General features: G+C 48.0%; 55 protein-coding genes, 5 tRNA genes and 2 rRNA genes. 23 read left to right on the top strand and 39 right to left on the bottom strand.

Features of this window, described 5'->3' with window-relative positions:
* The 5 genes from L4C42_RS20540 to L4C42_RS20520 form a co-directional block, all read right to left on the bottom strand.
* Positions 1-427, bottom strand: a 427-nt coding sequence (locus L4C42_RS20540) for a GTP-binding protein (protein ID WP_429761691.1), incomplete at its 3' end; no start/stop codon positions are given.
* Between the two features lie 137 nt (positions 428-564).
* Positions 565-640, bottom strand: a tRNA-Thr gene (locus tag L4C42_RS20535).
* Between the two features lie 13 nt (positions 641-653).
* A tRNA-Gly gene (locus L4C42_RS20530) sits at positions 654-728 on the bottom strand.
* A gap of 35 nt (positions 729-763) precedes the next feature.
* Positions 764-848, bottom strand: a tRNA-Tyr gene (locus L4C42_RS20525).
* Between the two features lie 48 nt (positions 849-896).
* A tRNA-Thr gene (locus L4C42_RS20520) sits at positions 897-972 on the bottom strand.
* Positions 973-1181: 209 nt separating this feature from the next.
* Between L4C42_RS20520 and coaA the strand changes: the two genes are divergently transcribed.
* Positions 1182-2105 carry a type I pantothenate kinase gene (gene coaA / locus L4C42_RS20515; protein WP_353497585.1) on the top strand — a complete coding sequence of 308 codons (924 nt, stop codon included), beginning with the start codon at positions 1182-1184 and terminating at the stop codon, positions 2103-2105.
* A gap of 41 nt (positions 2106-2146) precedes the next feature.
* On the opposite strand, the gene birA is transcribed toward coaA, so the two are convergent.
* Both birA and murB read right to left on the bottom strand, forming a co-directional pair.
* The gene (birA, locus tag L4C42_RS20510; RefSeq protein WP_429761690.1) at positions 2147-3109 is read right to left on the bottom strand and encodes a bifunctional biotin--[acetyl-CoA-carboxylase] ligase/biotin operon repressor BirA; all 963 of its coding nucleotides are present in this window, start codon (positions 3107-3109) and stop codon (positions 2147-2149) included.
* Positions 3106-4140: a UDP-N-acetylmuramate dehydrogenase gene (murB, locus tag L4C42_RS20505; RefSeq protein ID WP_353497583.1), complete on the bottom strand. Its 1035-nt coding sequence runs from the start codon at positions 4138-4140 to the stop codon at positions 3106-3108. The genes birA and murB overlap by 4 nt, the downstream gene beginning before the upstream one ends.
* A 59-nt stretch (positions 4141-4199) precedes the next feature.
* Here murB and L4C42_RS20500 point away from each other — a divergent pair, with 59 nt between their 5' ends.
* Together L4C42_RS20500 and pssA are read left to right on the top strand one after the other, a co-directional pair.
* Positions 4200-4631 carry a GNAT family N-acetyltransferase gene (locus L4C42_RS20500; RefSeq protein ID WP_353497582.1) on the top strand — a complete coding sequence of 144 codons (432 nt, stop codon included), beginning with the start codon at positions 4200-4202 and terminating at the stop codon, positions 4629-4631.
* 90 nt (positions 4632-4721) lie between these two features.
* A complete protein-coding gene (pssA, locus tag L4C42_RS20495) occupies positions 4722-6062 on the top strand; it encodes a CDP-diacylglycerol--serine O-phosphatidyltransferase (RefSeq protein ID WP_353497581.1) in 1341 nt (446 codons plus the stop codon).
* Between the two features lie 90 nt (positions 6063-6152).
* Here the strand turns inward: pssA and typA are convergent, their stop codons facing one another.
* Positions 6153-7985 carry a translational GTPase TypA gene (gene typA, locus L4C42_RS20490; RefSeq protein ID WP_353497580.1) on the bottom strand — a complete coding sequence of 611 codons (1833 nt, stop codon included), beginning with the start codon at positions 7983-7985 and terminating at the stop codon, positions 6153-6155.
* A 511-nt stretch (positions 7986-8496) separates the two neighbouring features.
* On the opposite strand from typA, the gene glnA reads away from it, so the two are divergent.
* From glnA to L4C42_RS20465, 5 genes are all read left to right on the top strand, one after another.
* Positions 8497-9906 (top strand): glutamate--ammonia ligase, encoded by a 1410-nt coding sequence (gene glnA / locus L4C42_RS20485; RefSeq protein WP_353497579.1) that lies wholly within the window; start codon positions 8497-8499, stop codon positions 9904-9906.
* 135 nt (positions 9907-10041) lie between these two features.
* A complete protein-coding gene (locus L4C42_RS20480; RefSeq protein WP_353497578.1) occupies positions 10042-10602 on the top strand; it encodes a DUF4124 domain-containing protein in 561 nt (186 codons plus the stop codon).
* 134 nt (positions 10603-10736) lie between these two features.
* A complete protein-coding gene (glnL, locus tag L4C42_RS20475) occupies positions 10737-11786 on the top strand; it encodes a nitrogen regulation protein NR(II) (RefSeq protein ID WP_353497577.1) in 1050 nt (349 codons plus the stop codon).
* Positions 11787-11831: 45 nt separating this feature from the next.
* On the top strand, positions 11832-13235 hold the full coding sequence (gene glnG / locus L4C42_RS20470) for a nitrogen regulation protein NR(I) (protein WP_353497576.1): 1404 nt from the start codon (positions 11832-11834) through the stop codon (positions 13233-13235).
* Positions 13236-13434: 199 nt separating this feature from the next.
* Positions 13435-15993 (top strand): bifunctional diguanylate cyclase/phosphodiesterase, encoded by a 2559-nt coding sequence (locus L4C42_RS20465; protein ID WP_429761689.1) that lies wholly within the window; start codon positions 13435-13437, stop codon positions 15991-15993.
* 53 nt (positions 15994-16046) lie between these two features.
* Here L4C42_RS20465 and hemN read toward each other — a convergent pair whose 3' ends face one another.
* The 5 genes from hemN to lexA all read right to left on the bottom strand — a co-directional run bounded on the left by hemN (position 16047) and on the right by lexA (position 20128).
* A complete protein-coding gene (gene hemN, locus L4C42_RS20460; protein ID WP_353497574.1) occupies positions 16047-17438 on the bottom strand; it encodes an oxygen-independent coproporphyrinogen III oxidase in 1392 nt (463 codons plus the stop codon).
* A 200-nt stretch (positions 17439-17638) separates the two neighbouring features.
* Positions 17639-18133: a DUF2489 domain-containing protein gene (locus L4C42_RS20455; RefSeq protein ID WP_353497573.1), complete on the bottom strand. Its 495-nt coding sequence runs from the start codon at positions 18131-18133 to the stop codon at positions 17639-17641.
* A 15-nt stretch (positions 18134-18148) separates the two neighbouring features.
* Positions 18149-18706 (bottom strand): Der GTPase-activating protein YihI, encoded by a 558-nt coding sequence (gene yihI, locus L4C42_RS20450; protein ID WP_353497572.1) that lies wholly within the window; start codon positions 18704-18706, stop codon positions 18149-18151.
* Positions 18706-19344 (bottom strand): class I SAM-dependent methyltransferase, encoded by a 639-nt coding sequence (locus L4C42_RS20445; protein WP_353497571.1) that lies wholly within the window; start codon positions 19342-19344, stop codon positions 18706-18708. The genes yihI and L4C42_RS20445 overlap by 1 nt, the downstream gene beginning before the upstream one ends.
* A gap of 160 nt (positions 19345-19504) precedes the next feature.
* Positions 19505-20128, bottom strand: a complete 624-nt coding sequence (lexA, locus tag L4C42_RS20440) for a transcriptional repressor LexA (RefSeq protein WP_353497570.1) — start codon at positions 20126-20128, stop codon at positions 19505-19507.
* Positions 20129-20411: 283 nt separating this feature from the next.
* Between lexA and plsB the strand changes: the two genes are divergently transcribed.
* Entirely contained in the window at positions 20412-22874 is a 2463-nt protein-coding gene (plsB, locus tag L4C42_RS20435; RefSeq protein ID WP_429761688.1) for a glycerol-3-phosphate 1-O-acyltransferase PlsB, read from the top strand.
* A gap of 95 nt (positions 22875-22969) precedes the next feature.
* Here plsB and ubiA read toward each other — a convergent pair whose 3' ends face one another.
* Together ubiA and L4C42_RS20425 are read right to left on the bottom strand one after the other, a co-directional pair.
* Entirely contained in the window at positions 22970-23830 is an 861-nt protein-coding gene (gene ubiA / locus L4C42_RS20430; RefSeq protein WP_353498636.1) for a 4-hydroxybenzoate octaprenyltransferase, read from the bottom strand.
* An 8-nt stretch (positions 23831-23838) separates the two neighbouring features.
* On the bottom strand, positions 23839-24381 hold the full coding sequence (locus L4C42_RS20425) for a chorismate lyase (protein WP_353497568.1): 543 nt from the start codon (positions 24379-24381) through the stop codon (positions 23839-23841).
* A 160-nt stretch (positions 24382-24541) separates the two neighbouring features.
* On the opposite strand from L4C42_RS20425, the gene L4C42_RS20420 reads away from it, so the two are divergent.
* Entirely contained in the window at positions 24542-24949 is a 408-nt protein-coding gene (locus L4C42_RS20420) for a flagellar basal body-associated protein FliL (protein WP_429761687.1), read from the top strand.
* A 42-nt stretch (positions 24950-24991) separates the two neighbouring features.
* On the opposite strand, the gene glpG is transcribed toward L4C42_RS20420, so the two are convergent.
* From glpG to ftsY, 6 genes are all read right to left on the bottom strand, one after another.
* Entirely contained in the window at positions 24992-25822 is an 831-nt protein-coding gene (gene glpG, locus L4C42_RS20415) for a rhomboid family intramembrane serine protease GlpG (protein WP_429761686.1), read from the bottom strand.
* Positions 25823-25833: 11 nt separating this feature from the next.
* On the bottom strand, positions 25834-26160 hold the full coding sequence (gene glpE / locus L4C42_RS20410; RefSeq protein ID WP_353497565.1) for a thiosulfate sulfurtransferase GlpE: 327 nt from the start codon (positions 26158-26160) through the stop codon (positions 25834-25836).
* 567 nt (positions 26161-26727) lie between these two features.
* Complete coding sequence (rpoH, locus tag L4C42_RS20405) at positions 26728-27585, bottom strand: RNA polymerase sigma factor RpoH (protein ID WP_353497564.1); 858 nt, start codon at positions 27583-27585, stop codon at positions 26728-26730.
* A 263-nt stretch (positions 27586-27848) separates the two neighbouring features.
* Positions 27849-28802, bottom strand: a complete 954-nt coding sequence (ftsX, locus tag L4C42_RS20400) for a permease-like cell division protein FtsX (RefSeq protein ID WP_353497563.1) — start codon at positions 28800-28802, stop codon at positions 27849-27851.
* A complete protein-coding gene (gene ftsE, locus L4C42_RS20395; protein ID WP_042502875.1) occupies positions 28792-29463 on the bottom strand; it encodes a cell division ATP-binding protein FtsE in 672 nt (223 codons plus the stop codon). The genes ftsX and ftsE overlap by 11 nt, the downstream gene beginning before the upstream one ends.
* Before the next feature lie 75 nt (positions 29464-29538).
* Positions 29539-30846 (bottom strand): signal recognition particle-docking protein FtsY, encoded by a 1308-nt coding sequence (gene ftsY, locus L4C42_RS20390; RefSeq protein WP_429761685.1) that lies wholly within the window; start codon positions 30844-30846, stop codon positions 29539-29541.
* Between the two features lie 203 nt (positions 30847-31049).
* On the opposite strand from ftsY, the gene rsmD reads away from it, so the two are divergent.
* Both rsmD and L4C42_RS20380 read left to right on the top strand, forming a co-directional pair.
* Complete coding sequence (rsmD, locus tag L4C42_RS20385) at positions 31050-31652, top strand: 16S rRNA (guanine(966)-N(2))-methyltransferase RsmD (RefSeq protein ID WP_429761684.1); 603 nt, start codon at positions 31050-31052, stop codon at positions 31650-31652.
* Complete coding sequence (locus L4C42_RS20380; protein WP_353497560.1) at positions 31649-31957, top strand: DUF1145 domain-containing protein; 309 nt, start codon at positions 31649-31651, stop codon at positions 31955-31957. Before rsmD ends, L4C42_RS20380 begins: the two co-directional genes overlap by 4 nt.
* A 70-nt stretch (positions 31958-32027) precedes the next feature.
* On the opposite strand, the gene L4C42_RS20375 is transcribed toward L4C42_RS20380, so the two are convergent.
* From L4C42_RS20375 to L4C42_RS20360, 4 genes are all read right to left on the bottom strand, one after another.
* Entirely contained in the window at positions 32028-32612 is a 585-nt protein-coding gene (locus L4C42_RS20375; RefSeq protein WP_429761683.1) for a YhgN family NAAT transporter, read from the bottom strand.
* A gap of 53 nt (positions 32613-32665) precedes the next feature.
* The gene (locus tag L4C42_RS20370; RefSeq protein WP_042502888.1) at positions 32666-32905 is read right to left on the bottom strand and encodes a YecH family metal-binding protein; all 240 of its coding nucleotides are present in this window, start codon (positions 32903-32905) and stop codon (positions 32666-32668) included.
* A gap of 99 nt (positions 32906-33004) precedes the next feature.
* The gene (locus tag L4C42_RS20365; RefSeq protein WP_429761682.1) at positions 33005-33637 is read right to left on the bottom strand and encodes a lysoplasmalogenase family protein; all 633 of its coding nucleotides are present in this window, start codon (positions 33635-33637) and stop codon (positions 33005-33007) included.
* Positions 33638-34582: 945 nt separating this feature from the next.
* A complete protein-coding gene (locus tag L4C42_RS20360; protein WP_353497557.1) occupies positions 34583-34954 on the bottom strand; it encodes a DUF4145 domain-containing protein in 372 nt (123 codons plus the stop codon).
* A 258-nt stretch (positions 34955-35212) separates the two neighbouring features.
* Between L4C42_RS20360 and L4C42_RS20355 the strand changes: the two genes are divergently transcribed.
* Positions 35213-35533 carry a DUF2500 domain-containing protein gene (locus L4C42_RS20355; RefSeq protein ID WP_042502891.1) on the top strand — a complete coding sequence of 107 codons (321 nt, stop codon included), beginning with the start codon at positions 35213-35215 and terminating at the stop codon, positions 35531-35533.
* A gap of 96 nt (positions 35534-35629) precedes the next feature.
* Complete coding sequence (locus L4C42_RS20350; RefSeq protein ID WP_353497555.1) at positions 35630-36649, top strand: amidohydrolase family protein; 1020 nt, start codon at positions 35630-35632, stop codon at positions 36647-36649.
* Between the two features lie 2 nt (positions 36650-36651).
* On the opposite strand, the gene L4C42_RS20345 is transcribed toward L4C42_RS20350, so the two are convergent.
* Complete coding sequence (locus tag L4C42_RS20345) at positions 36652-37878, bottom strand: EAL and HDOD domain-containing protein (RefSeq protein ID WP_353497554.1); 1227 nt, start codon at positions 37876-37878, stop codon at positions 36652-36654.
* 15 nt (positions 37879-37893) lie between these two features.
* Complete coding sequence (gene rhtB / locus L4C42_RS20340; RefSeq protein ID WP_429761681.1) at positions 37894-38511, bottom strand: homoserine/homoserine lactone efflux protein; 618 nt, start codon at positions 38509-38511, stop codon at positions 37894-37896.
* Positions 38512-38638: 127 nt separating this feature from the next.
* Here rhtB and L4C42_RS20335 point away from each other — a divergent pair, with 127 nt between their 5' ends.
* Together L4C42_RS20335 and L4C42_RS20330 are read left to right on the top strand one after the other, a co-directional pair.
* Entirely contained in the window at positions 38639-39643 is a 1005-nt protein-coding gene (locus tag L4C42_RS20335) for an alpha/beta fold hydrolase (RefSeq protein WP_429761680.1), read from the top strand.
* A 165-nt stretch (positions 39644-39808) separates the two neighbouring features.
* Entirely contained in the window at positions 39809-40630 is an 822-nt protein-coding gene (locus L4C42_RS20330) for a Cof-type HAD-IIB family hydrolase (RefSeq protein ID WP_429761679.1), read from the top strand.
* Positions 40631-40738: 108 nt separating this feature from the next.
* Here the strand turns inward: L4C42_RS20330 and L4C42_RS20325 are convergent, their stop codons facing one another.
* Entirely contained in the window at positions 40739-41197 is a 459-nt protein-coding gene (locus L4C42_RS20325) for an EVE domain-containing protein (RefSeq protein ID WP_429761692.1), read from the bottom strand.
* Between the two features lie 43 nt (positions 41198-41240).
* Between L4C42_RS20325 and L4C42_RS20320 the strand changes: the two genes are divergently transcribed.
* Positions 41241-42269 carry a COG3650 family protein gene (locus L4C42_RS20320; protein WP_429761678.1) on the top strand — a complete coding sequence of 343 codons (1029 nt, stop codon included), beginning with the start codon at positions 41241-41243 and terminating at the stop codon, positions 42267-42269.
* Positions 42270-42278: 9 nt separating this feature from the next.
* Positions 42279-42863 (top strand): tRNA-uridine aminocarboxypropyltransferase, encoded by a 585-nt coding sequence (locus L4C42_RS20315; RefSeq protein ID WP_353497550.1) that lies wholly within the window; start codon positions 42279-42281, stop codon positions 42861-42863.
* Between the two features lie 6 nt (positions 42864-42869).
* On the opposite strand, the gene yigB is transcribed toward L4C42_RS20315, so the two are convergent.
* The 6 genes from yigB to lptM form a co-directional block, all read right to left on the bottom strand.
* Positions 42870-43592 carry a 5-amino-6-(5-phospho-D-ribitylamino)uracil phosphatase YigB gene (gene yigB, locus L4C42_RS20310; protein WP_429761676.1) on the bottom strand — a complete coding sequence of 241 codons (723 nt, stop codon included), beginning with the start codon at positions 43590-43592 and terminating at the stop codon, positions 42870-42872.
* Positions 43592-44548 carry a tyrosine recombinase XerC gene (gene xerC / locus L4C42_RS20305; protein ID WP_429761675.1) on the bottom strand — a complete coding sequence of 319 codons (957 nt, stop codon included), beginning with the start codon at positions 44546-44548 and terminating at the stop codon, positions 43592-43594. Before xerC ends, yigB begins: the two co-directional genes overlap by 1 nt.
* Positions 44526-45242: a DUF484 family protein gene (locus L4C42_RS20300; RefSeq protein WP_353497547.1), complete on the bottom strand. Its 717-nt coding sequence runs from the start codon at positions 45240-45242 to the stop codon at positions 44526-44528. Before L4C42_RS20300 ends, xerC begins: the two co-directional genes overlap by 23 nt.
* 81 nt (positions 45243-45323) lie before the next feature.
* Entirely contained in the window at positions 45324-46154 is an 831-nt protein-coding gene (gene dapF / locus L4C42_RS20295) for a diaminopimelate epimerase (RefSeq protein ID WP_353497546.1), read from the bottom strand.
* 10 nt (positions 46155-46164) lie between these two features.
* Complete coding sequence (gene lysA / locus L4C42_RS20290; protein ID WP_429761674.1) at positions 46165-47418, bottom strand: diaminopimelate decarboxylase; 1254 nt, start codon at positions 47416-47418, stop codon at positions 46165-46167.
* A 13-nt stretch (positions 47419-47431) separates the two neighbouring features.
* Positions 47432-47569: an LPS translocon maturation chaperone LptM gene (gene lptM, locus L4C42_RS20285; RefSeq protein WP_418641851.1), complete on the bottom strand. Its 138-nt coding sequence runs from the start codon at positions 47567-47569 to the stop codon at positions 47432-47434.
* Positions 47570-47643: 74 nt separating this feature from the next.
* On the opposite strand from lptM, the gene cyaY reads away from it, so the two are divergent.
* Positions 47644-47958, top strand: coding sequence for an iron donor protein CyaY (gene cyaY, locus L4C42_RS20280; protein WP_353497545.1), 315 nt, complete (start codon positions 47644-47646; stop codon positions 47956-47958).
* 14 nt (positions 47959-47972) lie between these two features.
* On the opposite strand, the gene L4C42_RS20275 is transcribed toward cyaY, so the two are convergent.
* Complete coding sequence (locus L4C42_RS20275; RefSeq protein WP_418641850.1) at positions 47973-50507, bottom strand: class I adenylate cyclase; 2535 nt, start codon at positions 50505-50507, stop codon at positions 47973-47975.
* 344 nt (positions 50508-50851) lie between these two features.
* Between L4C42_RS20275 and hemC the strand changes: the two genes are divergently transcribed.
* The 4 genes from hemC to L4C42_RS20255 are packed head-to-tail and all read left to right on the top strand — an operon-like array spanning position 50852 to position 54901.
* On the top strand, positions 50852-51790 hold the full coding sequence (gene hemC / locus L4C42_RS20270; protein ID WP_429761673.1) for a hydroxymethylbilane synthase: 939 nt from the start codon (positions 50852-50854) through the stop codon (positions 51788-51790).
* A 6-nt stretch (positions 51791-51796) separates the two neighbouring features.
* Entirely contained in the window at positions 51797-52555 is a 759-nt protein-coding gene (locus L4C42_RS20265; RefSeq protein ID WP_353497542.1) for a uroporphyrinogen-III synthase, read from the top strand.
* Complete coding sequence (locus L4C42_RS20260) at positions 52539-53720, top strand: uroporphyrinogen-III C-methyltransferase (protein WP_418641849.1); 1182 nt, start codon at positions 52539-52541, stop codon at positions 53718-53720. Before L4C42_RS20265 ends, L4C42_RS20260 begins: the two co-directional genes overlap by 17 nt.
* Positions 53720-54901: a heme biosynthesis protein HemY gene (locus tag L4C42_RS20255; protein ID WP_353497540.1), complete on the top strand. Its 1182-nt coding sequence runs from the start codon at positions 53720-53722 to the stop codon at positions 54899-54901. The genes L4C42_RS20260 and L4C42_RS20255 overlap by 1 nt, the downstream gene beginning before the upstream one ends.
* A gap of 60 nt (positions 54902-54961) precedes the next feature.
* Here the strand turns inward: L4C42_RS20255 and L4C42_RS20250 are convergent, their stop codons facing one another.
* From L4C42_RS20250 to L4C42_RS20235, 4 genes are all read right to left on the bottom strand, one after another.
* Positions 54962-55954, bottom strand: coding sequence for a phosphotransferase (locus L4C42_RS20250; RefSeq protein ID WP_429761672.1), 993 nt, complete (start codon positions 55952-55954; stop codon positions 54962-54964).
* Between the two features lie 155 nt (positions 55955-56109).
* Positions 56110-56200 (bottom strand) — tRNA-Ser (locus L4C42_RS20245).
* 70 nt (positions 56201-56270) lie between these two features.
* Positions 56271-56387: ribosomal RNA gene (gene rrf, locus L4C42_RS20240) — 5S ribosomal RNA — on the bottom strand.
* Between the two features lie 133 nt (positions 56388-56520).
* Positions 56521-56766, bottom strand: a 23S ribosomal RNA gene (locus L4C42_RS20235); the annotation flags it as partial.

Below are 56766 nucleotides of genomic sequence, written 5' to 3'. Positions count from 1 at the left end.
CATCAACCATGTCACATTTGTTCATGAATACGATGATGTAAGGGATACCAACCTGACGGCCTAGTAGGATGTGCTCACGAGTCTGAGGCATAGGGCCGTCAGTTGCAGCAACAACTAGGATACCACCGTCCATCTGTGCAGCACCTGTGATCATGTTCTTAACATAATCCGCGTGTCCTGGACAGTCTACGTGTGCGTAGTGACGTGCTGGAGTATCGTACTCTACGTGAGAAGTAGCGATAGTGATACCGCGCTCACGCTCTTCTGGAGCGTTATCGATAGATGCGAAGTCTTTAGCTACACCGCCATACACTTTAGCAAGAGTAGTACAGATAGCTGCAGTTAGAGTTGTTTTACCGTGGTCAACGTGGCCGATAGTACCAACGTTTACGTGCGGTTTCGTACGTTCAAATTTTTCTTTAGACATGAGTTGTCCCTCTAGGTACGGATTTTGGTGGCTTTGAAGACCACGTAACCAAAAAATCTTGGTAATAAAGCTTCCTTCAACCAATAAACATAGTTTAGGCAAAAGAAAGTATCAAAAGGAAATATTGCTTTGAGAGCTGGTGCTGATAGGCAGACTCGAACTGCCGACCTCATCCTTACCAAGGATGCGCTCTACCACCTGAGCTATATCAGCACTCTAAATGAGTTGGAGCGGGCAGCGGGAATCGAACCCGCATCATCAGCTTGGAAGGCTGAGGTAATAGCCATTATACGATGCCCGCAACACGTAACTCTGAGAGCTATTCCCTAAAGAATATGGTGGGGGGGGACGGATTCGAACCATCGAAGGCAGTGCCGGCAGATTTACAGTCTGCTCCCTTTGGCCACTCGGGAACCCCCCCAAATTTTACTTACCATTTTCGTCATCATTGCCCTAGGCAAAGTGAAAATGGTGCCGACTACCGGAATCGAACTGGTGACCTACTGATTACAAGTCAGTTGCTCTACCTACTGAGCTAAGTCGGCATAAGTGGAGCGCATTCTATTGAATGAATCTTTTCGATGCAACCGTTAAATTAAAAAAAAATCCGATTTTCACCACATTCTTTTTGTTTGACGACTTTTTGTACACATTTCGGGGAATTAGCATCAGCCCATTGCATGAATTATTTGATTTATCCCTTGCTTCAGGTATGTTCAGCACTCTGTCACTTTATTCCATGGTTAGGTTACCTATGAGTCCCTTTATGTCATTCAGTCGAGAGCAATGGTCAGCGCTTCGCAACGCCGTACCCATGACCCTCACAGAAGAAGACCTAAAAGAGCTTCAAGGCATCAATGAAAAGCTAACTATGCAGGAAGCCACTGACGTCTACCTGCCTCTTTCTAGGTTGCTTAACCTTTATGTTGCAGCAAGGCAGCGCCGTAACTCTGTACTTGGTGAGTTTTTAGGCAATACCGAACATACGCCGCCGTTTGTCATAGGCATCGCGGGCAGTGTTGCTGTCGGTAAAAGCACCACCGCACGTCTTTTAAAAGCACTATTAAGCCGTTGGGACAATCACCCAAAAGTTGAGTTGATTACCACTGACGGCTTCTTGTACCCGAATAAGACGCTACTCGAAAAGGGGCTGATGGGTAAAAAGGGCTTTCCAGAGTCTTACGATATGCGCCGCTTAGTGCAGTTCGTGTCCGATGTGAAAGCGTGCAAAAGAAATGTTCAGGCGCCGATCTATTCGCACATCACGTATGATATTACTGAGGAAGAAAAGGTCGTTGACCTTCCTGACGTGTTGATTATTGAAGGGCTGAACGTGCTGCAAAGCGGTATGGACTACCCACACGATCCACACCGCGTGTTCATCTCCGATTTTCTCGACTTTTCGCTCTATGTCGACGCAGACAGTGAGCAAATTGAGCAGTGGTACGTCAATCGCTTTATGAAGTTCCGTGAGGGTGCCTTTACTAAGCCTGGCTCTTACTTCAGCCACTATACCCAATTGAGCGCAGCAGAAGCCGAATCAAAGGCAAAGAACATTTGGGCGTCGATCAACGGCCTAAACCTGGTCGAAAACATCCTACCGACCAAAGAGCGCGCTCAGCTGATCTTGCAAAAAGGCGCTGATCACAGCGTTGAAACGGTGTATTTAAGAAAGTAAATAACAACTATGGTTCCTAAGCTCTAGGAACCATAACACCATTAAACATCAGCTTTTCGTAGCGAAATTTCACCGCCAACGTACGACTCAATCCCTCGCTCGGTTTCAAGCAAGACCGCACCTGTGGCATCAATACCTTGCACGATACCTTTTATCTCACGCTGACCCATGATGAGTTTCACTTCCCTACCTAAGAAGTTATCGTGCTGGTTCCAGCGCTCTACAAAACCATGCAAACCGCGCAGTTCATAATCTTCCAATGCCGCTTGCCACGCTTTAATAAACGCGACGACTAAATCATTACGGCTAAACGGTGTGTCTACCACTTCACTGAGCGATGTCCAAGGCTGATCGATACCCGTCACTTGCTCACTCATGTTGAGGTTCATACCCATGCCAATCACTAGGTTTGCTGCACCGCCCGCTTGACCCGACATTTCAACCAAAATCCCTGCTAACTTCTTATCTCGGTAGTACAGATCATTCGGCCATTTGAGCTTCACTCCCTCAATACCCAACTCTTGCAGCGCTTCGACTATAGCAACACCCACGACTAGGCTCAGCCCCATCGCCGCTGCCATACCCGCCTCTAAACGCCAGTACATCGATAGGTACAGGTTACTGCCAAACGGCGACACCCATTGTCTGCCGCGGCGTCCGCGACCTTTAGCTTGATACTCTGAGATGCAGACGCTACCAGAGTCTAAGGACTCTTGTTTGTCGAGTAGGTATTGGTTAGTTGAGTCTATGATTGGGATCAGCTCAAACGGTGTCGACACACTCTGTGCAAGGCGCTTTTCGCTCAATAGCTCCATCGGCTGAGCTAATTGATAACCTTTGCCCTGAACTCGGAAAATATCTACGCCCCACGCTTGAATGCCTTTAATGTGCTTACTCACTGCCGCACGCGAGATCCCGAGCTCTTCACCCAATGCCTCACCAGAGTGGAAGCCACCAGTGGCGAGCCTAGCGAGAATGGCCAGTTTCATTTGATGCTCTTTCATAGCACGTCCTTTAAATACACTTCATGGCTTGCGCCCATAAAGCGCACCTCATGCTCAAGTTCAACACCAAACTTATCAAGCACGTTTTGACGTACAAACGCCGCCAGACGCACCACATCGTCAGCAGTTGCATCATCATGATTAACCAGAACCAAAGCTTGGTTTGGGTGCACCATAGCACCACCAATTTGATGCCCTTTCAGGCCACATTGGTCAATAAGCCAGCCCGCCGCAAGCTTCATCCCATCCTCAGCTGGATAAGCCACAACCGCGTCATGTCTAGATTTAACTGAGGCATACAGGGCTTGGCTGATAATTGGGTTTTTGAAGAAGCTACCCGCATTCCCAGTAATAGCAGGATCAGGCAGTTTCTCTTGGCGAACCTTCACAACCACATCAAACACCTGCTTAGGTGTTACTGTGGTCAGATCCAGCGATTGCAAAGGTCCATAGCTAAGGTTCGGTCGCCACTGCTTATCCAGCTCTAGACCTATAGCAGTAACGATCGCTTTATCTTTCAACGCATGTTTGAAAATGGAATCACGATAGCCGAACTGACATTCATCTCGAGAAAGCCTTTTGACTTCGAACGTTTGCAAGCAAAGATAATCAACGTAACGACAAACATCTTTTAGCTCAATGCCATAAGCGCCAATATTTTGGATCGGTGCACTGCCCGAACAGCCCGGTATCAAGGCCAGATTTTCAATGCCTGCATAGCCATGCTCCACGCACCACTTCACCAGGTTTGGCCAATCTTCACCGCCGCTAATATGAAGCTTGTGTGTGGTCGCCGTATCGCTCACCTCAATACCGCTCAAGCGATTGATGATCACCACCCCTTCAAATGGTTCAGTGAACAGCATATTACTGCCCTTACCTAACATCAGTTTTGGTAGAGCTTGCCACTCTGGGCGCTGATAGACAGCAATTAAGTCTTCAACCGAGTGAACCTCGACTAAAGCGTGACATTGCTGACTAATACCAAAGGTGTGATACGGGCGGAGCTGAGCGTTGTTTTGAATTTGCATGGGCGTCGATTGATGGCTTACACTGCCGCTATTCTATCCTTTTGGAGTCCGAATTGGCTATGGATACGTTAAATTTCGGTGTGCTTGACCCGATAAAGCTCCCTATTGCAAAAAAACTCTACAAAGCGCACTACCCTGCTGGTAAGCCTAAAAGCGATGAACGCATACTGACGCTAAGTCGTAATCAAACCCTAAGTGCCTTGGTTCGATTTCGCACCATTGAGCAGTATCGTCTCATGACAGGCATGCTGGTTATCCCCGAGCAGCGAGGCTTGGGGTTGGGTCACCAACTGATGGCGCATCTGCAACAAACTGAACTCAATGATGGCGATTTTTGTTTCGCCCTGGGTCACCTTGAGAGTTTTTACGCACAGCATGGCTTTAAAACTCTAGCAGAAGAGGATCTGCCCAACCCACTTAAGCAGCTGTTTTGTCGCTATATTCAGGGTGGTAAGTCACTCGTTTCGATGCGTTACCTTGATCCCAGTTAAACTTATCAACGGTTTACTACCCATTAAGGACAAGAATTTGGTAAAATTCTAGGTTCGCAATTTTGCAATGACCAAAGGTACAGTCTCTACATGATGGCTTTTAGGAACTCTTTTGAACAGCTTCCCTCAATCGCGCAGGATCCGAGTAAACTCGATGTTTTGCTCTCTGCTAGCGACTATCGCGAACATATCATTCAAGCGATACGCGAAGCAAAGTCAAGAATCTACCTAGTCGCACTGTATTTGGAAGATGACGACGCAGGACGCCAAATTCTTAGCGAGCTTTATCAAGCGAAACAAAATAACCCAGCCCTGGATATCGCAGTCTGTGTTGACTGGCATCGAGCTCAACGCGGCCTTATTGGCGCTAAGCAATCTGACGGCAACGCGGTGATGTATCGCGAGTTTCGTGAAAAACACCAATACGGCGTCCCTGTCTATGGCATACCGGTTCGCGGCCGTGAAGTGTTCGGCGTGCTGCACCTAAAAGGCTTTATCATCGACGATACCGTCATTTATAGCGGTGCTAGTCTTAATAACATCTACCTAAACTACAAAGATCGCTATCGTTTCGACCGCTATCACGTGCTCGAAAACGCCAAGCTTGCCGACAGCATGGCAAACTTTGTGGCCACAGAGATGATCGCCAATCCAGCAGTCAATGACTTGTCACAGCCACAAAAGCCAACCACAAAAGAAATCAAAGCGGAGATCCGCCAACTGCGTGGTTCACTCTCTCAAGCACGTTACGAGTTTGATGCCGAGCCTGCGAATGAGAACCAAGTGTCGGTCACGCCGATTGTGGGCATTGGCAAACGCCGCAACAAGCTAAATCAGAGCATCAATCAGCTTCTTGCTAGCGCTAAAGACGAAATCTTTATTTGTACTCCTTATTTCAACTTCCCTAAATCGGTGGCGAAAGAGATCAAACGCGCGCTAAAACGTGGCGTCAAAGTACGTATTGTCGTTGGCGATAAAACCGCGAACGATTTCTACATTTCACCAGAAGAAGACTTTAAGACCATAGGTGGTCTACCGTATCTGTATGAAATGAACCTGCGCCGTTTCGCAAAAGCCAACGAAGCACACATTGCCAGCCGTAATCTGTGTATTCGCCTTTGGAAACACGATGCCAACAGCTTCCACTTAAAAGGCATTTGGGTCGATAAGCGCTACATGCTGATTACAGGTAACAACCTTAACCCACGCGCTTGGAGCTTGGATTTAGAGAACGCAATTCTAATTCAGGATCACTACTCGCACTTGGTTGAGAAGTTTGATGCTGAGATTGAGAATATTCTTGAGCATACTCAGTTGATTTGTACTTATAAGCAGCTTGAAAAAGTTGAGAATTATCCGCTGCCGGTGCAGAAATTGTTGAAGAAGATTACTCGGGTTAGGGCTGATCGGGTTTTGAAGCAGTTGCTTTAAGCCTAAGAGATTAAATAGCGCTACGATCACCTAAACTCCAGACACAAAAAAACCAGCCTATATCGGCTGGTTTTTTTCATCTAACGAAGCTTACGCTTTCGCTGGACGGCTCGCACGCTTACGTTCGTTCTCGGTAAGAAGCTTCTTACGAATACGAATGTTCTCAGGCGTAACTTCTACTAGCTCATCTTCATCGATGAACTCTAGAGCTTGCTCAAGGGTGTGCTTAATTGGTGGCGACAGAACCTGCGCTTCATCAGTACCTGATGCGCGAACGTTTGTCAGCTGCTTACCTTTCAAACAGTTTACTGTTAGATCGTTCGAACGGTTGTGAATACCGATGATTTGGCCTTCGTATACCTCATCAGCGTGCTCAGCAAACAAGCGACCACGTTCTTGTAGGTTAAACAGCGCGTAAGTCAGAGCTTTACCTGTTGCGTTTGAAATCAGTACACCGTTGTTACGTTGACCAATTACGCCGCCTTTGTGTGGGCCGTAATGATCAAAAGTATGGTACAGCAGACCTGAACCAGACGTTAGTGTAAGGAATTCAGTTTGGAAACCGATAAGACCACGTGAAGGCATCATAAAGTCCATACGTACACGGCCTTTACCATCCGGAGCCATGTCCGTTAGTTCACCTTTACGCAGACCGATGTTTTCCATGATGCCACCTTGGTGTTCTTCTAGAACATCAATGGTAACTGTCTCGTATGGTTCTAGTAGCTGACCATCTTCTTCTTTGATGATAACTTCAGGACGAGACACCGCTAGCTCAAAGCCTTCACGACGCATGTTCTCGATCAGGATAGATAGGTGAAGCTCACCACGACCTGAAACGCGGAACTTGTCTGGATCGTCCGTTTGTTCAACACGTAATGCTACGTTGTGAACTAGCTCTTTCTCTAAGCGCTCTAGGATGTTACGAGAGGTAACAAACTTACCTTCTTTACCAGCGAAAGGAGAAGTGTTTACTTGGAACGTCATAGTTACTGTAGGTTCGTCCACTGACAGTGGAGTCATCGCTTCAACAGTATTGACGTCACAGATTGTGTCCGAGATTTTCAGCTCACCAAGACCTGTGATCGCAATGATGTCACCTGCATTCGCTTGCTCAACTTCGTGACGGTCAAGGCCAAGGTAGCCAAGGACTGTACCAACTTTACCATTGCGTTTCTTACCGTCAGAACCAACGACAGTCACTTGCTGGTTTGGCTTAACAGAGCCGCGAGTTACACGACATACGCCAATGACACCCACGTATGAGCTGTAATCTAGCTGAGAAACCTGCATTTGCAGTGCGCCGTCAAGATCAACGTTTGGAGCATCTACGTTGTCAACGATAGCTTGGAACAATGGTTCCATGTTCTCGCCTTCTTCGCCTTCTTCTAGTGTTGCCCAACCATTAAGTGCTGATGCATAAACTACTTGGAAGTCCAATTGATCATCAGTTGCACCTAGGTTATCGAACAGGTCAAACACTTGGTCCATAACCCAATCTGGGCGAGCGCCCGGACGGTCGATTTTGTTGATAACAACAATCGGCTTAAGACCGTGAGCAAATGCTTTTTGTGTTACAAAGCGAGTTTGCGGCATTGGGCCATCTACTGCGTCTACGATAAGTAGTACAGAGTCTACCATCGACATAATACGCTCAACTTCGCCACCGAAATCCGCGTGTCCCGGAGTATCAACGATGTTGATGCGGTGATCGTTCCAGTTGATCGCTGTGTTTTTAGCAAGGATCGTGATACCACGTTCCTTTTCGATATCGTTCGAGTCCATAACTCGCTCTTCAGTTTCACCGCGAGACTCAAGAGTACCGGATTGCTGAAGCAGCTTGTCAACAAGGGTAGTTTTACCGTGGTCAACGTGCGCGATAATCGCAATGTTTCTTAACTTATCAATCTGTGGAGTTGACATAGATTTCTTTCACTCAGTCAAGAGTCGCCGCACGATAGCCGCTGACTCGATTAAAAAAACGCCCGCAATATACCAGAAATAACGAGAGTTGTGATCTTCTTCGTTGAAATCTTGCTTAAACATAGTCGCTTTAGACTGGTTTTGCCGTAAAACGACGCCATAAAGCGGTTGTTTCACCAAATCAAAGCATGACGAAAGCCAAGCTTCACGTATCGGTTGACAGGTGAGCCAAAACCATGCTGAATGTATGGGCTATTTGATTCAACTTGGTGCAAGAATTTAACATTGCACATTTATGGTGCAATCAATGATCATTTTGGTGCAAACGTTTGCTCCAATTTGGAACTAAGTTTTTTATAGCATTGAAAAATAACGGATTTATTTTTTGGCACGGTTCTGGCTTTATTAGAATCAGCATCGATTAACGCACTTCATTAAGCAGACGTTAATCAATGCCGATTAACACTAATCGAGCACTCAACCGCTTTAATAACACTGGAGGTTTTCCAAGATGTCAGTAGAAAATGTTCTATCGCTGATCCAAGAGAACGAAGTTAAATTCGTAGATCTACGCTTTACAGATACTAAGGGTAAAGAGCAACACGTTTCTATCCCTGCACACCAAGTAGACGCAGACTTCTTTGAAGAAGGTAAAATGTTTGACGGTTCTTCTGTTGCTGGCTGGAAAGGCATCAACGAGTCAGACATGGTGATGATGCCAGACGCAGCAAGCGCGGTTCTTGACCCATTCACTGAAGACGCAACTCTGAACATTCGTTGTGACATCCTAGAGCCTGCAACTATGCAAGGCTACGACCGTGATCCACGCTCAATCGCTAAGCGCGCTGAGGACTACCTACGTTCAACAGGTATCGCAGATACTGTTCTAGTGGGTCCAGAGCCAGAATTCTTCCTATTCGACGACGTTAAGTTTGCAACAGACATGTCTGGTTCATTCTTCAAAATTGACGACGTAGAAGCAGCTTGGAACACAGGTACTGATTTCGAAGGCGGTAACAAAGGTCACCGTCCTGGCGTTAAAGGTGGTTACTTCCCAGTAGCTCCAGTTGACTCTTCTCAAGACATCCGTTCAGCAATGTGTCTAGTTCTAGAAGAAATGGGTCAAGTTGTTGAAGCGCACCACCACGAAGTAGCGACTGCGGGTCAGAACGAAATCGCAACTCGTTTCAACACGCTAACGGCTAAAGCGGACGAAATCCAAGTTTACAAGTACGTTGTACACAACGTTGCTCACGCATTTGGTAAGACGGCAACATTCATGCCTAAGCCTCTAGTAGGTGATAACGGTTCTGGTATGCACGTTCACCAATCTCTAGCGAAAGACGGTGTTAACCTGTTCGCTGGCGACAAGTACGGCGGCCTATCTGAAATGGCTATTTACTACATCGGTGGTGTTATCAAGCACGCTAAAGCAATCAACGCATTTGCTAACGCATCAACTAACTCGTACAAGCGTCTTGTACCAGGCTTCGAAGCACCAGTTATGCTTGCTTACTCTGCACGTAACCGCAGCGCTTCTATCCGTATCCCAGTGGTACCAAGCCCGAAAGCACGTCGTATCGAGCTACGCTTCGGTGACCCATCTGCAAACCCATACCTATGTTTTGCAGCAATGCTTATGGCTGGTCTTGACGGTATCAAGAACAAGATCCACCCAGGCGAAGCAATGGATAAAGACCTTTACGATCTACCAGCTGAAGAAGCGGCAGAGATCCCAACAGTGGCTTACTCACTAAAAGAAGCTCTAGAGTGTCTAGACGCTGACCGTGAGTTCCTAACATCTGGCGGTGTATTCTCTGATGACTTTATCGATTCTTACATCGACCTTAAGTCTCAAGACGTAGAGAAAGTAAACATGACCACTCACCCACTTGAGTTTGAACTGTACTACTCAGTTTAATCGACAAAATGGCATGAATTTCATGTTTTCATAAATATTAGGCTCGCCTCGCAGGTGGGCCTTTTTTCTATTCGAAATCCTCTCCCTGCGCGTTAGCATAACCAAACTCTTTAAACGCTACCTAAGGTCTCTTGCATGGTTACCGCGCGGCGCACTGTCACTCATCTCGTTGCTTTACTGTGCCTGGTTGGCGTATTGAGCCTTGCTGGTCATCACGTTTCTGCCACCGATATTTATCATTGGAAGGACGAGCAAGGAAACATTCACTTTAGTGACTTTCCCGACAGCCCAAACGCGCAGGCTATATCGCTTCCAGACGTTCCTGCCCCCCCACAAGTCCTCAATGAGGCTCCTGTAGATTGGACATCAAGCCCGTATCTGGAGCAGAGTCAAAAGCAAGCAAGTACTAAGCTAGCGGTGGCTATAACGCGTCCACAGCATGATGCGACGCTGCGAAATAACTCCGGAGACTTCTCAGTCAGTGCCTCTATCTCAGGCTCTCTAACTGACATACAAACCCTGCAGCTTCTTCTCGATGGCAGGCCTTATGGCTCACCACAAACCACGGCGAGTTGGAGTTTGACCAACATAGATCGCGGTACTCACACCTTAACCATACAAGTGCAGCAAAGCGGCAAGGTAATTGCATCATCCAATACTATAACAGTGCATCTTCATCGTGCATCGGTGCAATAGTAAGCAGAGCCGCCCTAACGCTTTTACTCTAGTTTAAATTGCGCCATACTTAGCTTATGCAATGCACCATTTTAGTGCACAGGGCGACCCTCGCTCGTGCAGTGCACCAATATAGAACAGAGTAAGGAGAGCGTGTGGCAAATTGTGAATTGACCGATGCAATACTCAACAATGTTGTGACTGCAACATTGATGCTCAACGAAGGGCTGACGGTTCAATATGCCAACCCTGCTGCCGAACAACTTTTTGCTCAAAGCGCCAAACGCTTGGTTGGCTGCCATTTATCGCAGTTTATCCAGCATGCATCACTCGATCTCGCGCTGCTGACCCAGCCGCTACAGAGCGGCCAAAGTATCACCGACAGCGACGTAACCTTTGTGGTCGATGGCAAACCTCTACTACTTGAAGTGACGGTCAGTCCGCTCTCTTGGAACAAGGAGCTGATGCTATTAGTAGAGATGCGCAAAATTGGCCAGCAAAAGAGACTGTCCCAAGAGCTCAACCAACATGCTCAGCAGCAAGCAGCAAAACTTCTGGTTCGTGGCCTTGCCCATGAAATTAAGAACCCGCTAGGTGGTTTACGTGGCGCCGCTCAGCTGCTGTCAAAGATGTTGCCCGATCCTTCTCTCAACGAATATACCAACATTATTATTGAGCAAGCTGACCGACTAAGAGCTCTTGTCGATCGGCTACTCGGCCCACAAAAACCTGGCACCAAAAAACAAGAAAACCTCCATCTGATTTTGGAGAAGGTACGCCAGTTGGTGGAGCTAGAGGCCGGTACAAGTCTTGCTATCGAGCGCGACTACGATCCTAGCCTGCCGCCGATATTAATGGATACGGATCAAATCGAGCAGGCGCTACTCAATATCACCAGCAATGCTGCGCAAATTCTCAGCCGCCAGGAGAATGGCAAGATCACCATGCGTACCCGCACCGTGCATCAAGCCAATATTCACGGCCAGCGCCACAAGCTCGCGGCTCGCATAGAAATTATCGACAATGGGCCAGGCATTCCTGCCGACCTTCAAGACACACTGTTTTACCCAATGGTCAGTGGCCGAGAAGGCGGTACCGGACTTGGCTTGTCCATTTCACAAAACTTGATCGACCAACACAATGGAAAAATAGACGTAGAAAGTTGGCCCGGTCGTACCATTTTTACAATTTATCTGCCCATTTAAAGCCCTAAGAGGCTATTGGATGGCTTGCTGTAAGGAAGTTTGGCTATGAGTAAAGGATATGTATGGGTCGTCGATGACGACAGCTCGATACGATGGGTAATGGACAAAACCCTATCGTCGGCAAACATCAAGTGTGAAACCTTCGCTGATGCAGAAAGCGTGCTAATGGCATTGGAGCGCGAAACGCCAGATGTGTTGGTGTCCGACATTCGCATGCCTGGCATCGATGGCATTGAGCTGCTCAATCGCGTTCAGCAGAGCGCACCAGAGCTGCCAGTTATCATCATGACTGCGCATTCCGACTTAGACGCAGCGGTCAACGCTTATCAAAAAGGGGCGTTTGAGTACCTACCGAAACCGTTCGATATCGACGAAACCCTCACCTTAGTCGAGCGTGCTATCACCCATAGTCAGGAGCAAAAAAGCGCCCTATCCAGTGAAGAGACCATAGCCGCTGAAGCGCCAGAAATCATCGGTGAAGCACCAGCGATGCAAGAAGTGTTTCGCGCCATCGGCAGACTGTCACGCTCTTCCATCTCGGTGCTCATCAACGGTGAATCTGGCACAGGTAAGGAGCTCGTCGCTCATGCGCTGCATCGCCATAGTCCTCGCTCAAGTAAGCCGTTTATCGCCCTGAACATGGCGGCAATTCCAAAAGACCTCATTGAGTCAGAGCTGTTCGGCCATGAGAAAGGCGCATTTACTGGCGCCAACAGTGTTAGACAAGGCCGCTTCGAACAAGCCAATGGCGGTACCCTGTTTCTCGATGAAATTGGCGACATGCCACTCGACATTCAAACTCGCTTACTGCGCGTACTGGCCGACGGTCAGTTCTATCGTGTTGGTGGGCACTCTGCGGTCAAAGTGGACGTGCGTATCGTCGCCGCTACGCACCAAAACCTCGAAAAACTGGTTAACGAAGGAGAGTTTCGTGAAGACTTGTTCCATCGTCTAAATGTTATTCGCATCCATATCCCTTCTCTAAGAGAACGTAAACAAGATATTGAAAAGCTCACGCTGCACTTCCTATCATTAGCTGCGGAAGAGCTGGGCGTAGAAACCAAGTCACTCAACGCCGATACGGTCGAGATCCTCAATCAACTTGATTGGCCTGGTAACGTACGTCAGCTAGAAAACACCTGTCGCTGGCTAACAGTGATGGCAAGCGGTAGTGAAATACTGCCCAATGACTTGCCACCAGAGCTACTTGATGAACCCAAACGTATAACCGAAATGAGCGGCGGTGATTGGCAGCAACTGCTTTCGTCATGGGCACAACAAGCTTTAGCATCGGGAGAAACTGAGATCCTCAATCGCGCTCAACCTGATTTTGAACGCATTTTGCTTGAGGCCGCACTCTCGCATACCAATGGCCACAAACAAGATGCCGCCAAAGTGCTCGGCTGGGGTCGAAACACCCTAACCCGCAAGCTTAAAGAGCTTTATTAGAAAACCTGAGGCAGACAATGGGCATTTTGGGAAAATAACGACATCAACCACGTTAGTGTGCTGATTATCAACAAAATAGACGATTACTTGCCTTAATGTCCTAAACTTCCCATTGAGTTAGCCGATAAAATAACAAAGCGCGATACCTAATATCGCGCGCTACTCGAATTATGTTTTATCGGTTAAGTATCTTATCTCTATGCCTGGTTTGTTTACGCTCTCTCTTAAAAAAGCACTCATTGCGCCTTTTATTGTGGTGTTCTTGTGCTCCGTTGGCACTATTTTGTGGCTACAGAAGCAGCGTTACGATGATTTGGCGCTAGATGTGAGTGAAAAGCAGCTATCGAGTTTAACTACCAATGTGGTACAGAGCTTAGATATCTACTTAGATAAACCTATGACCGCGGTAAAAGCGCTCGCTCATGCCATTGAGTATCACAAACTCTACACGACGAACGACGCGGCGAAGCTTGAGGATTATCTACGTTCCAGTTTCGCGACTCTCAATATCCAGTCACCACAAATCGATCTAATGGGATTTGGCGGCGAGCAGGGAGAGTTCTTGGCCATGAGAGCGGCAGAACGATCAGCAGAGAAGGTCAAATTCTCGCTAATGGTAAAAGATTCCGGCACCAATGGCGATCTGCTGATCTACGCCGATGACCACAGAGGCTCAGATATCCTTGGCAACATTGCTGCCTACGACCCACGTCAACGCCCCTGGTATTTACCAATCCGCCAGCAGCATCAAGCTGCATGGTCTGAGGTTTACACCAACGCCGATGCTGCTCAAGAGGTCACCATTTCTGCCCTCGCCCCTGTGTTTCAATCGGATGCTCGACAGCGCTCCTTAGTCGGCGTCGCTGCTGTCGATGTGCAGATCGATACCTTCCGACAGTTTTTAGCAGGTTTGAATGTTACCCACCAAGCCAAAGTCTATGTGATGGATGCCGAACAAGCGCTGATCGCGCAAAGCGATTCGACAACGATCCTTGATGACTTAGGCCAGCGCCGTTTGCTGACAAACAGCAAGGATCCAATGGTGCAGCGCATTAGCCAGGCTATTGAATCGCTGGCCAGTAAACAGTCTGTGCTACTGACTCATCAAGATGAGCAGACTCAATACATCATGGTCAGTCACTACCAAACCAACACTCAAATCAACTGGTATGTGGTTGTCGTCATCTCAGCCGCCGATCTGATGGGTGATATCCCCGTCGTCAGCCAGCAAACGCTTTGGGTTAGCCTGTTGCTTGGACTCTCTGGTATGGGACTAGGCATCTTTGTTCTCAACCGTCTCACTGTCCCATTATCGGAAACGGCAAAAGCGGCGAAACAGATCGCCAATGGCTCTTGGGATTACCCGCTACCTAAACGCAACCAGATCACGGAAATTTCACAGCTGCTGCAAAGCTTCTCGGCAATGCGCTCGCACCTTCAAGCCTCATTTCATGCGCTCAGAGAGCAACTTGTCCGAGACAACCTGACTAAGCTCTACAGCCGCCAAGGGTTTATAGAAACCTGCGATTCACTTAAAGTGCAACAAAACGGCTGCGGTGCCATGCTGCTGATTGGTATCAACCAGTTTCGTGACATCAATGACAGCTTGGGTCACCACTCTGGTGATGTACTGCTAACCATTGTCGCTGAGCGCCTTAAAGCTTGGGTACTCACAGAAAGTGGCGTGTTAGGACGTGTCGGTGGTGACGAATTTGCCATCTATCTGCCCAATCTTAGCTCGCAAGAAAAGCTCTGTTATCAACATCGTCTAAAGCAGATTTTCGCAGCGCCGTTTGTTGTCGCTGGGGAGCCACTTAGTCTCAATATCTCCATCGGTGTCGCTCACGACTGTGATAATGCCGATATGTGCTTGAGAAATGCTGGAATTGCCTTGAGTCATGCCAAAACCGATAACAATCGGATCAGCGTCTACACGCCAGTAATGGCAGAGCAGTCTAAGAACAAGACTCGTATGTTGACTTATTTAAGACACGCACTCGACCATGACCTGTTTGAAGTTTACTTCCAGCCTTTGGTCGATATCCGTACTGACGCTCCTTTTGGCGCTGAAGCGCTTTTAAGGCTGCGTGACCAAGATGGAAAGTTCATCTCACCATTGAGTTTTATTCCGCTGGCGGAGAGCTCTGGCCTTATCAAAGCCATCGGTCAGCATATGGCAGCAGATGCTATGCAGACCGTCAATCGCGCCATTGAACAAGGCACGCTACCACCGCAATTTCAACTGCACATCAATGTCTCTGTCATCGAGCTCTCTGACCATGAGTATATTGGCCAACTGCAGCGTTTACTTGAGCAAACAAGGTTTCCAGCGGCACAATTAACGGTAGAAATCACCGAATCACAGCTCGCCGATAACGACCCTGTTATCCTTGCCAATATGACGAAAATCAAAGCGCTTGGCGTGAGTATTGCGATTGATGACTTCGGCACCGGTTACTCATCGCTGGCCTACCTGCACAAGTTACCGTTTGATAGCATTAAGATCGATAAGGCGTTCGTCGATAGATTGACGCGTGACAATGCCGATGACAGCGTCGTCGCAGCAATCAGCAAACTGTCACGAAGCTTTGGTTTTAGTTTGGTGGCAGAAGGCGTTGAAACACAAGTGCAAGCGGAGCTTATCCGTATGTTGGGTTGTCATCATGCGCAGGGGTTCTTATTCAGTCCACCGCTCCCACTTGAACAGTGGCCTTCCCTTCACTGGCAGCAAGAGCCCAACTTAGAGCCAACAACATAACAGGCACAAAAAAGTCCGCTATCGAGCGGACTTTTTACTGTCGGTATGAGCGGTTAAATCACTCGCGAGAACTGCTGCTGACGCGCGCGTTGACGTAAGTACTTATCAAAGCTCATGCAGATGTTACGAATCAACAAACGACCACGGAGCGTCACATCAATCGTGCGCTCAGAGACACTCACCAACTCATCGTCAATGAAAGTCTGCAGCAGTGACATATCTTCTGCAAAATACTGATTAAAGTCGACAGAGAAGGTGTTCTCGATGAACTTTTTGTCTAGGCTAAAGTTGCAGATAAGCTGTTTAATCACTTCACGGCGGATCAAGTCATCTTTATCCAATACAACCCCTTTCCACAAGGCATGACGCAATTCGTTAACCTGAGCGTAGTACTTCTTCAGCTCTTTTTGATTTTGTGCGTAGCTATCACCAATCATAGAGATCGCCGACACACCAAAGCCGACCAAATCACAGTCACCCTGTGTGGTGTAGCCTTGGAAGTTACGATGCAATTCACCCGCACGCTGAGCGACCGCCAGCTCATCTTCTGGAAGCGCGAAGTGATCCATACCGATAAACTGGTAGCCAGCACCAGTAAGCGTCGCGATGGTATCTTGCAAGATAGCCATCTTTTCTTCTGCTTGCGGTAAGTCTTCGTCTTTGATTTTACGCTGCGCGGCAAACAAGTTAGGCATATGAGCGTAGTTAAACACCGACAAGCGGCCAGGACGCATGGTCAGCACTTGCTCAAGAGTCTTAGCGAAACGCGCTTGAGTTTGCTTTGGCAAGCCGTAGATCAAATCGAGGTTGGTTGAACGAAAACCAAGCTCCTTAGCGCGCTTAGCCATCGCAAAGATAAACTCTTCGTCCTGCTCACGGTTAACTAAGGTTTGAACTTCTTTATTAAAGTCCTGCACACCGATGCTCAAGCGGTTAAAGCCTTCTTCGCGAAGATGGTCGAGCATATCCAGCTCGATTTCACGTGGGTCGACTTCAATACTGATTTCTGCACCCTGCTCAAAGAAGAACTCACCACGCAGTATCGCCATCAAACGACTGATTTGACTCTTAGACAAAAACGTCGGCGTACCGCCACCAAAATGCAGTTGCGTGACTTTACGCTCTTGAAGCAAGGTCGCACGCTGACGAATTTCGTGCTCCAGCACATCTAAGTACTCATCCGCCTTATGAGCGTGACGAGTGATGACTTTATTGCAGCCACAGTAGTAACAAAGCTTGTGACAAAATGGGATATGTACGTACAGAGACAGTGGACGCTCTGGGTATTGGCTGCATGCCATATCGAAATCAGAAATGGTATACGCTTCATGAAACTCAACCGCTGTCGGATAGGAGGTGTAACGTGGTCCCGAATAGTTGTACTTATCGAGAATCGCTTGATCCCATACGATTTGCTGTTGAGTGTCGGATTGATTTTGAGACATGGTCATACTTCCAATAAACACGGTGCTGTCACCCTGCGCCTTCGAACCCAACGTTGAGCCAGTGACGCTTTAGATAAGGCGCTATTTTGCCACACTAGTAAACAACATAGCGACTGTGGGCGTTTCAATCGCTATGGTTTATGGCGAGCAATCGCCAAATTTGCTAGGGCGATCACTCGCCCTTCGCTAGGTAAACGCCCCTAACCCACCAGCTTAATATCAATTTGATCGTTAAGCGGCTTTACAGTGCGTTGCAGCAGTTTCATCTCTTCAATGATACTGTCATTGAGGCGTGCTTCAGCTTTTTGCCTAGATAAATTATCACGCATACGCTGCTGTTTTTCCATTGCTTGCCTCGCTTCACCGCGGGGCATGTCTTTGACGACATGATAAAGCTCAGCGGTCGCAGGAAAGTCCTTATCGAAGTCGACACGCTCTTCACCTTGAACGTAGTCCATGATGTTATAGAGGCGAATCGCCGCTTCGGATAAATCGCACTGACCTTGGATCGTAGCTAAGCAAATGGTATCAACACTTTCAAAAATGTTGGCATTACGCTTTTTAATCGCCAGATCACGATGCTGCTGTTGCAACTCCTTTTGCTTTTTAAGTTGCAGTAGCAAATACCCAGCATAACCTGCCAAACCCACAATAATGAGCGTGCCAACAATGGCTAACAGAGTAACGGTATTCATCTACTTTACCTCTCGCTATCCTTTGAACTGATCCATATCGACATCTTCGAACTGAGACAGAAGCTCGTCATCGCTGCTCGCTTTCTTGTTTGGTGCAGACACTGGCTCTTCGAACATTTCTTCTTCGTCGTACTCAGGTTCCATCAGACCCAGTTGGTTCATCAGCCTCTCAATGCGATCCAGCTTCTCATCAACATATTTCTGTAGGCCTGCACCTAGGTTCTCACCACTTTCGATGCGATCCAGCAACACGTTCAGTTGTGCATCATTCTCTAGCATCTCTAGCTCTTGCTCAGCAGAAAGACGACGCTCAACTTTAGTTGGTTTCTTGTTCGGCTCAACAATCAGTGGGATCTTTTTCTTGCTACCAAGACGCGGATCCAGTTTGGCAGAACCTGTGCCCTGCTTCACTTCTTGACCTTCAGAGTGGCGACTGCCCGACTTCTGACCCTTACGCTTTTTCAAACGCTTACGAAGACGACCGTCTACGTCCGCTTGTGAACGGTTACGCGTAACCGCAACTACCGGCTCAGGGTTAGAACCCGGTTTTCTTGATTTTTTCTTACGACTCATTACGTAAGCTTCCTCAGTAAAATGACATCATTACCAATGAATTCTATGTCTAGCCCGTCTCGCTCTGCGAGGTACAAGAACGTGGCTCGACTAAAGAAAACAACATGTGTCTGGTCATTTTTGTAGTGCCATTTATCAAATGCGTCTACATCTATGACCAGTTTTGTCATTAAGCCTAACCATCCTCCAGGCTTAATGAGCGATAACCATTGTTGCCAAACCTGGTTTGGCTCATACAAGTGCTCGATCACCTCTGTCGCGGTAACCACATCGTAACTAGTATCGAGTACAGATTTATCCGGATAATAGTACAGATCGTACAGTGCCATGTCATGGCCTTGCTCTGTGAGCATCAGTGACAGAGTTGGACCAGGACCACATCCAAAGTCTAGTCCTTTTGAACCGGGTGCAATTCGCTGCAAAATTGGATCTGCCAATCGAGACAAAAAGCGACGGTATCCTTGGTCTTGGGGATCGTTATTATGGAGGTCATAGTGCGCCTTTTCACTCACCGCATCGAGACGCTGTTCTCTTGGCACAAACACCAGTTCACAACGCGTGCACTGCAAGTAATCACGCTTTTTGTCACTATGATAATGGTGGACGGATTGTCCCGAACACAGTGGGCAAGCTTCCACAATTCCTCTCCTTCGCGATACCCTGATCAATACAAGGGTGCGAAACATACCAGAAAGTGAGCACTGTGGGGAGTAGAGATGGGTATTTTTTCTACAATTTAGTCAATTTAATCGTGGAAAATCGGCGGACGACCAAGGATGACCGCACCGCCACGAGACATTACATCCAATCTGTGTTGCGAATAATGCCCACTGCAATACCTTCAATCGCAAGATGTTGTGCAGTCAGATCCACTTCAATCGGCGAAAACTCTTCATTTTCAGCATGCAGCAACACGGTTGCCCCTTTGCGCTCTAAACGCTTCACGGTTACGTCTTCATCTACGCGCGCTACAACGACTTGTCCATCACGAACGTCTTGCGTTTTGTGCACCGCGAGTAAATCGCCATCCATGATGCCGATGTCTTTCATACTCTCGCCGTTAACGCGAAGTAAAAAGTCAGCTTGAGGCTTAAACATGCCTGGGTCGACTTGATAGTGCGCTTCAACGTGCTCTTGAGCCAAAATCGGCTCACCCGCTGCAACTTGACCAATAAGAGGCAAACCTGGATCTTCGTTCGCTGGTTCTTGCTCAAGCAAAATCCGGATCCCGCGCGAGGCGCCAGGGATAATTTCGATCGCTTTTTTACGAGCGAGGGCTTTTAGGTGTTCTTCGGCCGCATTCGCTGAACGGAACCCAAGTTCCTTGGCGATTTCGGCGCGCGTAGGTGGCATACCTACATCGTCTATTTTGGTTTTGATTAGATCAAAAACCTGCTGTTGTCGGGGCGTTAGCGGCTTCATACATCACCTGTCTGTTTATACAGTTAACTGTGAGTATATCCAGTAATTAGCTAATTGCAACGATAATTGGTTGTTTTTTTAGCAAGTTGGCACCATAACTAATCACAGTGGTGTGGTGATTCTTAAATCAACGGCTAGGTGCTTTTTTTAATAAAAGGTAAGACCAGTTTCTGGTATGCTTGGCGCGCGTTAAATTTAATGTCTAGGATTTATCTGTAACATGGTAATACCATGCTTACCCCTCGGCATTGTTTCTTTGAACAAATTGAGGCTGTGAACCTTTATGTCTTCAGGACAATCACTGTTCCGTTCCTTTATAAAACTGCCCATGTCGGTGCTAGTAAAAGGGACGGCGATTCCATCTAACCCCATCGAAGACCACAACATCGATATCTCGAAGCCTGTGGTATATGCACTGCCCTTCAGCTCTAACGTTGATCTGCTCACTCTACAAAAGCAAGCCATTGCTGTAGGGCTGCCAGACCCACTTGAGCCGATCGTGCTTAATGGCGAAGAACGTAATCGCTTTGTGTTCATTGCATCAAGGCCAACCTTGATTAACAGCGACCAACATGTCCCAAGTGAGTCTATTGCTCTGTTCTCAGACTTACTCAAAGAGCACGAGAAAGACCCAACGCTCGACGTGCAAGTGATCCCAACCACCGTACTGTGGGGGCGCAAGCCAGGCAAAGAAGAGACGCCAAAACCTTATTTGCAGCCAATGAACGGCCTACAGAAAACTCAGGCCGTGTTGGCCTCAGGACGCGACTGTATGGTGCGCTTTAGCCCAGTGGTCTCGCTGCGCTATATGGCTGACTCACACGGTACAGATGAGTCCATTGCCCATAAACTGGCACGTGTGGCTCGTATCCACTTCTCTCGCCAGAAATTAGCGGCATCAGGTCCCAACCTGCCTAACCGCCAAGTGTTATTCCACCGCCTGTTGAACTCGCAAGTGATTGAGCAAGCCATTAAAGATCATGCGCAGAGCAACAACGTTCCAGAAGAGAAAGCGCGCAAAGAAGCGCAGCAAATCATGGATGAGATCGCCGCGGACTTCTCCTACAAACTGGTGAAGAGTGGTGACCATGTCCTCACTTGGCTTTGGAATAAGCTCTATCAAGGCATCAACGTCAGCAATGCCTCGACAGTACGTCGTCTAGCGCAAGACGGCCACGAAATTGTCTACGTGCCTTGCCACCGCAGCCATATGGATTACCTGCTACTGTCTTACGTGCTATACAACGAAGGCATGGTGCCACCACATATCGCTGCGGGTATTAACCTGAACTTCTTCCCTGCGGGTCCGATTTTCCGCCGTGGTGGTGCGTTCTTTATTCGTCGTAGCTTCAAAGGCAACAAACTGTACTCAACAATTTTCCGTGAGTATCTCGCTGAGCTATTCGCCAAAGGCTACTCGGTCGAGTACTTTAGCGAAGGTGGTCGCTCACGTACTGGTCGCTTACTGCAAGCTAAGACGGGCATGCTGGCGATGACCATCCAAGCCACGCTACGCGGACTTAACCGCCCTGTGACGTTAGTACCGGTTTATATTGGCTATGAACACGTAATGGAAGTGAGCACGTACGCAAAAGAGCTGCGCGGTAAGCGAAAAGAAAAAGAGAACGCCGGTCAGATACTGAAAACGTTACGTAAATTGCGTAACTTCGGTCAAGGCTACGTGAACTTTGGTGAGCCGATCCAAATCAACCAATATTTAAACGAAGCGGCGCCGAACTGGACGCAAGATATCGACCCTATGGGCACCAGCAAGCCTCAATGGCTGGTTCCTGCAGTAAACGACCTTGCGACTAAAATGATGACCAACATCAACGACGCGGCGGCAGCTAACGCCCTCACACTCTGTGCTACAGCGCTGTTGGCCTCACGTCAACGTGCCTTATCTCGTGATAGCTTGGTTAATCAAATTGATTGTTACCTATCGCTGCTAAAACAGGTGCCTTACTCTAAGACATGTACGCTACCCAACGCCTCTGCGGAAGAGTTGGTTGCACACGCTGAGTCACTGGATAAGTTTGTGATTGAGTCCGATACCTTGGGCGACATTATCTCGCTCGATCGTCACCAGTCGATCTTGATGACCTACTATCGCAACAACATCATTCACTTGTTTGCATTGCCGTCACTCATCGCGCAGATGCTGATTCGTCAGCACAAGCTATCGCTTGAGCAAATCCAGTACAATGTTCGCAAACTGTACCCGTTCCTAAAAAAAGAGCTGTTCTTAAGTATTGAAGAGAGCGAACTGGAATCGGTGGTCGATAGCATTGTCAATGAACTGACCAGGCAAGAGCTGGTGATCGTAGAGCAAGGTGTGGTGTCGATGAACCAATCGAACACTCAAACGCTGATGCTACTCGGTCGCACCATTTCAGAAACCTTGCAGCGCTATGCGATTTCTTTGAATCTTCTAGCCAGCTACCCTGAACTTGGTAAGAGCGATCTTGAACAGAAAAGCCAAGACATCGCTCAGCGTCTCGGTCGTCTACACAGCATTAACGCACCAGAGTTCTTTGATAAAGGCGTGTTTGCTGCGCTGTTCAGCACCCTAAAAGAGCAAGGCTACCTAGACATTGATGGCAACTGCGACATCGCCGCCACCGAAAATCTAGCAAGCCTGCTGTACGGTCTGCTTTATCCAGAAGTGCGCCTCACTATTCAAGAGAGCGTACATCAAAGCGAACCTTTACTAGAGGAAACGAGCGACGAGCCAGAAGGTGCCTAACAAGCTAAACCCTAATTAAAAAGGGCGCGTTCATTGCGATGAACGCGCCCTTTTGTTATCTGTATTTTCTACTTTTGAATCATTGAAGCCACTGTTTATTGAAGCAAGAAGGCGCTCAGTAGGCCAACCGTCACCGCCATACCTACATAGTTGTTATTGAGGAAGGCTTGGAAGCAAAGTGGGCGCTCCCGATGACGAATAAGCCACTGCTGATACACAAACAGCGCACTCACTGCCAAAAGGCTCCAATAGAAGCTCGCGCCCAACTGGTAGCTATAGCCGAGTCCCATCAACATCAATAACGTTGTAAGCTGCAACACACCTATTATCAGCTTGTCGCGTTTACCAAACAAAATCGCTGTCGACTTGATGCCTATTTTTAGATCATCTTCTCTATCCACCATCGCGTATTGGGTGTCATAGGCGATCGTCCACAGCGCGTTGATAACGAACAAGAACCACACCACCGGGGGCAGAGCGTTAGCCTGCGCCGCAAAAGCCATAGGGATAGACCAGCTAAACGCCAAACCTAAAAACAGTTGTGGCAAATGGGTATAGCGCTTCATAAACGGGTAAATAAACGCGAGCGCGACACCCACAAACGACAGTTGTATCGTCAGCGTGTTCATAGTCAGCACTAATACAAAAGAGGCCAATGCCAAAAACAGAAACAGACCCAAAGCTTCTTTTGATGAAACCATGCCAGAAGGCAATGGTCTGCCTTTGGTGCGCTCAACATGGCCATCGACCTTTCGATCCGCAAAGTCATTGATCACACAACCCGCGCTGCGCATCATGACCACCCCAAGAGTAAACACCACCAGTACTAACAAATCCGGCATGCCTTCGGCGGCAATCACCAGTGCCCACAATGTTGGCCACAACAGCAGCAGCGAGCCTATCGGCTTATTCATGCGCATTAATTGCCAGTAGGCTTTCGCCTTAGTTGAGGTCATAGCTGAGGTCATTGACCACTCTCCTGTTGGTAAATTGGCGCCTTGGGCAGAAACAGCTCAGCAACCAAAATAGGGTGTCCCTTCACCCACAATCTTGAGCGACGAGCAAACAGCTCGCCATTTGACGTCGCAATTCTTGCTACTTGCAGCGCATCACGCTTAGTGTCTGCGCTAGAAAACACCGTGACCCCAATTGGCACAGTGCCTTGCTGGGAAATGTCATATTGGCTGCGATCCATCGACTCTAGTGACATGAGAGTCCGGCCGATGACCCAAGGGGTATCATCACCACAGAGCACCACTTCGCGTAGCCAGCATGCCTCATGGTCAAGGAGCTCGACTTCATCTTGCAACATGTCCTGTGATGGGCTGGCCTCACTGCGTACTATCTCGACAGAAAAATGGTCACAATGCGTAGCCAATTTGTGAGAAAGCGATCCCTGCTCCGTCAGCCATTGCAACGCATGGTGATTGAGAGAGGGAAACTCGTCGGGGGATTGCCATTGAGCTTGGCGTAATATTTTCAGATAGTCGACAGCGGAATCATTCATTTTTGCTATTCAATAACACGCGCTAAGCGCGTACAATCATTGTTCATCTCGATGGCGTATTGTACCATCGTTAGAGCACGTTCACTCCAACGATATTACGTCATTGTAACAAAATTAGACTCATGGAATATCGGCTAAATCGAGTTTGAAAGAGAGAAATATGCGTAAACGTTACCTGACCCAGTTTTTCCTCATCATGGGCTTGACTGCAGCGATGCCTGCACTGGCATCCCAAGAGTCAGCGCCTAGCCTCGCCTATTTCACCCTAGAACCAGAACTGACCACCAACTTTTACACCAAAGGTAAGCGCCTAGGCTATGTTCAAGTGCGTATCGATGTCATGGTGGCCGATGTCAATGACTTAGCAGTGATAGAACATCACCAGCCACTGATTCGCGACGCGGTAGTCGAACTGTTTGGCAAACAAAATGCCGATGTGATTAAGTCGTTGGCAGGAAGAGAAGAAATTCGCCAAGCGCTAGTGAGCAATCTCAACAACCTACTACTGGCAGAAACGGGCAAAGCAGTCATTGCCGACCTGCTTTTCACCAAATACCTCTATCAATAAACGCTCAGCGCGATGTGCTGAGCGTGTAATTTGATGCTTCATTTATCGTTTGAGGCGTCGGCTATCAATCAGTCCAAGCAACACGCCCGCTGCCAGTCCTGACAGATGCGCCATATTGGCGATCGCCATAAATGGCTGCACAAAACCGAGCACCAGCCATACCAACATAAAGCCGACGATAGGTTTTTGGATCTCGAGTCCAAGGTCTGGGCGTTTAATGGTTAGCATCCATAAATAGCCGACTAACGCATACACCACACCCGACAAGCCACCAAAGTTGGCGCCCTCAACCCAATATTGACCTGTGCCGGAGACGGCCGCCGACAACAAAAAGATTTCTAACAACTTCTTCGTACCAAGACGCTGCTCGATATCACCGCCAAGCTGCCACCACCACAACAGGTTGAAGATGATGTGCATCGCCGAGAAGTGCAGCAGCGCATGACTGAACCAGCGCCAGATTTGCCATTGCTGACCATCAAACGCAGGGAAATGCAGCGCTGCAAAAATCGCATTGCCTAGTCCAAGCTGTTGCAGGATAAAGATAACCGAGCAGATCACCATGATGGTCAGTGTCACCACGCCTGCTTTGGCTTTAATCATCGACATAAAGCTGGGTGTTTGATAGCGAAATGAGTTGTGTCTCGTTTCGGCCATGTCCCATGATGACGCTTGATACTTAGCGTCAAATGGATTGTCGAGAAATTGCTTGAGCTCTACTTCGGCTTCAAGCTGGTCTTCACTGTTCATCAACCACAAGGCAAATTGACCCTCACCCTCAGGCATCATCTGCACATCTATGCGCCTTGACGCCATATAGTCAATAAACGCCTGCCCCATTCTCGGGTTCTGAAGGGTGATAAGTCTAACCATGTTTATCCTCGTTAACTGTGACTTTCTGTCGGCAGTGCGGCGCGGTGCCAGGCTTCAAAGCCGCCATCCACGCTATATACCTGCTCAAAGCCTTGGTTCAGCAAATACTGAGCAGCACCTTGGCTGCTAATACCGTGATAGCACATCACTAACACGGGTGCATCAAACTCAACTTGCTGCATGAAATCGACGATGCTGTCATTGGTGAGATGGTAAGCACTGGTTGCGTGTGCAACCGAGAAACTTTGGATATCACGAATGTCCACCAGCCTCGCGTCTTCGTGGTCTTGTAGTAACTGATGTGCCGCTTGCACATCGATATGTTGAAACTGCTCCATAGAGTCTAATCCTTTACTTTCATCACACATGGCGCCACATCAAAGTTAAGCGTATTCCATGCGTTTTTTTCATAATTTTATTAGCTTCGATAATAGCACTATTCAGTGCTAACAAAGTACCGACACCTTTTAGGGTTATCCACCCCAGTCTATATTTTCGCCAGCTGTGAGTAACCCTGTGGATTGCGTTGATAAAGTGGTTTTGGATCTTTTGATCCACTATATCTGGGTATGATCTTGATCTAACTGTGGGTAAGGCAAAAGGTATCCCCAAGGCCAAAAGCCTCGAAACGCCCCATTTGTCGCTGCTTTCTGACAGTTGGCAAATAATTTTGTCACAGACTTATCCACAGGCAGTGACAACAAAATCCGGATCGATGATCGGCAAGGGAAACGACTGTCGATCACCATTGCGATCAACATCATGTGCTTGGTCTGATTTTGAGTACGATAGGTGGTAGAGAGGTGATCAAACGCGAACCATCAAAAAGGCCGAAGTCTTTCGACTTCGGCCTTTCAAATTTGAACTGCGCGTTATGCTTCGTTGTGATTAGAACTCAACGGTTATTAAAACTCACCGACTGCGGCTTTGAGCTTTTTCATCGCATTCTTTTCTAGCTGACGAATACGTTCAGCAGACACACCGTAGTTATCGGCTAAGTCTTGTAGCGTCGACTTGTTGTCATCTAACCAACGAGAGCGAACGATATGTTGGCTACGCTCATCCAGTGTCGCCAGTGCATGACCAAGACGGTTATTAGTGTGCGCTTCCCAGTTTTGAGCTTCGTAGTCTTCAGCAAGATCTGAGCTTTTGTCTTCTAGGTACAGCGCTGGCGCCGTATATGTGGTACCCGCTTCATCGTCATCGCTTGGCATTTCAAACGCTGGGTCTTGCGCGGCTAAACGTGATTCCATCTCGCGAACTTCAGCTGGTTCTACACCCAGCTCTTTTGCGACCGTTTCCACTTCACCGTTATTAAACCAACCAAGACGCTTCTTGGACTTACGTAGGTTGAAGAACAATTTGCGCTGCGCTTTTGTGGTCGCAATCTTAACAATACGCCAGTTACGCAACACGTACTCATGGATTTCAGCTTTGATCCAATGTACTGCAAACGACACCAGTCTTACCCCAACTTCTGGGTTAAAGCGTTTTACCGCCTTCATCAGACCAATGTTGCCCTCTTGCACCAGATCCGCCATAGGCAGGCCGTAACCTGAATAGCCACGAGCGACGTGAACAACAAAGCGAAGGTGTGACAAGATGAGCCCTTTCGCCGCATCAATCTCACCGTCGTAATGCAATCTTTCTGCTAGTTCACGCTCCTCATCAGCGGTCAGCATTGGGTAGCTGTTCACTGAGCGGATGTAGCTGTCTAAGCTATCTTGTGTTACTAAAGCCATTGGATACGCTTGGTTTGCCATTCACTTCCTCATCTATCTCGAGTAGGGTTAACACCTTCTTAACCTGTCAATACTGAACCTAATCGGTGACAGTTTCAAGAAGGGGTTAGTAATTATGCATAATCAATGAGTCTAAACAAGTGTATTTACCGATTAAATTTCACTCATTAATAGGTGAACACCCTGTTAATGAGACACAAATCTCACTATCTTGTTGAATCCCGTTATGATTATGACGCTAGCCCCTATCACGCTTTGTTACCGATTATTTGGATTGCAGTTCTCTAAACCGGTTCAATTTCTTTTAAATGACGCTTGGCAGAAATTCTTGCCGCCCCAGTACCGAGGAACAGGCCGAGCATCAAGATAAGCAGCGTCTCATCCCAACTAAGTCCAAGCAGGCGAAAATCACTGTCATACATCATCGCCAATTCAGTCACTGTGCTGTTGATGATCACCGTTAGCAAAGCAGTCAGTAGCCAAGCCACAAGCGCACCGATGAGGCCGAACCACATACCTGAATACAGATAAGGCCTTAAGATAAAGGCATCGGTGGCACCAATGAGTTTCATGGTCTGGATGGCCTCTTTATTGGCTAGCACATTAAAGCGCAGCGTGTTGCCAACGATCAGGAATACCGACACTAACATCAGCACCGACAAGCTCACCACCAGCGTCGAGGCTAAATTCTTGATCGCATCGAAGCGGCCTAGCCAATCTTCATCGCGACGCACATCGGTGATGTCACCTCGCGTGCGCAGTTTCGAGACCAACTCCCGGTCAGTCTTTACGCTGGTATCACTAGGAATGATCACTAGTACGCCAGGCAAGGCATAACCATCGAGTAGGCTTAACGCCTGGTCAAGGCCAGAATGCTCGCTCAAATCAGCTAAGCCTTGTTGCGGCGTAATGTATTCCACCTTGCTGACCGTATCCCAGCTTTCGATGTCATCTTTGAGTACTAGAACTCTGGCATCGGCGACACCGACATCAATGAACGCAGTAATTTGCGACTGATTGGCTACATTGGAGGTCACGGCGGCGACGTTTTTACCCAGCAAGTACAAACAAGCCGGCATGGTCAACGCCATGGAAATCACTGCCAGAGTCAAAATATTACCGAGCGGACGCTGCCACATTTCGATAAGCGAGTTTTTCGCTTGGCGCCAATGCACAGCAAAAAAGCCATCAGATTTCAGGCGGTGTTTCACCTGTTTTTGTTTACGCTTAAACGCCATCACTCACCTCACTCAAAAAGCCTTGGTTCAGCTCAAGGTAGCGGTACTGTGGGCGCGAGCGCACCAAATTAATGTCGTGAGTTGCTAGTAGTATCGAGACGCCGGCACGGTTGAACTCTTCAAACAGCTTCAACACCTTGTTCGACAGCTCTGGGTCGAGGTTACCGGTAGGCTCATCGGCAAGTAGCATGGTAGGTCGATTGACCACCGCACGAGCAATACCGACACGCTGCTGTTCGCCACCAGAGAGCTGGCTTGGCAAACACTTCATTTTGTCGAGTAGACCCGTTTTATCCAATGCTGCCGACACTCGGCGCTTGATTTCATTTTCTGAAATAGACTCAATGCGCATCGGCAAAGCGACGTTGTCAAACACGGTGCGATCCATCAGTAATCGGTGATCTTGAAACACGATGCCGATATTGCGACGTAAGAAAGGAATGTCCTTTGCTGGCAGTCGACTAATGTCATAATCGTTAAACAGTATGCGACCGTCAGTTGGTCGCTCGATGGCGCAGATAAGTTTTAATAGGGTACTCTTACCTGCACCCGAGTGGCCGCCCAAAAACGCCATTTCACCGCGTTTTAGGTGGAAGTCGACTTTTTGCAGTGCTTGTCGTCCCCCACGGTAGGCTTTACTCACTTGTTCAAATTTGATCACCGAATCATTCCTCTGATCTGGACATCCTAGGTCAGAAAAGGGATGCCATGCATCCCCTTCTATTATTTATATCGACTAGTCTTCTCGACTAAACAGTGCGTCGATAAAATCTTGCGTCTCAAATGGCCTTAAGTCATCAATCCCTTCACCCACACCAATATAGCGGATTGGGATCTGGAATTGGTCAGCGAGGGCAAAGATCACCCCGCCTTTTGCCGTACCATCAAGTTTGGTGAGCGTTATACCGGTAAGCGGCGCGACATCACTAAACAGCTTCGCTTGGCTAATGGCGTTTTGGCCAGTGCCCGCATCCAGCGTCAGCATGATCTCGTGCGGCGCCGAGTCATCAATCTTCTTCATCACACGCACGATCTTGCGCAGCTCTTCCATAAGGTTAGCTTTGTTTTGCAAACGGCCGGCGGTATCGGCGATGACTACGTCCGCGCCGCGTGCTTTCGCCGCTTCAATCGCATCGTAGATAACAGAGGCACTATCCGCACCCGTATGCTGAGCAATCACAGGAACGTCGTTGCGTTCACCCCATACCTGAAGCTGCTCAACGGCTGCCGCTCGGAAGGTATCACCCGCCGCCAGCATGACTTTCTTGCCTTCAGCCTGAAACTGCTTCGCCAGTTTACCGATAGTGGTGGTTTTACCGACACCATTGACGCCCACCATAAGGATCACGAATGGCGTTTTGGTCGTATCCACTTGCAGCGGCTTTTCAACCTGGACTAGGATCTCCGCCATCTCTTCTTTAAGAAGGCCGTATAACGCTTCACCATCTTTTAAATCGGCACGAGACGCTTTTTCTGTAAGATTATCAATAATTTTTACCGTGGTGTTCATGCCCACGTCAGCAATTAAGAGCTGCTCTTCAAGCTCTTCAAACAGCTCATCGTCAATTTCTTTGCCTTTAAATAAACCAAAGAAACCTGCACCGATGTTAGCTTTAGTGCGGCTTAAGCTGCGCTTTAGACGCGCGAAAAAGCTTTCTGTTGGCTTCTCTTGCTCTTGAACTCGCGCAGCGACAGGCTCTTCTACTTCTACTTCTGCTTCTACTTCTGCTTCTGCTTCTGCTTCTGCTTCTGCTTCTGCTTCTGCTTCTGCTTCTGCTTCTGCTTTTTCAGTATCTTGAGTTTCATCCTCAGCAACCACGTCTTGGTCTACTGAATCTAGAGCTGCTTGCTCTTCTTGCGGTTCTAGCGCCTCTTCAACACTGGCTTCAACCTTGTCGGTTTGCGGCTGATGATCATCACCTGATTCTGCTGATGGCTGCTCTGATTCGGTCTGTGCCGACGTGTCTTGCTGTTTTTGCTCAGTTTGCTCTTCGTCGCCAAAACCGAGCCAAGAGAGGAGTCCGCGTTTTTTCTTTTCTGTCATCTGAAACTATCCTGAATACTGTCTTTTCAAATGTCTTAAATTCGTCGTTGCCAAGACGCGTCTATTTCACGTCTGGCGCTGCAAAAATAATTGTGACAAAGCAGTGAAAACTTTTCTCAGAGATTGGTACACTTCGTCACTTATCAATTTAAGCTCTTTAATGAGCCCGTTATAGTATCACTTTATTGGCGGTCAAAAAATCTATGGTTAGACGTCGCAAGCAAACTCCATCACAAAAACCATCTAGCCAGATGGGCAGTGTTCGCATCATCAGCGGACTTTGGCGTGGTCGCAAGCTCCCTGTGCACGATGCAGAAGGACTCAGACCCACCACCGATCGCGTCAAAGAGACGGTGTTTAACTGGCTAGCTCAAGATGTTCCGCACGCCAAAGTGCTCGATCTGTTCGCAGGTTCCGGCGGTCTAGGTTTTGAAGCCGCGTCGAGACAAGCCGAACAAGTCACTATGATCGAGCTTAATGACAAAGCCTACAAGCAAATTGTCAGTAATATCGCACTGGTCAAAGCAGACAACATCAAAGCTCATCACGGTGATGCACTGAGTTTCTTGTCTCAAGCTGGGCAACCACAGGATTTGGTGTTTATCGATCCTCCTTTTCGCAAAGGGTTGCTACCGGATGTCATAGAACGCCTAGAGAGCAATGGCTGGCTGGCTAACAATGCGTTAATCTATATTGAAACGGAAAAAGAACTGCAGCTTGACGCTATCCCAGAGCACTGGGATCTCCTAAAAGAAAAAACAGCGGGTCAGGTTAGCTACCGATTATTTGAGAGGGAATCACAATGAAAGCGCTATTAATGCTGGCAAAAATCGCCTTTGGATTTGTTTGGTTTGTGTTGATCTTAAACATCTTCCACCCATTTCCAGGTAAGGGCGCGATCGCGCTGTACATCATGACCGCATTCCTATTTATGATGCACGGCATTCAAATGGCGATTTTCATTGGTGCCTTCGGCGATAAACTCAAACTCGGCACTTGGGAGAAATACTCAATTCTGGCGTTTGGTATTTTCGCACTGCTGGATATCCGCCAAAAGCACATGATGGGACCGGCGCCAGAGCAAGATGACGAGAGCCAAGAGCAAAAGTAGTCTCGATCTCGAACAAGTAATAGAAAAAGAGCCGCGAATGCGGCTCTTTTTTGTTATTTATGTCTCGAGATTAACCCATGTAGCTTTTCAGCCCGTTTAGGAACATTTGGGTGGAAATCATCACCAGCATCAAGCCCATCAAGCGCTCGACCGCTTTCAAGCCCCTTTCTCCCAGCAGTTTGTGGAAGAAGTTATAGAACATCAAAATAAAGAACGTTGCGCCCCAAGCAATTAACACCGCAGCAGACAGCTCAACCAAACTGTCTGGATTTTGCGTTGAGAGCAGCAAAACGGACGCAATCACTGATGGCCCCGCAATCATAGGGATCGCCATAGGGACAATGAATGGCTCTTCACCTGCGGCTAACCCCGTCACACTGCCCGCCTGTGGGAAAATCATCCTAATCGCAATGATAAATAAGATAATACCGCCCGAAATACTCAGCGTTTCTGGCTCAACGTGTAAGAAGCTAAGTATGCCTTTGCCTGCAAAAAGGAACAGAAGCAGAATGAGCAAAGCAAAACACAACTCGCGCACCAGTATCTTGCGACGACGCTCAGGATCGACGTGTTTGAGTATTGAAAGTATGATGGGAAGGTTGCCGAGCGGATCCATGATGAGGAATAACATGGTCGCCGCTGAAAGAATATCCATGGATTACAGCCTGCTAACGAAATTTTCTGGGAGTATAGCAGGCTATTTATCGTTTAGTGAGAACAGACGCGCTCAATGTTTAGGCTCCACAGTCCATCATTCTCAATCACTTTTTGCTTTTCGACAAAAAAAGCCAGTAAAGAGTCAAGGTCAAAACCATCGCGACTGCAAGTGCGAAAAGTGGCATTGGCGCCAAACTGCTCAATAACGGTTTGCTCAAGTTGCGTTCGGCTCATCGGCTGCTCGCGCAACAGATTAAGAACTTTATGAGCGTGGATGTCAGATGCTGTCATGATGAATACCTTACTAAATGTTCAGGTCGCCATGCTAGCCCAGTCTATTGCCAATCTCGATGATCTATCGCAAAGGCGCAGACATAAACCAATAATCGGTTACTGCGCCGCGAAAGACAAAGCAGAAGCGACCAGCAAACTTTGCGCTGCATAGTAGCTACCAGATACCGCATAACGGGCTCGCCTAGACTGAAAGTGATATTGGTCGAGTGCCAAAAGTAGTGCAGATAACATCAATACCAGCGCCCCGCAAAAGCCCAAGGTAGATGATGAAGTACCGGCGATCAGCCACACCTCTCCTGCAGCACAAAGCAAGTGCACTAAAGATAGTCCCATGAATGCCACTGGCATTAAAAACGAGTCCAAACGCGGTAAAAGTAATAGAAATGTCACTATGGCAATACACAGCAGTAGTGCAGGCAACCAGAGCACAAACTGACTGTTCACGACTCCCCACATCGCCCAGCTATAAACCAGCTGAGCGAGGATAAAGCCAACAAAGCTCAATTTAGTATGCTGTTGCCACTGTGCTATCGCGTCGCTCACCGCGAACACTCCAAGCCCAAGCAACATCCACATTTGATAGGACTGCAAATGGTCAGTGGCCAATATCATTGTGGCCAACAGTGCATGCGTCAGCAAACTGAACAGCACCATTCTGACCTTGTCCCCTTTTTCATCCGCAAAAATATACAGCAAGCCCGAAAGCGCGACTGCCAGCCAACTCCACATACACATACCCAGTTCTTATTATCGCTCCCAGTGTATGAAGCTCACTTATCCTGTCCAGTGGTAAGGGGTAAAAGTTGGACTTGTCTTAAACTAAACCATTCTCGTTTTGACATTGGCAAATTTCACGCCTTTATAGGCCTTGTTACTGACAAAAGCATGAACTTAAAAAGCAAACGTTTACTTAACTATTAGCCAATAGAGCTTCTATTTCTTCTGCTCTACTGGAGCATGGCAACATATTCCTTTCATATCCGCTTCCCAAAAGACCAGTAAGCCACTGTTTTAAAAAAGTATTAATTTAAAACGAACCAACACGAAGAAACGTTAACTTTCTAATAACCTAACAAAAATATCGGTTTTCTATCACTGAGCAAGAAAACCCAGACCAATTTCTCACCCCTCAAGATAACTGAGGCGAAAAACCTTGGCTCCAACATCACTACAAACACCACTGAGACCAGTGAGAACACCAAAGCCTCAAAAGTATACATCGGTTTATTGAGCAACATGTAAACACAATTTAATCCAATTAAAACAACGTGTTATTGAGGATATACATCACAAAACGTCATGCGGACAAAATTAGCACAAAATAAATACACTGTTTCTTTGTGGCATTAAGATCAAATTACCGTTAGAAAAGGTCATAAAATAGAAAGAATTTGAGAATATTATTGCCTAAAAGCCAAAAACAGTGCTATTCTTATTTCCAACGACAGAATTATTGAAAGGAGCAGTGTTATGATTTCATCTTCTCAGAAGCAAGGTCTAGTGATGATAGCCGTAGTAGTAGGGCTAATGACACTGCCGATACTCTACTAGTATTGACTGAGTCAAAACCGTAAGATCAAAAAAAGGGACGCTTTCAGCGTCCCTTTTTCGTTTCTGTTTGATGAATAGTCAGACTAGCCGCTCGCTTGAGCGTCAATCGACTACCTCACACGACTATTTGGCGAGAATGTGCAGCACTTTTTCCCAGTGCACGTAATAAAACCCCATCGCGATTAAAGTAATCAAGGCCATCAGCCACATCGCGGTGCGCCAGATAAAACGGCTACTGCGTGGTGTGAGTTCTTGTTCACACTCATCGCAAGCACGTAAAAAACCAGACTTGTCGTCTAATTCAAAATCGTCCTCATGAACGATTTTATTGCGAATGGTGGCGATATAACGCAATTTACTAACCACATCATGAGGCAGACGCTCTTCACAGCTCGTCACTAGCTGATGCAGACCTTTACCATCCGCTCGATATTGCTGCCTGAGCAATTTTTCCAAACGTCTTGTGCGGATAACCACACTTTCTATATCAGACATATCCATCCCTCCCAACACCAGCGAAATGTGAAAAAGCCGTGCTGGCTCATGTCTTTACTTCCGGTTCACTCCATTGTTAACCATCTGTATTAAGAATTCGACAATTGTTAGGTAAATTCAAGTAAAGATTTAACCCTAATTCCACTGCCTTTTGTGTGATATGAGCCTAAAATTCTCGGCAAAACACACGATGACAGCTTATTTTCTGCGGTTTTTATGCGATCTTACTTCCAGCGCATTGGAATATACGGGGTTTGTATGCCTATCTCTCTCATTCTAGCGGTGGTGCTACTGATTGGCGTCGCCGGCTATCTCTTTGTTTTTGTTCAACGAAAGCACACGTTTGGTGTCGATGCACCGGAACGAAAAGCGGCGGTCACTATTCTCGATAAGCAGGTGGTGGCTACCGAAGATCCAACCCAAGAAGACGAGTATTGGATCTATATTCAAAAAGGCACCTTCGGGCCCAAGCGAGAGTTTCAGATCGGCGTTCACTATTATCACCACCTTAACCCTGGTGACAAAGGGATGCTGACCTATCAAGGTGATAAATTCTTACACTTCGCTCTTAAGCGTTAGTAAAAACAGCAAACCGCTTAGATTTACGTCACTTAGCTGTCGTGATAGCGTTAGCCGTGATAGTTTTAGCAAAGCTAAATCACAGGGACGTAAATCATGAAATTAGCCTCAAGCGCGACACGCAATGCAATGCTTGCGTGTTTTGCCATACTCACATCAGGTTGCAGTGCCGCCTATCAGGGGCGTATCAATGACGCCGAAGTCCACCTTGTCGACTATTTCCAACGCTCTGATGGCGCTGCAGCATTAATCAGCACCATGGACGAACAAAACATCGACCATGCCTACGTCATGGGCTTACCCGTGATGAAAAAGTGGGGTGCCAGCGCACCAAAAGCGCCCCGCTTTGTCTACGGTGACGATACTCCTGTGTATTACTACTCCTTCACCGATGAACTCATCGCACGTGAAGTAGAATCATTGCCAACCGAAAGCCAAGCCAGACTGCACCCATTTGTCAGTGGCTTCAACACCACAGACATGAATGCAGCTGAGCATATCGAGCGAGAGCTCAACTACCGTCCTGGGTTTTGGCAAGGTATTGGCGAAGTGATTACCCGCCATGACCACCTAACCGCGCTGACCTCAGATGAAAAACCGCGAGCCAACCACCCTGCACTGAGCAAGGTGTATAACCTCGCCGCGCGCCACGATATGCCGGTACTGCTGCACACCAACATCACCTCACAGCGAGAAGACAATCCTCTCTACTTGCAAGAGCTAGAACAAGCACTAAACCAGCACCCAGACACCCGCTTTCTCTGGGCGCACGCAGGAACGACGACGACTCTGACCAGAACCATCACCATGAAGTTTCTGTACCAGACCGTTGCGGATTTGCTAAGCGAGCACGATAACCTGTATATCTTGGCATCATGGAGTTTGATTGAAGTTATGATGCCTCAGGGGCAAATTGATCGCCGCTGGCTATCGCTGATTGAAGCCTATCCAGAGCGGTTTATGATTGGTAGTGATGTAGTTGGACAGTTCCAATATCAGGCAGGAGCCTTGGCAGTATGGTCGCCGATCTTGTCCGCACTTCCGACGCACGTTGCCGACAAGATGGCCTACCAAAACATGCTGAGTGTGTTACCGAAGAAACCGCAGCAGAAGTGAGATTAACTCAACGCTTGAACTTTTTGGCTCCAGCGCTGTGCATCAGCCAGCGCTGCAAACAACTGATTTTGTGACACACCAAGTTGCACCCGGTGCTGCTCAAGCCCTTGCCAGTCTGCAGATTCAAAACACTCACCAATCAACAATAGACGACCATACGGCCCCTGGCGCTCAAGCAAAGCGCGCTTTATCTCTTCACATAACGGCAGTTGAGTAATCAATTGCTCAAGAGAGAGATCCATCAACGCATCCAAAATCGAGAACAGACCTATCATGAAGGCTTGATCTTTGTATTGTCTAAATGGCGGGTATTTGGTCATTAAGCGACAAAATTGCGCTCGCTGCAGCGATAGCTCATACAGAGCTTTAGGCTTGTTGCTTGAAATAAATGACGCCACGGTGAGTGACACAAACAGTTTGAGCTTGTCTTGTCCAAGGTAGACCAAAGCCTGGCGAAACGATGAAATCTCCGACTCTAGACGCGGACTCATGGTATTCACAAACTGCAGTAGCTTGTAGGATAAAGAGACATCCTTGGCGACAATCTGTTCAATTTTATCAAAGTCGACTTCAGGCACACACACTTGCTGAAACAGCTCCATGGCCACCAGCTGCTCAGGGCTAATATAGACCTGCTTTTCCATGATGGGTTTGCTAAAGAAAAAGCCCTGAAAGAACTTAAATCCGGCCTGTTTGGTGAGCAAAAACTCCTGTTCCGTTTCCACTCGCTCAGCCAGATAGTGCCTTGGACTGCCTTTGGCTTTCTGACGTTTAACAAATTGACAGGCTTGTTCGACACCCATCGACATGATGTCGAGCTTAACGATCTGCACAAAGGACAGGAAACGCTCCCACGCTTCCTTATAAACAAAGTCATCAAGAGCAATCATGTAACCGCTGCGCGATAACTCTTTGATGGCCTCATAAAGCTCATCATTGGGCTCGCAGGTTTCTAAGATCTCAATCACCACTCGCTCTTTTGGCAAAATGAGTGGTAAGCGACGTATTAGACTCTGTTGTGGGAAATTAATGAAGCAGCGGGAATTAGAAATCGTGGGATTGACCCCAAGAGCAAGGAAATTTTCTGCGATAAGGCGATAAGTCGCTCGGTTGGCCTCAACATGAGCCGGAAACGCATTGCGCTCACCATCACGAAACAGCAGCTCGTAGCCCAAAGTATGCCGACGTGCATTAAAGATGGGCTGACGAGCCACGTAGGTGGCGTACATATCCAAACCGCTAGCCTACGACTTGGCTGCGGCCAACAAGGCGCCGCACCCCACAAACATAGAGCCAAACACTTTGTTAATGCGTCCCATAACTCGATCTGAACGGATATAACGCCCCATCTGAGAGGCAAGCGAGGTATAACCAAGCATGACCAAAGAATCGATAACAACGGTGGTAATGCCTAAAATCATCAGCTGTTGAAACTGGTCGCCCGCCGGATCGATAAACTGCGGAAACAGTGCCACCAAAAACACTATCGATTTCGGGTTGGTGAGGTTGATCAGCACCGCACTGCGCAGCAGTTGTCCTGCACTGCGACTTTCATGTGCAGCTTTAGCGGATACAGATTCTGTATCTCGCCATTTTTGAATGCCAAGCCAAATGAGGTACACCACCCCAACCCACTTGATCACACTGAATGCCAATGCAGATTGTTCGACAAGTGCGCCAATACCTGCACCTACCAGAACAATATGAATCGCCAGCCCGATCTGCAAACCCGCAATGGCTGCAAGGGATTTACGCGTCCCATAGCTCAAGCCATTGCTGATCGAATTAACGGTGCCCGATCCCGGCGCCAAACTGAACACGATTGCTGTCACCACGTAAGCGAACCAAACATGATAATCCATTGTATTTCCTCACCACTGGTTTACTCTTAACTAAATAAGACATCCCGTGGACTAATTACCCTGTACATCGACACAAAAATGTCGAAAAAACAGTGTATTATACACAAATATTGAAGTAGGCCTATGTATGCACAAAAAAAATGCTACTGACATCTCTTATACTCAAGAGCCACAATTTGAGCAAGTAATAAACACACAAATCGCTCAATTATGGGAGAGTCGCCATGAGGGCAAGCTCCGAGCAAAAGATGGCACAAAGCTTTATTGGTGTAAGTTAACCCACGAGAGCCATACCAAAGCCCTTGTGGTCGTCAACGGGCGCATCGAGTCAGCCTGGAAATATCAGGAGCTGTTTTTCGACTTCTACCAGCAAGGCTACAACATTTATTCATTTGATCATCGCGGTCAGGGACTGTCTACTCACCTAGCACCCAACCCTGAAATGGGTCACATCAATGAGTTTGACGACTACCTCGATGACATGCAGCTGCTGCTAGAGAGCTTTGATTTAAGCCACTATGAGCAGCGCCACTTACTCGCACACTCGATGGGCGGCAATATTTCTACTCGATATCTGCAAACTCGCCCTAATCATGGTTTCGATAAGATTGCACTGAGCGCCCCCATGTATGGCGTGAACGTCCCTTGGTACCTGAAGCCGATCGCCATTTGGCTCTCGCAGATCATGACAGCGATTTACCCAACCCCAACCTATGCACCCGGCTATCAAGGTTATGTAGCAAAACCGTTCAACATCAACCCGCTCTCTTCAAGTAAAGTGCGTTACCACTGGTTTCGTGACCTGTATGAAAAGATGCCAGAGCTAAAAATTGGCGGCCCGAGCACGCGTTGGGTATGGCAAGGCTTGATGGCGGCTAAACAATGTATTCAACAGACGAGGCAGGTCAATATTCCACTGCTTGTCGTCCAAGCTGGCGCCGATCAAATTGTGAGTAACCAAGACCAACTGCGTTTTATCAATAAACTGGCAGGCACCAATGCCAACGCAGCCCTTGTGACTGTCGATGGCGCCAAACACGAAGTGCTGTTTGAAAAAGACCAATATCGCAACCAAGCACTGGATGCGATAACCACATTCTTTGGCGACAACACGTTCTTTACTGATAAATAGAACTGAAAGCCATAAATTGCGGAAAAGTCGGTAAATGAGGAAACAAATCAATTCACCATTTACCCTCTTTTTCTGCGCCTAGATCCCCTACAATTGTCACCATTGTGACGGCTTTATTGGCCGCGCCAAGCGACTCGCTTTTACCTGTGACACCAAGAGAGAACTATGACCCTGAATCGAGATTCCATCAAAATTGTTGCCTCTGATCTAGACGGTACCCTACTGGCACCGGATCACCTTCTAAGCGCCAACTCAAAACAAACCTTAAAAGAGCTACACGCGAAAGGTTACACCTTTATTTTCGCCACGGGTCGTCATCACGTAGACGTGGCAGGCATTCGCGAATCGGTCGGTATTCCTGCTTACATGATCACCTCTAACGGCGCCCGTGTTCATGATGAGAAAGATGAACTGCTATACAGCGAAAACATTCCACAAGACATGGTTCAATCTGTAGTGGGTGCTTTGAACACCGACAGCGAACTGTTTGTTCACATGTATCAAGATGACACTTGGCTACTAAACCAAGAAGATGAGTTCTTACGTAAATTCCATACTGAGACGGGCTTTACCTATACCTTGTTTGATGCCAGCAACGCACCAACTCAAGGTATCGCTAAGATTTTCATCACCCACCCAAAGCAAGACCATGAACACTTGGTTGAGTTTGAAGACGCACTGCGCGAAAAGTTTGGTGATTCGCTCAATATCGCATTCTCAACACCTTGGTGCTTAGAAGTGATGGCAAAAGAAGTGTCTAAAGGTGAAGCGCTGAAAGCTGTCGCCGAGAAGCTAGGGTGCGGACTTGAAAACTGTATCGCATTTGGCGATGGCATGAACGATGCCGAGATGCTGAGCATGGCGGGTCATGGTTTTGTGATGGAAAATGCTCACGAGAAAGTGAAAAAAGCCTTACCAAACAATACCGTCATTGGCAGCAATGCCGATGATGCCGTTGCAGAGTTTTTAAAGAAACACCTACTGTAACGAAGTCGTATCCTCCCATGCTCACCCCTATATGGCGCATATCCTCGCCATTGGGCATGGGAGCTTACTGATCTTTATTTCCTGGAACAAAAAGTCTCACGCACAAATCTAGCGAGCCACTCGCGTCAAAATCGCTGACCACTCAGACTCTGCTACTGGCATCACAGATAAGCGATTACCTCGTTTTACCAACGGCATATTCTCAAGCTCAGGCATCCCTTTAAGGATACTTAGCGGCAGAACGCGCTTAAAGTTTTCGACATATTCAATGTCTACCATTAACCAGCGCGGGTTATCAGGATCCGATTTAGGGTCGTAGTAGTCGCTGTTGATATCAAACTGGAAGTGGTCGGGATAGGCCTCTTTGGTGATACGAGCAATACCAGCCACGCCTATTGTCTTGCATGAGGAGTGATAAATGAGCACTAAATCGCCCAGCTTCATCTGATCACGAATCATATTCCGTGCTTGATAATTACGAACGCCTTCCCAGCATGAGCTTCCTTTTACGCGCAGCGTGTCGATGGAAAACTCATCTGGCTCTGTTTTAAATAACCAATATGCCATAATGGTGTGGATACCTGTGATCGTTTCAAATAAGGAAAATTCAATGACAATGTCGCGTTTACCGCTCGCGGTTGCTCCGCTCATATTGCTTCAAGCCTGTTCGTCTTTCAACTCAGAGTCGCCGCAAAGCGCACCTCAAGTGCCTTCTGCTGAGCTATCACGTCCAGAAACGATCACACCGCAAACCTATGTGATGCGCGGACAAGCTGTCATTGGTCATGAGACACGTACCATTCAGCCTTGTGGCAGTCAGCACCAATATTGGCTCGAACTGCCCAAAAACGTTCGCCCTGAAGCTGAGAAGTTAACCCGCAAGCCTTATCAGCCCGTCTATGCTGAAGTTATCGGCTATCTTGAGCCGCCAAGCCATCGCGGTTTTGATTCCGATTACACCGGGCGCTTTGTGGTGAAACAGGTCAACATGCTCACCGCAGAAAACCCAAAGCGTTGCGATCAACCACTAAGACCAACTCAGGTGCTGGGTAACGAACCTTTCTGGTCACTAAAGTTCGACAACAGCAAACAAGCAAGCTTTGCGATGATGGGTGAAGACAAGCAGTCGCTCAAGCTCAAAGATCGCAAGCTTACCCAAACGACACGCCGATACGAGTTTGACGACGCCAATCTGCAAATGAGCAATAAGCTGTGTAACGACACCATGAGTGACACCCTGTATGGCTGGACTGGCGTCATCACCATAGACGGCCAAACTCGACAAGGCTGCGCCACGTTATCCAACTCGGATACTACGCTAAGCTGGACTGGCAACTATGTTGCACAGTCCACTGAAACGGCTGGGTTCACGGTCTCAATGACGCTACTCCCAGACCATACCGCCATCACTCGCTATGAGTACCCAGACAACTCACCAGCCACCGAAGAGCGCGGTTTTTGGCAGCAACTGAATAACAAGCAAGTGCAAGTCATCATGACGCGCCACCAGCAGCAATACTTAGTGTCACAGCGAATTTTCACCCTAGACGGCAATAAGCTGATCGCAAAACAAGAGAAAGTGGGCGATATCGTTTACCCCATCGCTAATGGCGGCCTGGTGCTGTATAAAGGCGAATAGATCCCGACCATGAAGCCGATGTGCACAACCTGTGGTTTTATCCACAATTGCTATTGTGAGGTGATCCCAACGATCGCCTCTGATCTTTGCTTTACCCTACTCACTCACCCTAATGAGCTTTCTCGAGCAACCAATACTGGAAAGCTGATCGATAGATTGTTTGCGAGCAGCCAGGTAACCCAGTGGCAACGTAAACAGCCCTGTGAGCGCTGCTTGCCAGAAACCAGTCCTAACCTGCCCGTATTGGTTTTTCCGTGTGAAGACAGTGTGCCGCTTGATGAGTGGCAAGCGCAGCAGCCAGGGAAAATGAGTAACTTCATTGTGTTGGATAGCACCTGGCAGGAAGCGAAAAAGATGCTCAATCGCAGCGCTTGGCTGCAAGCGCTACCCAAAGTGCATCTGGATACAGAACAGCTATCGAGATATGCATTGCGAAGAAACCAACAAGCCGGGAATTTGTGTACTTTTGAGGTGTGTGCTGAGATCACTCGACAAGTAGCAAGCGAGCAAGACGCCAACGCCATGCTCACGTTCTTTGACGAGTATATGCTGCGCTTTCAAGCAGAGCGCAGCGGACACGCTTTGACGCGATAATGCCTATTAGCGCGTGAGCTCATCAAGCAGCTGCTCAATGCGGCTTATCTCAACGTCTGGCAGCAGCTTCATTCGACGAACATCACGAGGCTCAAGACCTTTATCGTTAAACCAGCAAGCACTAAAACCGTTACGCTTGGCTCCTGCTACATCCGTCACCACATGATCGCCCACATGCAAGATCTGCTGGCGCGGCAAGGCCAGAAAATCTGCCGCTTTGTCGAACATATCCGCATAAGGCTTGGCTCTGCCATCAGGGCCTGCCTTTAGCACTAAGGAAAAGTAGCGCCCCAAACCGATTTTATCGACATCGACATTGCCATTGGTGATGGCCACCAGTGGCATCTTCTTACTCAAGGTTGTCAAAAACTGATGTGTTTCATGTGGAACATCAAAGTCGCTGCGCCATTTCAACACATGATTTACTAGCGTTTTCGCAGCCTCGGTAGCTTTGGGATCATCGTAACCCAAATGCCCCAGCCCCTGTTTTATCTGCTGATAACGCCACTCGGTGACATCGTGTTTCAGCATCGGGTTTGTCTCTGCTAACTGAAATTTGAACGCTTGCCACTGGGCTTTGTCCCACTGCTGGCTAATCGGGTGGTGTTGCTGCAACCACTGAGTCGCTTTTCTCTCTACCTCACGAATGATCGGCCAATTGTCATAAAGGGTGTCATCAAGGTCAAAGGTCATCGCCTTGATGGTCTCTAGACTACGATAAAAGCGCATTAGGAATCCTCTTGTTGCTTAGGCTTACCTTTCTTATGTGCTCTAGGGTGAGCTTGATCATACGCTTGGGCAAGATGTTGGAAATCAAGGTGGGTATAGATCTGTGTGGTTGAGATGTTCTCATGACCAAGCAGCTCTTGTACCGCACGTAAGTTATTGCTCGACTCAAGCATATGAGTCGCAAACGAGTGACGCAGTTTGTGTGGGCTGACATGACTTGCCAAGGACTGCTTTTGTCCCCACTCCGCCATGCGCTTTTGTACACTGCGATGGGAAATGCGCGTACCCAGTTTGGAGACGAACAATGCTGGCTCCCCCGGCTTTGCTAGCTCACCACGCACTTTAAGCCACTTTTGCGCCCATTCCGTCGCATACCCAGAGAAAGGTACCTTACGCTCTTTGTTACCTTTACCGATAACGCGAATTTCACCACTCGACAAATTGAGGTGCTTAACATCAATCCCCACCATTTCCGCCAAACGTAGCCCTGCGCCATACATCATTTCCATCATGGCGCGGTCGCGAATCGCCAGCGGGTCGGTTTCATCCACTTCCAGAAGCTGGGAGACTTCATCCACATCTAAGTTCTTAGGTAGAGGTCTTTGTTTACGCGGCGCACTGACGCCTTTTGCAGGGTTCGCAGTCAGTTCACCACGCAGAATAAGGAAATCGAAGAAGCTGCGCAGCGACGATAGACGCGTGGCAATGCTGCTCGCTTTCATCCCCTCACGCATCCCTTTACCCGCAAGCTGCCTTACCCACCCAGCATCCACTTGAGTCCAAGCTTTCACGCCCATTTCATTTAGGTGTTGCCCCATTGTTTCAAGCTGCTGGCGGTAATTGCGTTGAGTATGCAGGCTAAGCCCTTTCTCGCTACGCAGATACTCGTAGAACTTATCTAGCGGCTTTTGCAGCTCGCTAGGAAGGTTTGCTTTAGGCGTGGCTTGGTCTGACATTGTCTTCCTCTTGCACCTGCCAATCGAGGTGCTCGCATAGATAGGAAACCACCAGCGCGAGGTGGCGCAAAAACAGGGTATCCATATCCGGTTGGAAGTGACCTCCGTCGTCACTTGAGAAGATGAGCAGACCTTGAGCAAACTTTCGTTTGAGCGGCAGAACCACGTAAGAACCAAGCTCTGGCACCTGGCCATCGCTGATTTGCTGCTCAGTAAATAGCATGCTGCGGTCAGCTTGACGTAGCCGCCCTAAGTACGCCTCTTTGCCATTGAGATGATTGGTGGTAAAGCGTTTCCAGCTTTCCATCGACAATGGGTCGGCATGGTCATCGCTGTCGATAAGCTTAAGGTAACCACGCAGATTCAGGCCGGTTGCGGTGTATTTAATGGCTGAAACGACACTTTGCAGATCATGGCACTTCAACAGGTTTTCTTGCAGCGACATAAACTCATAGAAGGTTCTATCATTACGAGCAGCTAGCGACATCAAGGCGGTGATCTCTTCTTCCAGTGCTTCAATGCGTTCACGCTGTCGTTGCAGTTGAATCCCCACTAAAGACACCGCACCTTGCTGCTGGTGAGGTAAGGAAAGCGACTCTACTAACGACTCTCTACCCTTAAAAAAATCTGGATGATCAGAAAGATACTCTGCTACCACTTCTGCTGTTAGATGGCTCGCTTCAAACTCAGACAAAATGATTCCCTTTAATCCCTGTCAGATAATAAAAAAATGGCGGGTCTCAAAAGACCCGCCATTAGTATAATGGGTTATTGGCTAACAAGAAATCTGCCCATCGAAAACGTGAGCCGCTGCGCCTGTCATATACAGTGGATGACCTGGACCTTTCCAACTGATCTTCAAATCGCCGCCCGGCAAGTGCACTTGCACCGTTTCATCCAGTAACCCTTGCACGATACCCACCGCGACCGCACCACACGCGCCACTACCACAAGCTTGGGTTTCACCCGCACCGCGTTCATAGACGCGAAGATTCACTTCATCACGGCTAAGCACTTGCATAAAGCCTGCGTTAACGCGCTCTGGGAAGCGTTCATGCGACTCCAATAGCGGACCTAAATTATCCACATCCGCGGTTTGCGTATCATCAACCACGGTGACGACGTGGGGATTACCCATACTGACGGCACCACAGAATAAGGTATGGTCGCCAGCACGCAGAATATAGGTCTTTTCTTTTTGCTTAGCTTTAAATGGGATCTTGCTCGGCTCGAACTCAGGTTGACCCATGTTGACCGTCACCAAGTCATTCTCTTCTAGCTTGAGCACCATTTTGCCTTTCTTAGTGCTGACACTGATGCTGTACTTGTTGGTGAGCCCTTTCATCTGCACAAAGCGAGCAAAACAGCGTGCGCCATTGCCACACTGCTCTACCTCACTGCCATCCGCGTTGAAAATGCGGTAATGGAAATCCGTTTCAGGATCGTAAGGTGCTTCAACAATCAACAGTTGGTCAAAACCAACACCTGTGTGCCTATCTGCTAAACGGCGGATAAGCTCAGGTGAAAAGAAAACGTTCTGGGTAATACAGTCAACAACCATAAAGTCGTTACCCAAACCGTGCATTTTAGAAAAGTGGAAGTGCATAGTGGTTCTGTTACTCCGGCAAAATGCTTTCTAGTTCCCAAAGACTCTCTAAGGTTTCACGCTTACGTACAAGGTGCGCCGTCTCGCCGTCAACCATCACTTCTGCAACTCGTGGTCGCGTATTGTAGTTAGAAGACATAACAAAACCGTAAGCACCAGCTGAGCGAACGGCCAGTAGATCGCTTGGCTCAAGTGCTAAGGCGCGATCTTTACCGATGAAGTCGCCCGTTTCACAGATTGGGCCAACCAAATCGTAAGTCGTAGCTTCACCCTCACGAGGCGTAACCGGGATGATATCTTGCCATGCTTGATACAGCGCCGGGCGCATAAGATCGTTCATTGCCGCATCAATGATGGCGAAGTTTTTATGCTCAGTGTGCTTTAGGAACTCAACCTTAGTCAGTAGTACGCCAGCGTTAGCCGCAATCGCACGACCCGGCTCAAAAATCAGTTCAAGCTCTGGATGGTTCTCTAAGCGAGCTAGCAGTGCTTTGGCGTAATCCGATGGCTGTGGTGGCAACTCATCACGATAAACCACACCAAGGCCACCACCGACATCTAAGTGACGAATATCAACGCCGTCGCCACGTAATTGGTCAATAAGGGCTAACAAACGATCGGTCGCATCAATGAATGGTTCGATATCCGTTAGCTGTGAGCCGATATGGCAGTCGATACCATGAACCGCTAGGTTAGGTAAGCTGCTGGCAAACTTGTAGACCGCTGGTGCGCGATCAAACGCAATACCAAACTTGTTATCACGAAGACCGGTTGAAATGTATGGATGAGTATTCGCATCGACATCAGGGTTAATACGCAGTGAGATTGGTGCTACGACACCCATCTCGCCAGCGACTTGGTTTAGACGCTCTAGCTCAGGTTCCGATTCAACATTGAAGCACTTAATACCAAGCTCAAGCGCACGACGCATCTCTTGCGCGGTTTTACCTACACCTGAGAACACCACTTTACTAGGATCGCCACCCGCGGCAACCACACGTTCTAGCTCGCCGCCAGAAACAATATCAAAGCCTGAACCCAAACGTGCCAGTACGTTAAGCACACCGATATTCGAGTTCGCTTTCACTGCATAACACACCAAGTGTGGGTGGTCGCCAACAGATTTATCAAATGCATTCCAGTGACGCTCTAGCGTCGCACGAGAATAAACATAAAGTGGTGTGCCGTATTGCTCGGCAAGTTCGGTAAGTGACGTATTCTCGGCCCAAAGCTGGCCATCGTCCTGATAGTTGAAATAATCCAAATCCTGTATCCCTTTACACTGTGTCGATGGCTATTTGTGCTTGCTCGTTGGTTGGTGCGTCTTCAGCAGGCATATACAAGTCGCCAGTCTGGCCGCATCCCGCTAGTCCTACTATTACAAGCATAAACATTGCTGTAATCGTCTTTTTCATTTTGCATATCGTGATTATTGAATCAATGCCCCCTATAATCGCACCACGAATTAGAAAAGCAATAGGATTACAAAATGAACGACACGGAATTTCACCAACTGGTCGATGCTCAACTACAAAACATCGAAGAAGCCATCGACGAATCGGGTGCCGATATCGATTATGAAGTGACGGGCAACGTCATGACACTGGAATTTGAAGATCGCAGTCAAATCATCATCAACCGCCAAGAGCCGATGCACGAAATCTGGCTTGCGTCAAAATCAGGTGGATTTCACTTCAAGCTGATTGAAGATAAGTGGATATGCTCAAAGACCGGTCTTGAACTGATGACTATGGTCAAAGAAGAGTGTGAGAAACACGCGAGTGAAGACATCGATTGGGTATAAGCCCAACCGATGCATCAAGCATTGACTGCTTTTGAATTACGAGAGTTGGAAGAGCCGCCGTCGTTACGGTAAGGAATGATGTAAGGCTCTCCTTCTTCCGCATGCACAAGCTGGTAGTACTGCGGCAAGTTGAAGTTAATCAGCTTCGATGACACCTCATTGTCGTCGTTGACGTTTGAGGTGTAGAAACTGTTTACGCTAGCAATCATCTCATCTTTGCTGCCGCGCATCTGATGGTAAACCTCAATCTGATTTGATTCATCCAACACATAAATGTTGAAGCCGTTGTCAGTGTCTTCGAAGAAGAACTGAATCAAACCTTCGCTGGCAAACCCATCGACCACTTGAGGCAGCTGATACTCCACTTCTTTATCCAGCATGAGCAGCGGTGAACCTTGCAGCTTATTGGTTGAGATACTGCGGTAAAAGTCCACCGAGTTCTCCAATTTCTGCACCGAAACACCGCGACGTTCAAAGAACAAGCCATACATCTGGTTGGCGACTTTCAGTGCTTTGAAGCGGCGACGCTTTTCCTGGTCAATCGGCTTCAAGCGCAGCTCAATACACTCCGCTAGCAGTTGATAGACCGTGTTTCTTAACACGCCGCGCAAGTTCTTGCTGTAACAGAACACGTCTACCGACTCTGGCGGGAACGCATCTTGGTGCATTTTGCCGAGCACAGTTTTCAGCGCATCCAGCATTGCCGTTTCACCTTCAAAGTGAAGGGTGCGCACTTCATGCCAAGAGTTACGGTACACCAAATCGACCGAACCAATCAGGCTTTTACCTTCGCTGCCAAAGCTTAAGATATCAACATTCTTCAAATCAACTTTAGACGCCTTCGCAGAAAGCTCCTGCGTCGGATCGTTCTCAAAGTTGATGAACATGGCAAGCTGGCTTATCTCACATGGGCTACCTAATGCTTGCATACTCGGGCGACGCTTGCGCAACGAGAAGGTATTACGCAGATCACTGACCATCTGATAGAACTTATCGATATCAATATGCGCATCACGCACTACCGAGTTCAAACGTGTCGACTCAGTGATAAGGCCATTAAAGAACGCCCAAGCAACAAGCTTGCTTAAGTATTCGTTATGCTCGAGTGGTGCTTGGCCTAGGATTCGATGCGGGATCAGCGGCTGCTTATACAGATACCAACCCGACTGGTAACTCTTACCTTGCTGAACCTCGATAAACGTTAGATCGGGCTCATGTAAATCAGGTGAGATTTGCGGATTGAGCAGAGTGACTTTGCCCGGCAATACCTCAAACGCGGCATACAACTTACGAGCAAGAATACTGATGTCTTGCGGACTGATTGCCGAGGTGATGTCATTGCGTCTCGCAAATTGGATCAGGTTACGATAGCTGAGCATCAGTGCATCAAGCAGCGAGTTATGCACTTGCATCACCTGCTCAACCTTCCAGTTACGGCGGTTGTCGAGCTCTTTAAGCACCTCTTGCGACCAATTCCAATTGGTGGTCATTTGCGTCAGCGCTTCACGGCGCCATGGCATCGAACCGACACCAGGCTCGCGAGATAGTTTCTCGTGCGTTTTGAGATAGAAACAACGACGAACCAAGTCCAAGCGGGTCTCATCGTCAATACGCTCAAGATAGCGCGTTACTTTCTCAAGCATCAGATAATACGCATCCATACCATAGAGATCAGGCTCATGGGCAAAGAAGCGACGTTTAGTATCAATGCTTAGTAATTGGGTGTGCGGGTATTCCCAAGAATACGCCTCAAGCAAAATAGCTTTAAGTACCGACTTATAAGGGGAGTCGATGCTCTTATAGAGCTGCCACAGACTCGAACCAAAGTACTCTTCTGCAGGGATGCGATTCAGACGCCCGAAGTCAATCCACTCATCGCAATTGATGTGGCCTTCATTGCACATTTTAGCAACGTAATCTTCGTAGCACTCTTCCATCTCTGGCGGCACGATTTGCCACAACAGGCGCTGGCCGCCTAGGCGTACCGCAGAACGATAGAACTCATCCAGTAGCAATAGGTGTTGTGATGAACCACAGTTATCACCCGTCATCTCCTCAGAGATGTTGCTACGAAAACGATCTTCATCCATTAAAAAGAAGTTCGCTTCCACCCCAAGGCCTTTTGCCCAGTCTGTTATCAGCAAACACTTATTGCTGAGCAGTTCTCTGGATTTAGTCGACATTTGCGGGGAGATACAGACCCATATATCCAAGTCACTCGACGTGCTTTGACCTATCGATGAGGTACTTCCCATCGTATACAAACCAAGGATCTCATTTTGACTTGGCTGCGGCAAAGGTTGACCCAATGCGAGCGCGATATCATCGAGGAATTGCTGCTGGAGTTCGTTGGCTTCAAAACCAAACAAGCCGCTAGGGCTACTGGCTTCGTAAAAACCGGGAATGATCGGGTGGTTGAAGTGAAACAGTGCTGGAATAAGCTGAAATACACGTTGGCCTTGCAGATCCATAAGCGCCAGCGCGCGCTCAATACGCTGCTGGTTTAGGGTATCTAACCTTTGTATAAGGGTTTGAGTGTATGCCTGCAAGGGTGATTCCTAGGTTCAATCTAACTGCTATTTTGCATAGGTTTTAAACAAACAAGCGTCCAAAACGTGATCAATGTATCATTTTTATTATAAGCGGTAAAGTGATACTCGGCACTACAACAACTCAATACCCACTGCGGTGGCGTTTGGTTCAGCCTTCCAAATCATAGCGGACAATTCTAACAGTAGTTACCACAACAAATGCGATTAATCTCACACTATTGATAATATCTGTGATCGCTAAAGTTCTCGTTTGTGCTCGGGTTTGGGAAATCGCTAAGCATTTCTTTGAGTCAATGATACGATTGAACCATCAGAACAAACGAGATGCTTACGAGAACACTATGACCCAGACTCAGCCTATTCGAATTGCTACCCGTAAAAGTCCCCTTGCACTATGGCAAGCTCACTATGTGAAGGACGCATTGATTGCTGCACACCCTGGACTCGAGGTTGAATTGGTGACTATGGTAACCAAAGGCGACATTATCCTAGACACGCCCCTAGCAAAGGTTGGTGGTAAAGGGCTGTTCGTTAAAGAGCTTGAAGTGGCGATGCTGGAAGGTCGTGCTGACCTAGCTGTGCACTCGATGAAAGATATCCCGGTTGATTTTCCAGAAGGCCTGGGGCTTGTGACCATCTGTGAGCGTGAAGATCCACGTGATGCATTTGTCTCTAATACCTATGCAAGCATTAGTGACCTACCGCAAGGCGCTATCGTCGGTACGTGTAGTTTGCGTAGGCAGTGTCAGCTCAAAGAGCAGCGTCCTGATCTGATCATCAAAGAGTTGCGCGGCAACGTAGGCACCCGTCTGGGTAAACTCGACAACGGTGAGTACGATGCCATTATTCTTGCCGCTGCTGGCCTTAAGCGTCTTGAGCTTGAGTCACGTATTCGCAGCTTTATCGAGCCTGAGGAATCTCTTCCTGCAGTTGGCCAAGGCGCGGTTGGCATTGAGTGCCGTCTTGATGATGAGCGTCTGATCAAATTACTGGAGCCACTAAACCACACAGAAACCGCCGATCGTGTGCGCTGTGAGCGCGCCATGAACCTGACGCTAGAAGGTGGCTGTCAGGTGCCAATTGGCAGCTACTCTCTGATTGATGGTGACAACATTTGGCTACGCGCTCTAGTCGGTGAGCCCGACGGCAGCAAAATCGTACGCGGTGAAATCCAAGGTAGCCGCCAAGATGCCGAAGCATTGGGTGTACAGCTAGCGAACCAGCTCCTCGCCGATGGCGCTAAAGAAATCCTTGAGAAGCTTTACCAAGATCACGAGTAATGCCTGATGAGAGTACTGGTGACAAGGCCTGAAACCCAAGGTATTGAACTCTGCGCTCTGATTGAAAAGATGGGGGGCTATGCCCTCCATTACCCCCTTATTGATATTCATCTGACTTCCCTCGATTCATCTCAACTCACCAAACTTCGCTGCGCCGACATTGTTATAGCAGTCAGCCAATACGCCGTGCATGGCCTTTCAAAGCCGCTTTCAACACACCCGGACAGCATGCCGAATCACGCTATTTATCTTGGGGTTGGTCAAAAAACCGCACATGAATTGAGCAAAATAGTGCAACAAAACGTACACTATCCCTCGGTTAGCGACAGTGAACACCTGCTCGCCATGCCTGAGCTAGTCGGCGTTGCCGGCAAGCGTGTTGTCATTCTTCGTGGCAATGGCGGGCGTGAGCTCATCTTCGATGAGTTGACGAAACGAGGCGCCCATGTGCATTATTTGCAGCTATATCAGCGCCAATATCGAGCCGTCGAATCTGCCGCGATAGAACAATGGCAACAAGCCCAGATTGATACCATGGTGGTCACAAGTGCGGAACAACTGGATCATTTAGTGGCTGCAATGCCAGAATCACAACATGCATGGTTGAAACAACAATGGCTATTGGTTCCCAGTGAACGAATCGCCAAGCAAGCGATAGCCCAAGGATTTAATAACATTACTAATAGCCAAGGTGCATCGAACTCTACTCTATTTGCTGCTCTCCAGCGTCTAAAAACAGGACTAAACAATGACGAACAAAAATAAAGACGAGCAAATCCAGTCTGAAGACAAAAAAGACGTAACTCTAGCCCCAGAGAACACTGAACAATCTAACGAGCCCGAGACGAACACCGTCGACGACCAAACCACGCAACCAAAAGCCCCTGAGTTTGAAGAAAAGCAGGGTAAGCGTGGTGTGAAGCTTGGTACAGCTGCCATCATTATTGCTCTGCTACTAGGTGGTGGCATGACCTTTATGATGCAAAAGCAGGCTGGCGACTACGAAGCTCGTATCGCAAGGCTTGAAGCCCAAATCAAAGCATCACAAAGCTCGCTAAGCTCTGAAATGCAGCAAGTTCAAGCTGACACGTTAGAGCAAGCAAAAACCATGACTCACAAAGCAGAAGTGGTATTAGGTCAGCAGAAGAAGAGCATCGAGAGCCTGCAACTTGCTGTCGCCGATGTAAAAGGCCGCCGTCCTAATGATTGGCTATTAGCAGAAGCGGATTACTTGGTAAAGCTGGCTGGACGTAAACTGTTCCTAGAACACGATGTGGTCAGTGCAACACGCTTGATGGAGAGTGCTGATCAACGCATCGCCGCGCTCAACGACCCAAGCCTTGTTTCCCTGCGCCAATCCATGGCAAACGACATCACTAAGCTGCGCACAGTACCTTTGATTGACCGTGATGGTTTAGTGCTTCGCCTGACTTCCCTGCAGCGCGAAGTCGACCAACTGCCACTTGCCAACGCTATTCTGCCTGATGCTCCGGCGGTAGAAAAACGTCAGGTATCGCAGGATATCTACGACTGGCAAGATAACTTGATGACTTCTTTGAAAGATTTCTCAGAGAACTTCATCACCTTTCGCAGCCGTGACGGCAATGTTATCCCACTACTGTCACCAGAACAGCACTTTTACCTACGTGAGAACATCAAGTCGAAAATTGAGACGGCAATACGAGCTGTGTACGAAGAGCAAGGTGAGATCTACAAGATGTCACTGGAGACCGCAGATCAATGGTCAGAATCCTTCTTCGATATGGATAATAACAGCGTTAAAGAGTTTAATGCGGCACTGGGTAAGCTGAGTCAGCAAAACATCCAAGTGAACTACCCTGTGAAACTTGAAACACAAGCGCAGCTGTCTGATGTGATTAGCGAACGCCTGCGCCGTGAAGTGACAACCATTATCACGGAGGAGAAATAATGATTCGATTAATCTTCCTCTTCGTTGTACTGGGCGCAGGGCTGTTTGTCGGCACCCAGTTCACTGGTCAACAAGGCTATGTGCTGATATCGATTGCCGATAAGACCATTGAAATGAGTGTCACGACACTGGTTGTCTTTGTGATTGCCGCGCTTGCCGTGCTGTTTCTGCTGGAGTACATCATCAAGAAGATCCTCTACACCAGTGTGACCACATTCAACTACTTCAGCGTGCGTAAGATGCGCCGCTCTCGCCGCTACACTAACGAAGGTATTGTTAAGCTGCTAGAAGGTGACTGGAAGCTCGCTGAGAAAAAAGTGACTCGCTGGGCGAACTATCATGATATGCCTCTGCTGTGTTATCTCGTGGCATCTGAAGCTGCGTTAGGTCAAGGCGATAAAGCGAAACGCGACCACTACCTTGAGCTGGCTTCTCAGCAAGAAAACTCGGATCTCGCGGTTCAGCTTACTCGTGCTAAGCAAGCTGTGCGTGAAGAAGAGTGGGAACTTGCGGCCTCAACACTTGAGACACTAAAAGCCGAGTATCCAAGCAATACGATCGTTCTAAGCCTACTAAAAACCACCTATCGTGAACTTGGCGAGTGGCAAGCACTGATCGATCTACTGCCAAAGCTTAACAAAGCCAAGCTTATCGATATTGAAGAGCAAGTTGAACTTGAAGAGCGTGCTCAATGCGGCCTGCTTGAAGACATTGCTAGCCAACAAGGTAGTGAGGGTCTAATCGGTCATTGGAACAAACTGCCTCGTAAAACGCGTCAAAGCACACACCTAGTGGGTTGCTTTACAAAGCAGCTTATCGCTCGCAAAGCGGATGCTGAAGCCTTTACCGTGATTAAAGAGACGCTGAAGAAGCAAGGTCACGATGACCTTTATACTCTACTACCAGAGCTGAACCTAGCGGATGCTCACCCAGTAGTTGTGATGCTAGAAGATGTTGTTAAAAAGCAACCAGACAACGCCAAAGCTCAGAGTGCTCTCGCTCAGTTTTACTTCCGCGAAGAGAAATGGCCTGAAGCACAGCGCCACTTTGAGCGCGCATTGTCGGTTCGCCCAGACGTTTCGGATTATGCGTATCTAGCTGATACGCTTGAGAAGCAAGATCTCACTAAAGCAGCAGGTGAAGTTTCTCGTAAAGCGTTGACCTTGATTGACAGTAAGTAACTGGAACACTTCTATAAATGATAAAAAAGCTCCCTCAGGAGCTTTTTTACAACTGGCTTTTTACAACAGAAAGTCGTCGAGTGCCTCTAAAGTCAGCTTATTCGTAAAGGCATTCACTCGCACATGAACTGGGCTCCAGCCAAGCAGAAAACGCTGATAGTCAGCCCACGCGAGTCCTAGTAGCTTTCGCCACTCATGACACACATCACTTGCATCCACATTAGGCTGATAGCGAGCCAGCGCTGCCTGTAACGCTTCAAAATAAGTTTCAACATGGCTGTCGATAGATAACTGAGGATCATCAAAATCGAGCACTGTGCAAAGAAATAGCACGACATCTTTCACCCCCACGCCACCGCCAACATACTGAAAATCAACCGCACTGACCTGTGTGCCGGTTTCGTTGAAACAAAAGTTAGCCAGCTTCGCATCGCCATGTACTAGGGTTTGATAACGACAATCATTGAGTATGTCATCTATGCGCTCAGCAGCTGATTTATAACGACTTGACGTCATTGCCTGCCACTCATCGGGGCGAGTGGCTAAATGCCAATAGGTGCCTTGCTGCCACAGTCTAGTAGTCTCAGTGCCCAACCAAAACGCGTGAAACTGCGCTAACCAGCGAAGTGCCGTTTCTATCTCTTGGTTTGATGGGGTTTTTACCACCCTAGCACACTCAACTAGCTTGAGATCTTCCAAAAGCAACTCATAGTGCGAGCCATGACTTTCTGCGGCTAAACAGCGTGGCGCCCAGCCGATAGGCATTCGGGCAACATAGTGCTGGTACCAATGAAATTCAACTTGATAGGACTTAAGCTTTCTTTGGTTTGAAAGCTCAGTATTCCAGCCTTTCGGGTGATGCTTAGGTGCAACCTTTGGTAGGTCAATGGCCTTAACTATCAGACTGGGTAGCGCAGGGTTATCGGTATAAACGCGAAATAGTTCGCCATATCCGCTCCAAAGGCTCTGTATTGGCTCTTTTGAAACCGCATTGTGTTGGTCACCAAGCTGTTTTTTCAAGGACTCTGCTGGCTCGTAAGAACAAGAACTCAAGGTTTGGTTACCTTTAATGGTTGAGGAGTAAAGCTTACTTTGACAGACAAAGACAGCAAACGGAAGGGCAGCGGAGTTCGATAGTGGCTAGGTTAGCGCTTTAAGAATCTCAGATATGAAAAAAGCCCGCTGATTACTCAGCGGGCTTTTCAATGTGGCGGAGAGATAGGGATTTGAACCCTAGAACCGCTATTAACGGTTGCCGGTTTTCAAGACCGGTGCTTTCGACCACTCAGCCATCTCTCCACAAATTGTCATCAACAGATTCGTACACTGGTGATGTGGTTACTTACTATTGCAAGTAACAGTATTCAAAGCCTGGCGATGTCCTACTCTCACATGGGGAAACCCCACACTACCATCGGCGCTATTGCGTTTCACTTCTGAGTTCGGCATGGAAATCAGGTGGGTCCACAATGCTATGGTCGCCAAGCAAATTCTGTTTTGCCTTCAGATTTTCTGAAAATCTGAAAACAATAAATCTGGAAAACTGATTTTTTAAAAGTTACTTAATACACATTCAATTTGTTCTTGCTTTGAGTCCATCAAAACCCTTTGGGTGTTGTATGGTTAAGCCTCACGGGCAATTAGTACAGGTTAGCTCAACGCCTCACAACGCTTACACACCCTGCCTATCAACGTTCTAGTCTCGAACAACCCTTTAGGACACTTAAAGTGCCAGGGAAGACTCATCTCAGGGCTCGCTTCCCGCTTAGATGCTTTCAGCGGTTATCGATTCCGAACTTAGCTACCGGGCAATGCCATTGGCATGACAACCCGAACACCAGAGGTTCGTCCACTCCGGTCCTCTC

It is taken from the genome of Vibrio wakamikoensis (genome assembly GCF_050337275.1).
GTDB classification, from domain to species: domain Bacteria; phylum Pseudomonadota; class Gammaproteobacteria; order Enterobacterales; family Vibrionaceae; genus Vibrio; species Vibrio chaetopteri.
The sequence above is the reverse complement of the archived record's forward strand: the minus strand, read 5'-3'. Positions and strand labels throughout refer to the sequence as shown.

What these genes read in the sequence shown, in the direction of transcription:
- L4C42_RS20500 (WP_353497582.1), top strand. Translation starts at nt 4,200, where the DNA reads ATGGATACGTTAAATTTCGGTGTGCTTGACCCGATAAAGCTCCCTATT.
- pssA (WP_353497581.1), top strand. Translation starts at nt 4,722, where the DNA reads ATGATGGCTTTTAGGAACTCTTTTGAACAGCTTCCCTCAATCGCGCAG.
- L4C42_RS20380 (WP_353497560.1), top strand. Translation starts at nt 31,649, where the DNA reads ATGAAAGCGCTATTAATGCTGGCAAAAATCGCCTTTGGATTTGTTTGG.
- ftsY (WP_429761685.1), bottom strand. Translation starts at nt 30,846, where the DNA reads ATGACAGAAAAGAAAAAACGCGGACTCCTCTCTTGGCTCGGTTTTGGC.
- rpoH (WP_353497564.1), bottom strand. Translation starts at nt 27,585, where the DNA reads ATGGCAAACCAAGCGTATCCAATGGCTTTAGTAACACAAGATAGCTTA.
- murB (WP_353497583.1), bottom strand. Translation starts at nt 4,140, where the DNA reads ATGCAAATTCAAAACAACGCTCAGCTCCGCCCGTATCACACCTTTGGT.
- hemN (WP_353497574.1), bottom strand. Translation starts at nt 17,438, where the DNA reads ATGTCTCAAAATCAATCCGACACTCAACAGCAAATCGTATGGGATCAA.
- xerC (WP_429761675.1), bottom strand. Translation starts at nt 44,548, where the DNA reads ATGTCAGACCAAGCCACGCCTAAAGCAAACCTTCCTAGCGAGCTGCAA.
- ftsX (WP_353497563.1), bottom strand. Translation starts at nt 28,802, where the DNA reads ATGGCGTTTAAGCGTAAACAAAAACAGGTGAAACACCGCCTGAAATCT.
- L4C42_RS20265 (WP_353497542.1), top strand. Translation starts at nt 51,797, where the DNA reads ATGAGAGTACTGGTGACAAGGCCTGAAACCCAAGGTATTGAACTCTGC.
- dapF (WP_353497546.1), bottom strand. Translation starts at nt 46,154, where the DNA reads ATGCACTTCCACTTTTCTAAAATGCACGGTTTGGGTAACGACTTTATG.
- typA (WP_353497580.1), bottom strand. Translation starts at nt 7,985, where the DNA reads ATGTCAACTCCACAGATTGATAAGTTAAGAAACATTGCGATTATCGCG.
- L4C42_RS20320 (WP_429761678.1), top strand. Translation starts at nt 41,241, where the DNA reads ATGACAATGTCGCGTTTACCGCTCGCGGTTGCTCCGCTCATATTGCTT.
- glpE (WP_353497565.1), bottom strand. Translation starts at nt 26,160, where the DNA reads ATGGAGCAGTTTCAACATATCGATGTGCAAGCGGCACATCAGTTACTA.
- glnA (WP_353497579.1), top strand. Translation starts at nt 8,497, where the DNA reads ATGTCAGTAGAAAATGTTCTATCGCTGATCCAAGAGAACGAAGTTAAA.
- L4C42_RS20365 (WP_429761682.1), bottom strand. Translation starts at nt 33,637, where the DNA reads ATGTGGAGTTGGCTGGCAGTCGCGCTTTCGGGCTTGCTGTATATTTTT.
- L4C42_RS20425 (WP_353497568.1), bottom strand. Translation starts at nt 24,381, where the DNA reads ATGAATGATTCCGCTGTCGACTATCTGAAAATATTACGCCAAGCTCAA.
- yihI (WP_353497572.1), bottom strand. Translation starts at nt 18,706, where the DNA reads ATGAGTCGTAAGAAAAAATCAAGAAAACCGGGTTCTAACCCTGAGCCG.
- L4C42_RS20370 (WP_042502888.1), bottom strand. Translation starts at nt 32,905, where the DNA reads ATGACAGCATCTGACATCCACGCTCATAAAGTTCTTAATCTGTTGCGC.
- L4C42_RS20345 (WP_353497554.1), bottom strand. Translation starts at nt 37,878, where the DNA reads ATGTACGCCACCTACGTGGCTCGTCAGCCCATCTTTAATGCACGTCGG.
- L4C42_RS20350 (WP_353497555.1), top strand. Translation starts at nt 35,630, where the DNA reads ATGAAATTAGCCTCAAGCGCGACACGCAATGCAATGCTTGCGTGTTTT.
- L4C42_RS20335 (WP_429761680.1), top strand. Translation starts at nt 38,639, where the DNA reads ATGCACAAAAAAAATGCTACTGACATCTCTTATACTCAAGAGCCACAA.
- L4C42_RS20255 (WP_353497540.1), top strand. Translation starts at nt 53,720, where the DNA reads ATGATTCGATTAATCTTCCTCTTCGTTGTACTGGGCGCAGGGCTGTTT.
- glpG (WP_429761686.1), bottom strand. Translation starts at nt 25,822, where the DNA reads ATGGTTAGACTTATCACCCTTCAGAACCCGAGAATGGGGCAGGCGTTT.
- coaA (WP_353497585.1), top strand. Translation starts at nt 1,182, where the DNA reads ATGAGTCCCTTTATGTCATTCAGTCGAGAGCAATGGTCAGCGCTTCGC.
- ubiA (WP_353498636.1), bottom strand. Translation starts at nt 23,830, where the DNA reads ATGACCTCAACTAAGGCGAAAGCCTACTGGCAATTAATGCGCATGAAT.
- rsmD (WP_429761684.1), top strand. Translation starts at nt 31,050, where the DNA reads ATGGTTAGACGTCGCAAGCAAACTCCATCACAAAAACCATCTAGCCAG.
- L4C42_RS20330 (WP_429761679.1), top strand. Translation starts at nt 39,809, where the DNA reads ATGACCCTGAATCGAGATTCCATCAAAATTGTTGCCTCTGATCTAGAC.
- lexA (WP_353497570.1), bottom strand. Translation starts at nt 20,128, where the DNA reads ATGAAGCCGCTAACGCCCCGACAACAGCAGGTTTTTGATCTAATCAAA.
- L4C42_RS20315 (WP_353497550.1), top strand. Translation starts at nt 42,279, where the DNA reads ATGAAGCCGATGTGCACAACCTGTGGTTTTATCCACAATTGCTATTGT.
- glnG (WP_353497576.1), top strand. Translation starts at nt 11,832, where the DNA reads ATGAGTAAAGGATATGTATGGGTCGTCGATGACGACAGCTCGATACGA.
- L4C42_RS20465 (WP_429761689.1), top strand. Translation starts at nt 13,435, where the DNA reads ATGCCTGGTTTGTTTACGCTCTCTCTTAAAAAAGCACTCATTGCGCCT.
- yigB (WP_429761676.1), bottom strand. Translation starts at nt 43,592, where the DNA reads ATGCGCTTTTATCGTAGTCTAGAGACCATCAAGGCGATGACCTTTGAC.
- plsB (WP_429761688.1), top strand. Translation starts at nt 20,412, where the DNA reads ATGTCTTCAGGACAATCACTGTTCCGTTCCTTTATAAAACTGCCCATG.
- L4C42_RS20480 (WP_353497578.1), top strand. Translation starts at nt 10,042, where the DNA reads ATGGTTACCGCGCGGCGCACTGTCACTCATCTCGTTGCTTTACTGTGC.
- L4C42_RS20375 (WP_429761683.1), bottom strand. Translation starts at nt 32,612, where the DNA reads ATGGATATTCTTTCAGCGGCGACCATGTTATTCCTCATCATGGATCCG.
- lptM (WP_418641851.1), bottom strand. Translation starts at nt 47,569, where the DNA reads ATGAAAAAGACGATTACAGCAATGTTTATGCTTGTAATAGTAGGACTA.
- L4C42_RS20260 (WP_418641849.1), top strand. Translation starts at nt 52,539, where the DNA reads ATGACGAACAAAAATAAAGACGAGCAAATCCAGTCTGAAGACAAAAAA.
- L4C42_RS20360 (WP_353497557.1), bottom strand. Translation starts at nt 34,954, where the DNA reads ATGTCTGATATAGAAAGTGTGGTTATCCGCACAAGACGTTTGGAAAAA.
- birA (WP_429761690.1), bottom strand. Translation starts at nt 3,109, where the DNA reads ATGAAAGAGCATCAAATGAAACTGGCCATTCTCGCTAGGCTCGCCACT.
- cyaY (WP_353497545.1), top strand. Translation starts at nt 47,644, where the DNA reads ATGAACGACACGGAATTTCACCAACTGGTCGATGCTCAACTACAAAAC.
- L4C42_RS20355 (WP_042502891.1), top strand. Translation starts at nt 35,213, where the DNA reads ATGCCTATCTCTCTCATTCTAGCGGTGGTGCTACTGATTGGCGTCGCC.
- hemC (WP_429761673.1), top strand. Translation starts at nt 50,852, where the DNA reads ATGACCCAGACTCAGCCTATTCGAATTGCTACCCGTAAAAGTCCCCTT.
- L4C42_RS20455 (WP_353497573.1), bottom strand. Translation starts at nt 18,133, where the DNA reads ATGAATACCGTTACTCTGTTAGCCATTGTTGGCACGCTCATTATTGTG.
- L4C42_RS20325 (WP_429761692.1), bottom strand. Translation starts at nt 41,197, where the DNA reads ATGGCATATTGGTTATTTAAAACAGAGCCAGATGAGTTTTCCATCGAC.
- rhtB (WP_429761681.1), bottom strand. Translation starts at nt 38,511, where the DNA reads ATGGATTATCATGTTTGGTTCGCTTACGTGGTGACAGCAATCGTGTTC.
- L4C42_RS20420 (WP_429761687.1), top strand. Translation starts at nt 24,542, where the DNA reads ATGCGTAAACGTTACCTGACCCAGTTTTTCCTCATCATGGGCTTGACT.